This window comes from Chthoniobacter sp., from assembly GCF_040003245.1.
Classification (GTDB): Bacteria; Verrucomicrobiota; Verrucomicrobiia; order Chthoniobacterales; family Chthoniobacteraceae; genus Chthoniobacter.
Genome location: NZ_JBDUCX010000015.1, coordinates 1 through 42731 on the forward strand (window position 1 = coordinate 1; position 42731 = coordinate 42731).

General features: G+C 62.2%; 39 protein-coding genes, 1 tRNA gene and 1 pseudogene. 21 read left to right on the plus strand and 20 right to left on the minus strand.

From position 1 onward, the window contains the following. The first annotated feature begins 192 nt into the window (after nt 1-192). The 4 genes from rbfA to ABJF10_RS03275 are packed head-to-tail and all read left to right on the plus strand — an operon-like array spanning nt 193 to nt 3221. Nucleotides 193-582, plus strand: coding sequence for a 30S ribosome-binding factor RbfA (rbfA, locus tag ABJF10_RS03260; RefSeq protein ID WP_348543085.1), 390 nt, complete (start codon nt 193-195; stop codon nt 580-582). Next, nucleotides 572-1552, plus strand: coding sequence for a bifunctional oligoribonuclease/PAP phosphatase NrnA (locus tag ABJF10_RS03265; protein ID WP_348543086.1), 981 nt, complete (start codon nt 572-574; stop codon nt 1550-1552). Before rbfA ends, ABJF10_RS03265 begins: the two co-directional genes overlap by 11 nt. After that, the gene (gene truB, locus ABJF10_RS03270; protein ID WP_348543087.1) at nt 1533-2252 is read left to right on the plus strand and encodes a tRNA pseudouridine(55) synthase TruB; all 720 of its coding nucleotides are present in this window, start codon (nt 1533-1535) and stop codon (nt 2250-2252) included. Before ABJF10_RS03265 ends, truB begins: the two co-directional genes overlap by 20 nt. Nucleotides 2253-2261: 9 nt before the next feature. Continuing rightward, nucleotides 2262-3221: a bifunctional riboflavin kinase/FAD synthetase gene (locus ABJF10_RS03275; RefSeq protein ID WP_348543088.1), complete on the plus strand. Its 960-nt coding sequence runs from the start codon at nt 2262-2264 to the stop codon at nt 3219-3221. A 237-nt stretch (nt 3222-3458) separates the two neighbouring features. On the opposite strand, the gene aroE is transcribed toward ABJF10_RS03275, so the two are convergent. Next, nucleotides 3459-4376, minus strand: a complete 918-nt coding sequence (gene aroE, locus ABJF10_RS03280) for a shikimate dehydrogenase (RefSeq protein ID WP_348543089.1) — start codon at nt 4374-4376, stop codon at nt 3459-3461. A 21-nt stretch (nt 4377-4397) separates the two neighbouring features. Then, on the minus strand, nt 4398-5729 hold the full coding sequence (locus ABJF10_RS03285; protein WP_348543090.1) for a glutamate--tRNA ligase family protein: 1332 nt from the start codon (nt 5727-5729) through the stop codon (nt 4398-4400). A gap of 177 nt (nt 5730-5906) precedes the next feature. On the opposite strand from ABJF10_RS03285, the gene ABJF10_RS03290 reads away from it, so the two are divergent. Beyond that, complete coding sequence (locus tag ABJF10_RS03290) at nt 5907-7094, plus strand: response regulator (protein ID WP_348543091.1); 1188 nt, start codon at nt 5907-5909, stop codon at nt 7092-7094. A gap of 18 nt (nt 7095-7112) precedes the next feature. Here ABJF10_RS03290 and ABJF10_RS03295 read toward each other — a convergent pair whose 3' ends face one another. Further along, the gene (locus ABJF10_RS03295) at nt 7113-7778 is read right to left on the minus strand and encodes a hypothetical protein (RefSeq protein ID WP_348543092.1); all 666 of its coding nucleotides are present in this window, start codon (nt 7776-7778) and stop codon (nt 7113-7115) included. 103 nt (nt 7779-7881) lie between these two features. Between ABJF10_RS03295 and ABJF10_RS03300 the strand changes: the two genes are divergently transcribed. The 3 genes from ABJF10_RS03300 to ABJF10_RS03310 all read left to right on the plus strand — a co-directional run bounded on the left by ABJF10_RS03300 (nt 7882) and on the right by ABJF10_RS03310 (nt 10006). After that, complete coding sequence (locus tag ABJF10_RS03300; RefSeq protein WP_348543093.1) at nt 7882-8781, plus strand: ParB/RepB/Spo0J family partition protein; 900 nt, start codon at nt 7882-7884, stop codon at nt 8779-8781. 4 nt (nt 8782-8785) lie between these two features. Beyond that, nucleotides 8786-9823 (plus strand): M28 family peptidase, encoded by a 1038-nt coding sequence (locus tag ABJF10_RS03305; protein WP_348543094.1) that lies wholly within the window; start codon nt 8786-8788, stop codon nt 9821-9823. Between the two features lie 109 nt (nt 9824-9932). Next, a tRNA-Arg gene (locus ABJF10_RS03310) sits at nt 9933-10006 on the plus strand. A 75-nt stretch (nt 10007-10081) separates the two neighbouring features. Here the strand turns inward: ABJF10_RS03310 and ABJF10_RS03315 are convergent. The 5 genes from ABJF10_RS03315 to ABJF10_RS03335 form a co-directional block, all read right to left on the minus strand. After that, complete coding sequence (locus ABJF10_RS03315) at nt 10082-11179, minus strand: serine hydrolase domain-containing protein (protein ID WP_348543095.1); 1098 nt, start codon at nt 11177-11179, stop codon at nt 10082-10084. 26 nt (nt 11180-11205) lie between these two features. After that, nucleotides 11206-12258 carry an SMP-30/gluconolactonase/LRE family protein gene (locus tag ABJF10_RS03320; RefSeq protein ID WP_348543096.1) on the minus strand — a complete coding sequence of 351 codons (1053 nt, stop codon included), beginning with the start codon at nt 12256-12258 and terminating at the stop codon, nt 11206-11208. An 866-nt stretch (nt 12259-13124) separates the two neighbouring features. Further along, the gene (locus ABJF10_RS03325; protein WP_348543097.1) at nt 13125-13391 is read right to left on the minus strand and encodes a Precorrin-3B methylase; all 267 of its coding nucleotides are present in this window, start codon (nt 13389-13391) and stop codon (nt 13125-13127) included. A gap of 21 nt (nt 13392-13412) precedes the next feature. Beyond that, on the minus strand, nt 13413-14351 hold the full coding sequence (locus ABJF10_RS03330; protein WP_348543098.1) for a sugar phosphate isomerase/epimerase: 939 nt from the start codon (nt 14349-14351) through the stop codon (nt 13413-13415). A 120-nt stretch (nt 14352-14471) separates the two neighbouring features. Beyond that, a complete protein-coding gene (locus ABJF10_RS03335) occupies nt 14472-15059 on the minus strand; it encodes a hypothetical protein (RefSeq protein ID WP_348543099.1) in 588 nt (195 codons plus the stop codon). A 119-nt stretch (nt 15060-15178) separates the two neighbouring features. Here ABJF10_RS03335 and ABJF10_RS03340 point away from each other — a divergent pair, with 119 nt between their 5' ends. Together ABJF10_RS03340 and dnaK are read left to right on the plus strand one after the other, a co-directional pair. Then, the gene (locus ABJF10_RS03340; protein ID WP_348543100.1) at nt 15179-15748 is read left to right on the plus strand and encodes a hypothetical protein; all 570 of its coding nucleotides are present in this window, start codon (nt 15179-15181) and stop codon (nt 15746-15748) included. A gap of 45 nt (nt 15749-15793) precedes the next feature. Then, complete coding sequence (gene dnaK / locus ABJF10_RS03345) at nt 15794-17563, plus strand: molecular chaperone DnaK (protein ID WP_348543101.1); 1770 nt, start codon at nt 15794-15796, stop codon at nt 17561-17563. A 22-nt stretch (nt 17564-17585) separates the two neighbouring features. Here dnaK and ABJF10_RS03350 read toward each other — a convergent pair whose 3' ends face one another. Both ABJF10_RS03350 and ABJF10_RS03355 read right to left on the minus strand, forming a co-directional pair. Next, nucleotides 17586-18059 (minus strand): hypothetical protein, encoded by a 474-nt coding sequence (locus tag ABJF10_RS03350; RefSeq protein ID WP_348543102.1) that lies wholly within the window; start codon nt 18057-18059, stop codon nt 17586-17588. An 18-nt stretch (nt 18060-18077) separates the two neighbouring features. Beyond that, nucleotides 18078-19163, minus strand: a complete 1086-nt coding sequence (locus ABJF10_RS03355) for a right-handed parallel beta-helix repeat-containing protein (protein ID WP_348543103.1) — start codon at nt 19161-19163, stop codon at nt 18078-18080. A 74-nt stretch (nt 19164-19237) separates the two neighbouring features. Between ABJF10_RS03355 and ABJF10_RS03360 the strand changes: the two genes are divergently transcribed. Beyond that, nucleotides 19238-20665 carry a class I SAM-dependent methyltransferase gene (locus ABJF10_RS03360; protein ID WP_348543104.1) on the plus strand — a complete coding sequence of 476 codons (1428 nt, stop codon included), beginning with the start codon at nt 19238-19240 and terminating at the stop codon, nt 20663-20665. On the opposite strand, the gene miaE is transcribed toward ABJF10_RS03360, so the two are convergent. Both miaE and ABJF10_RS03370 read right to left on the minus strand, forming a co-directional pair. Further along, nucleotides 20662-21234, minus strand: a complete 573-nt coding sequence (miaE, locus tag ABJF10_RS03365) for a tRNA isopentenyl-2-thiomethyl-A-37 hydroxylase MiaE (protein WP_348543105.1) — start codon at nt 21232-21234, stop codon at nt 20662-20664. The genes ABJF10_RS03360 and miaE overlap by 4 nt on opposite strands. A gap of 61 nt (nt 21235-21295) precedes the next feature. Then, the gene (locus ABJF10_RS03370) at nt 21296-22453 is read right to left on the minus strand and encodes a Gfo/Idh/MocA family oxidoreductase (RefSeq protein ID WP_348543106.1); all 1158 of its coding nucleotides are present in this window, start codon (nt 22451-22453) and stop codon (nt 21296-21298) included. Nucleotides 22454-22637: 184 nt separating this feature from the next. On the opposite strand from ABJF10_RS03370, the gene ABJF10_RS03375 reads away from it, so the two are divergent. The 3 genes from ABJF10_RS03375 (at nt 22638) to ABJF10_RS03385 (ending at nt 29689) form a co-directional block, all read left to right on the plus strand. Further along, nucleotides 22638-23132, plus strand: coding sequence for a transposase (locus tag ABJF10_RS03375; RefSeq protein WP_348543107.1), 495 nt, complete (start codon nt 22638-22640; stop codon nt 23130-23132). Between the two features lie 151 nt (nt 23133-23283). Further along, nucleotides 23284-26751: a pyruvate carboxylase gene (locus ABJF10_RS03380; RefSeq protein ID WP_348543108.1), complete on the plus strand. Its 3468-nt coding sequence runs from the start codon at nt 23284-23286 to the stop codon at nt 26749-26751. A gap of 121 nt (nt 26752-26872) precedes the next feature. Continuing rightward, nucleotides 26873-29689, plus strand: coding sequence for a PAS domain S-box protein (locus tag ABJF10_RS03385; RefSeq protein WP_348543109.1), 2817 nt, complete (start codon nt 26873-26875; stop codon nt 29687-29689). A 259-nt stretch (nt 29690-29948) separates the two neighbouring features. On the opposite strand, the gene ABJF10_RS03390 is transcribed toward ABJF10_RS03385, so the two are convergent. Continuing rightward, nucleotides 29949-30572 (minus strand): hypothetical protein, encoded by a 624-nt coding sequence (locus ABJF10_RS03390; protein ID WP_348543110.1) that lies wholly within the window; start codon nt 30570-30572, stop codon nt 29949-29951. Nucleotides 30573-31732: 1160 nt separating this feature from the next. On the opposite strand from ABJF10_RS03390, the gene ABJF10_RS03395 reads away from it, so the two are divergent. From ABJF10_RS03395 to ABJF10_RS03425, 7 genes are all read left to right on the plus strand, one after another. Continuing rightward, on the plus strand, nt 31733-32095 hold the full coding sequence (locus ABJF10_RS03395) for a cupin domain-containing protein (protein ID WP_348543111.1): 363 nt from the start codon (nt 31733-31735) through the stop codon (nt 32093-32095). Between the two features lie 17 nt (nt 32096-32112). After that, nucleotides 32113-32493 carry a hypothetical protein gene (locus ABJF10_RS03400; RefSeq protein WP_348543112.1) on the plus strand — a complete coding sequence of 127 codons (381 nt, stop codon included), beginning with the start codon at nt 32113-32115 and terminating at the stop codon, nt 32491-32493. A gap of 191 nt (nt 32494-32684) precedes the next feature. After that, entirely contained in the window at nt 32685-33122 is a 438-nt protein-coding gene (locus tag ABJF10_RS03405) for a hypothetical protein (protein ID WP_348543113.1), read from the plus strand. Nucleotides 33123-33150: 28 nt separating this feature from the next. Further along, the gene (locus ABJF10_RS03410) at nt 33151-33273 is read left to right on the plus strand and encodes a hypothetical protein (RefSeq protein WP_348543114.1); all 123 of its coding nucleotides are present in this window, start codon (nt 33151-33153) and stop codon (nt 33271-33273) included. Between the two features lies 1 nt (nt 33274). After that, the gene (locus tag ABJF10_RS03415; protein ID WP_348543115.1) at nt 33275-33736 is read left to right on the plus strand and encodes a GNAT family N-acetyltransferase; all 462 of its coding nucleotides are present in this window, start codon (nt 33275-33277) and stop codon (nt 33734-33736) included. Between the two features lie 50 nt (nt 33737-33786). After that, on the plus strand, nt 33787-34311 hold the full coding sequence (locus ABJF10_RS03420) for a hypothetical protein (RefSeq protein ID WP_348543116.1): 525 nt from the start codon (nt 33787-33789) through the stop codon (nt 34309-34311). A 224-nt stretch (nt 34312-34535) separates the two neighbouring features. Continuing rightward, entirely contained in the window at nt 34536-35747 is a 1212-nt protein-coding gene (locus ABJF10_RS03425) for an alkaline phosphatase (protein ID WP_348543117.1), read from the plus strand. An 81-nt stretch (nt 35748-35828) separates the two neighbouring features. On the opposite strand, the gene ABJF10_RS03430 is transcribed toward ABJF10_RS03425, so the two are convergent. From ABJF10_RS03430 to ABJF10_RS03460, 7 genes and pseudogenes are all read right to left on the minus strand, one after another. Next, a complete protein-coding gene (locus ABJF10_RS03430) occupies nt 35829-36677 on the minus strand; it encodes an ABC transporter ATP-binding protein (RefSeq protein ID WP_348543118.1) in 849 nt (282 codons plus the stop codon). A gap of 4 nt (nt 36678-36681) precedes the next feature. Continuing rightward, nucleotides 36682-37701, minus strand: a complete 1020-nt coding sequence (locus tag ABJF10_RS03435) for an ABC transporter permease (protein ID WP_348543119.1) — start codon at nt 37699-37701, stop codon at nt 36682-36684. Beyond that, entirely contained in the window at nt 37698-38639 is a 942-nt protein-coding gene (locus tag ABJF10_RS03440; protein WP_348543120.1) for an ABC transporter permease, read from the minus strand. The genes ABJF10_RS03435 and ABJF10_RS03440 overlap by 4 nt, the downstream gene beginning before the upstream one ends. Next, nucleotides 38632-40599, minus strand: coding sequence for an ABC transporter substrate-binding protein (locus ABJF10_RS03445; RefSeq protein ID WP_348543121.1), 1968 nt, complete (start codon nt 40597-40599; stop codon nt 38632-38634). The genes ABJF10_RS03440 and ABJF10_RS03445 overlap by 8 nt, the downstream gene beginning before the upstream one ends. A gap of 14 nt (nt 40600-40613) precedes the next feature. After that, nucleotides 40614-41363, minus strand: coding sequence for a UvrB/UvrC motif-containing protein (locus ABJF10_RS03450; protein ID WP_348543122.1), 750 nt, complete (start codon nt 41361-41363; stop codon nt 40614-40616). Between the two features lie 393 nt (nt 41364-41756). Next, nucleotides 41757-42209 carry a pyridoxamine 5'-phosphate oxidase family protein gene (locus tag ABJF10_RS03455; RefSeq protein ID WP_348543123.1) on the minus strand — a complete coding sequence of 151 codons (453 nt, stop codon included), beginning with the start codon at nt 42207-42209 and terminating at the stop codon, nt 41757-41759. A gap of 174 nt (nt 42210-42383) precedes the next feature. Next, nucleotides 42384-42731 (minus strand): annotated as a pseudogene (locus ABJF10_RS03460) (cell division protein FtsH); the annotation flags it as partial.

The following is a 42731-nucleotide window of genomic DNA, read 5'->3' on the forward strand; positions in this document are numbered from 1 at the left end:
TCAAGCTCGGCGATTTCAACGACTACGAAGTCGGCGACATCATCGAGTGCTACACCCTCGAAAAGCTTCCACAAAAGCTGTGATCGGAAAGTTGAGAGTTCATGGTTGAGAGTTGAGAGACGCGCGATTCGGTGCGGGCTCCGGCTCCACCACCGGCGGCGATCAACTATCAACCATCAACCATCAACTCCCATGAAGCACCGTCTCGAACGCGTCAACGAACTGCTCAAGCGCGAGCTCGGCGATCTCCTCCGCCGCGAGGTGTCCTTTGAGGCTGCGCTGGTCACGGTCCAGCAAGTGGATATCACGCCGGACCTCAAGCACGCCCACGTCTACATCAGCGTCATGGGCAACGAAGCGCAGACCAAGGCCGCCATGGCGAAGCTGCACGACAGCCGCATCAGCTTACAGCACCTGCTTTCCAAGCGGGTCGTGCTGAAATACACGCCGCACCTGCATTTCAAGCTCGATGACACCATCGAGCGCGGGACGCGCATCATCAATCTCCTCGAGTCGATCGATATTCCGCCCGACGAACCGTTGGGCGAGCCGGAATCTGAATCCGAGTCCGATGCAAAATAACGCCTCCCTCGCTGAGATCGCCGCGGTCTTCCATGCGCGGAATCGCTTCGTGGTCATGAGCCACGCACGACCGGACGGCGACGCGCTTGGCTGCACCCTCGCCACCGCGCTTTGCCTGAAACAACTGGGCAAGGATGTGACCGCCTGGAATGAAGACGGCGTGCCGGAGAAATTTCGCTATCTCCCGGGCGCCGAAATGGTGCAGCGCCCGCCGGCGGAAGGGCAGCGCTTCGACGTGGCCGTCGTGCTCGACAATGCGGTGAAAAATCGGGCCGGCAAAGCGGTCGAAGCCGTGGCGCACGCGGATGTTTGGATCAACATCGACCATCACATCACGAACGCCGGCTATGGAGACCTAAGCTACATCGACGCCACCGCCCCGGCGACCGGCCAGATACTGTTTGAACTTTTTCGGGGACAGAATCTGCCGCTGACCTACGCGATGGCGGACAACCTTTTCGTCGCCATCAGCACGGACACCGGCTCGTTCCAATACCCGAGCACGACGGCCCGCACCTACGAGATCGGCGCAGACCTGATTCGCGCGGGGGTCGATGTCGGCACGCTCTCACAGAAGATGTACGAGAGTTATCCGCGCCGCCGGCTCGAACTGCTGCGCGCGTTGCTCAACGTCCTGCGCTTCTCCAGCAAAGATCGCGTGGCCAGTTTTGCCTTGAGCGCGGAAATCACGAAGAGTCTCGGCATTCAGCCCGATGACAGCGAGGGGCTCATCGATTACATCCGGGCCATCGATGGGGTAATGGTCGCGGGGTTTTTCGAAGAGGTGGGAGACGGACGCGTGCGTGTGAGCCTGCGTTCCAAATCGCCAAAAATCAGCGTGAGCAAGATCTGCGGGCTCTTTGGCGGCGGCGGTCATACTCTGGCGGCCGGCGCGCGCGTGACCGGTTCACTCGCCGAGGTGCAGGAAAAAGTTTTGCAAGCTATCGACCATGAATTTGACCAGCCTTGACGGCGTCCTCCTCGTAGACAAAGCATCCGGCATGACGTCGCACGACGTCGTCGCCATCGTTCGCCGTCGTCTGAACACCAAGAAAGTCGGCCATTGCGGCACGCTCGATCCTCTGGCCACCGGCCTGCTGCTCATCGTGCTCGGGCGCGGCACGAAGATTCAGGATTTGCTGATGGCTGAGGACAAGGAATACGTCGGCACCATGAAGCTGGGCGAGACGACCGACAGCCAGGACGCCGATGGCCAGGTGGTGGAGACGAAGCCCGTGGGCGAATACCCGCGCGAGCAAATCGACGCCGCTTTCGCCAAATTCCACGGCGATTTTTACCAGATGCCGCCGATGGTCTCGGCGATCAAAAAAGAAGGCGTGCCGCTCTACAAGCTGGCGCGGCAGGGCAAGGTGGTGGAGCGCGAGCCGCGCTTCGTGCACGTCTACGCCCATGAGATCCAGGCCGTGCGTCTGCCGGAAATCGACTTTCGCGTGGTGTGCTCGAAAGGTTTTTACGTGCGCACCTACGCCTTCGACATCGGCAACGAACTGGGCTGCGGCGCGCATCTCAAGTCGTTGCGCCGGACGAAGAGCGGCAAATTTACCTTGGAGCACGCGGTGACGGTGAATGACATCCAGACGCTGGATGCAGCGAACATTGAGCAGCGCATCCTGAGCCTGCCGACGGTTTCGCGCATGCGCGGCGCCTGACCCGGAGCCATGCGCAGCGGAATAGACGCGATCCCCGGCGTGCTGCGCACGATCGGCGAATTGCGGGATATTCCCGGTCCGGTGTTCCTGGCCATTGGCGTTTTCGACGGGTTGCACCTCGGCCATCAAGCGGTGATTCGCCGCGCGCTCGAGGCAGCACGACGCGACAAGGGCACGGCCGTGGTGGTGACATTCGATCCGCATCCCGTGCGGGTCTTGCGTCCCGAGCAGGCGCCCCGGCTGCTGACCTCGACGGCGCACAAGCTCCGGCTCATTCGCGATCTTGGCGTCTCGCACCAGTTACTCATTCATTTTGACCACAGCTTTGCCGCGACTCCGCCGGAGGAATTCATTCGCGCGCTGGCCTCCGCGTCCCAGCCCTTGCGGGAAATCTGTGTCGGTTTCGAATGGTCGTTTGGCAAGGGGCGCGCAGGCAATCTGGCGCTGCTGGAACGCCTCGGCGAGGAACTGGATTTCGCGGAGGTCGGTGTGCCGGCGGTGGAAATGGATGGCGAGATCATCAGCAGCACGCTCATTCGTCGGGCGGTGGAAGCGGGCGACCTCGCCCGGGCCGCAAGGCTCTTGGGCCGCGAGTTCACCATTCTTGGCACGGTGGTGGAAGGGGACCGGGTGGGACGGACGTTGGGCTATCCGACCGCGAATCTCAGCGCGCACAATGAGCAGTATCCGCCGAATGGCGTCTACGCCATCGAGGCGCGCCGTGGCATTCGGACGCTGCCGGGGGTGGCGAACATTGGCGTTCGGCCGACGGTGAAACACGCCGGTGGGACGCGCCTTCTCGAGGTCCACCTCTTCGATTTCGACGAGGCGATTTATGGTGAGGATTTGGAAATCACGTTCCGCAAATTCCTGCGGCCGGAGCAGAAATTTACGAGCCTGGAAGAGCTGCGCCAGCAGATCGAACGCGACGCCGCGCAGGCGCGCGTGGTGTTAGGCATCGCGCACTGAACGGGTGCTGATGGCTAGGGCATCATTTGGGATAACGCTTTCCAGCCCGTCATACTGAGCTTGCGAAGGACCTCTGATCTCTGCCTTTCTTCACCAACTCGGCAGAAGATTGCGCTGCGATTGCCTCTTGCGCAGTGCGTTAGATGCCAGAGCGAAATCAGAGATCCTTCGCAAGCTCAGGATGACGGGCTGGGGGCACGCGCCACATCGGCGGGCGCGCTTTGCCGCTCCCCACACTCACTTCCCGCGGGCCTGGGCGAAGAGCGCTTCGCGCATGACATCCAGTGGCGCGGGACGTTGGAACCAAATCTCGAATGCCACCTCTCCTTGGTAGAGCAGCATGGTGAGGCCGTTGGCCGAACGCGCACCGGCTGACTCTGCTGCGCGCATCAGTGGGGTGTGGTCCGCAGTGTAGATGGTGTCGAAGAGCAAATGGCGCGGGGCGATCAGTGAGGCGGGAATCGGGGAGGGATCTTCCGGCTTCATGCCCAGGGAGGAGCAATTGACCACGAGGTCGGACTGATCGAGCGCTTTCGCCAGGGCGGCATCATTCCAGGCGGCGACCGAGATTTGCTCCCGCGGGTAAATCTCGGCGATAGCTTCCTGCAGGGGATGCAACTTCTCGACCGTGCGATTGATGAGTGTGAGATGGCGCACGTCGGCATTGGCGCAATGCATGGAGACCGCCTGGCCCGCACCGCCGCCGGCGCCGAGGACGAGCACGCGCATCGTACTGAGTTCGACGCCCAGTTGCTCGCTCACCGCGCGTTCCAGTCCCAAGCCATCCGTACTGAAACCCTCCAAAAGCCCATCCTTGCCGATGCGGATCGTATTCACGCTGCCGGCGAGCCGCGCATGAGTGTCCGCTTCGTCCACAATGGCGAGAGCGCCGCCCTTGTGCGGGATCGTGCAATTCACGCCGACGAAACCCTTCGAGGGCAGCAGATGCAGCGCGGCAGCCAGTTCCTCGGGATGAATATGCAGCCGGCAATAGGCCATCTCGAGCCCGCACGCGCTCAGCGCTGCATTGTGCATTGGCGGGGAAGCGGAATGAGCGATGGGATCGCCCAGCACGGCGAGCCGCAGGGGCAGTTTCTCATCGGCGGTCACGGTCTCCCAAGACTGCAAATCGGCAAAGGTGTAGACAGCTTTCATCGGGTGCGAAGCGGGAAAAGGTCAGGCCGCGAAACGCGTGAGCGTCTGCTGGATGCGGGCCAGCGTGCGCCCTTTGCCCAGGACCTCGAGCATGTGATAGAGGCTCGGCCCCACGCCGCGGCCGCTCACCGCCACACGCGTCGGATGAATGAACTCCGCGGGTTTCACGCCGAGCGACCCGGCCAGTTCCTTGAGCTTCGCCTCGAGGGTCATCGCATCGAACGTCTCGAGCACGGAATAGGTCCCCGCGATTTGCGCGAGCCGCTCGAGCGCGCCGGGCTTGCGGAGCGTCTTTTCCACCGCCGCCAGATCGTAGGCGTAGTCCTCGGTGAAGAAGAACGAGATGCGATCCGGGATTTCGCGGAAGTGCGTGACCTTCATCTTTTCGAGGGCGAGCACCGGCTCGAGTTGTTCCGTGGGCGCCACGATTCCCGCTTGGGCCAGCCAGGGCTGGGCCAATTCGAGATACCGTTCCATCGGCATCCGCTGGATGTATTGCCCGTTGAACCAGTCGCATTTTGCGATGTCGAAATGCGCGCCCTTGCGATTGACGGCGTCGAGATCGAAGCGGGCGATCAGTTGGTCGAGCGGCAGTACCTCGGTGTCATCTTTCGGCGACCAGCCGAGCAGGCAGAAATAATTGCGCACCGCCTCGGGCGCGTAACCGCCCTCGATATAGCTGTTGATGCTCGCGCCTTGATCGCGCTTGCTCATTTTCGAGCCGTCCTTGTTCAAGATGAGCGGGATGTGGGCGAAACGCGGTGGCACCACGCCGAGCGCGCGGTAGAGCTGGAGATGCTTGGGCGTATTCGGGAGGTGATCCTCGCCGCGAATGACGTGCGTCATGCGCATCTCGATATCGTCCACGACGTTCACGAAGTGGAAGATCCAGGAGCCATCCGGGCGGCGGATCGTCATGTCGGGAGTGATTTCGACATTGGCGAAATCGAAGGCGACCGGGCCGCAGATGAGGTCGTCTACTTCGACAACCTCGCGGGTGAAGCGGAACCGCCAGGCCCCGCCGTCCTTATCCTGATAGAGATGGCCGCCCTCTTGCAGGCGCTGGAAATAGCTCTCGTAGATCGCGTCGCGCTCACTCTGGAAATAGGGGTCATGGTCGCCACCGATTTCCGGGCCTTCATCCCAGTCGAGACCGAGCCAGCGCAGGCTGTCATAGACGACCTGCACCGCTTCAGTAGTGTTACGCTGTTTATCGGTGTCCTCGATGCGCAGGATGAACGTGCCGCCATGATGCCGGGCGTAGAGCCAGTTAAAAAGCGCCGTGCGCGCCCCGCCGACATGGAGGTAGCCGGTGGGCGAGGGAGCAAAGCGGACACGCACGTTTTCGGACATAGGAGGGCGGAAGGTGGCGCATCAATGGGGTGCAGAAAAGAGAAAATCGCACCCGTGGAGACATTTGGGAGTTTGATTGACACGCCTCTGTCAGCATCTATTTTGCCGATTGCAGCAGTGTCTCTCCCGAAGTGGCGGACACGTGCCCTTCTTCACGCGCAAATTCAATACATAGGTATGTCCCAAAAAATCCTGGTAATCGACGAAAGTCTGGTAGCGACCAAGCTGACGGAAAACATCTTGGCGCAAAATTTCCATGGCGTCGATGTCCTTCTGGCGCAACGAGGTGGCGACGCTTTCGAGCGTTTCAATGTCGCCCATCCCGACTTGATTCTCCTGAACGAGTCCCTGCCGGATATGGATGCCGAGGCGGTCTGCTATCGCCTGCTGAACGACCCGGCCACGGCCAAGGTGCCGGTGGTGTTGTTGGCCAGCAATGGCAACGGCGACCGCATCGAGGAGCGCTACGAGAATGTCATCAAGGTGCTGCCCAAGCCGGTGACCCCGGAATCGCTGCTCGAGGTCGTCAATGCGACGCTTTCGAAGAACAAGCCGATGGGCAATCCGGCGCGGCAGCTTCTTTTCCACGATCCTTCGCGCACGGTCTTCAGCGGCCATACGGCGTTCTTCTCGCTGCGTTCCGCCTTGCAGATGGCTTACGGCGATCGGCTCACGGGCGCGTTGCGGTTCTTCGTCAATCGCTACCCGATCGAGCTTTTCATCAGCAAAGGCCGTTTCCTTTTCGCCACGTCGCGGAACTTCCAGATGTATTGCCGCGAATCGCCGGTGATTCTTTCGGCGACGAACCTGGGCCTGATCATCGAGGGGCAGGTCACCCAGGCGGCGACTGGATGCCCGATCTTCCTTTTCCTGTCGGTGCGCAACGGCTTTCCGCATGACGACGTCGTGCAAATCGTGCGCGATCACGGCCAGCGCGTTTTCTCCAATCTGTGGACGGCGGGCCGCGTCACTTTCGAGTTTGAGGAACTCCAGGATTTCCCGGACTACGCCAAGAATTTCCCGCCGGGCAACGAAGATCCCGACAACTGGATTCTCGGCAGCCTGCGGCACGTCAAGTTCGACAACCTCATGGCGGCGCAACGGCCCGACCCGAATGGCAGCCCGGCCTACACGCGCAAGGGCTACGAGCTCATCCAGAAGCTCAAGCTCAACGACGTCGAGGCGCGCTTCGCCACCGCGATCAATGGGGCGGAATCGCTCCAGTCGATCGCGAAGAAAATCGGCATCCCGTTGAACGACGCGCTGCTCATCGTCTTCCGCTTCGCCGCGCTCGACATCATCGATTACTGGTCGTCGAACGTGCTCTCGCTGCCGGGCGCTCCGGCGCCGGCCGGGGCGGCGTAGTCGGGTCGCGATTGGCGTTTAGAATTTCCGCAGCCAGTCTTCGGTTGCGTACTTTTGCTGCGCGATTTGCTGGGCTGCCTGTAGGACTTCCAGTGTGATGTCCGTTCGCTGGATGTGCGTGGCAAAGGTTTCCGCGAGGCCGTCGGCGCGCTGATCCTTCGCGGTGGCCGGTAGTTGCATGCTGCCCTGGTGCAGCAAGCCCCAGCGCGTGCGCCGTTGCGCGGCCCCGGCCAGCTTGGCCGTTCCCGCCACGATGTCGTAGCGCACATGACTGGCGAAGCACGCCGCGGAATTCTCTATCGCCGAATCCACCGCCACGCCGGCACCGATCCCTTGCTCGATCAACCACTGCGCAATTCGCTCGTGGATCAGTCGATAGGATTCCAACGGGGTGTGCTGAAAAAATGCCGCCGCGCGAGGCACGATGAGCGTGTAGGTCACATCCTTGCCATGTTCCACCAGGCCGCCTCCCGTCCAGCGGCGCACCATGGCGCGACCCGCTGCGGTGCGCTGCGCTTCCGCAAAGCGACTGAAATAGCCCAGCGACACCGCGGGCTCGCTCCATCCGTAGATGCGCAGTGTCGGCACGGAGGCCTGTTGCAGCAGCGCCTCGTCGAGCGCCATGTTCAGCGCCGCCGGGTGCGGCGCGGGATCGTGGACTTCGATGAGCTGTTCAAATAGCACCCGGCGAGGTTACGGATGCCGCATCGGGGGCCAAGAAACTTGTCCGTACTTCTTGCGAACGGCATTTGCCTTTCCGCGCAGGCTCCCTACAATCGCCCGTCCTATGGCAAAAGTTGCACTCGGCAAAGGCCTCGGCGCGCTCATCAACACGCGCGTCGCGTCGCCCACGCCCGCCGTTGAAAGCGGCGAGCGCGTGCAATCCGTGCCGTTGTCTCGCATCATCGCGTCGCCGCTCCAGCCGCGCACTGTTTTCCGCGATGAACACCTCGAGGAATTGGTCGCCTCCATCAAGGAGCACGGGATCATCCAGCCGCTCATCGCCCGGCAGCGGGGCGAGAATTTTGAACTCATCGCCGGCGAGCGCCGCTGGCGCGCCGCGCAAAAAGTCGGGCTGGCCGAGGCGCCGGTCATCGTCCGCGAAGCCTCCGACCAGGATGTCCTCGAACTCGCGCTCATCGAGAACCTGCAGCGCGAGGACCTCAATCCGATTGAAGAGGCGAATGCCTTTGCGCGCCTCGCGAAAGAGTTTGGATTACGCCAGGAAGACATCGCGCAGAAGGTCGGCAAGAGCCGTGCGACGGTAGCGAACAGCATGCGTCTGCTCGACCTGCACGAACAGGTGCAAAGCTGGCTCACGCAGGACCGCATTTCCGTGGGCCACGCCAAGGTGCTGCTCGCGCTGAAATCGCGCGATGAACAGGCGCTGCTCGCGGAGGAGATCATCCGCCACAGTCTGACCGTGCGCGCCGCGGAAAAACTCGTCGCCCGCCATTTCGCGGAAAGCGGCACGCCGAAGCCGACTCGCAACGGCACGCCCGCTGCGGCCAAACCGGGACTCGCTCCCGCGATCCAGCATCTGCAAAACCAGCTCCAGCAGGTCCTCGCCACGCATGTGACCCTGCATCATAGCGAAAAGCGCGGGCGCATCGAAATCGAGTATTATGGCAACGATGATTTGCAGCGGTTGCTCGGGTTGCTGGGGCTGAAACCCGACGGGAAATAAGAACTTGGTTCGGTTTCGCTGCCTCATTCTCATTGCCGTAGTCGCTGCTCTCGGCGGTTGCAAACCCGCGCCCAAAGCGGCCAGTGGGACGTCGCCGGGCGAAACGGAATCGGAGCGGCCCGAGGCCATCAGTGTCATCAAGAGTGGTGGCGCCCCGGCGAAGCGGCCCACCGTTCCGCCCCCGGCGGAGATTTGGAAGGAGTTTTCCGGTGACAAAGCGTTCGAGGAAGTACGCCGGCAGGTGGAGATCGGCCCGCGCCCCTCAGGCACACCCGAACTCGAGAAGGCCCGCGTCCTGATCGAGGAATCGCTGCGCCGTTCCGGTTGGGAAGTCGAACGGCAGGTCTTTACCACCGAGACGCCGCGCGGCCCGGTGGAATTCATCAACGTCATCGGCCGCTTTTCCGCGACCGGCGCGCATCCCGCGTCGCGCAAAACGCAGCGCGCCCTCGTGTGCTCGCATTACGATACCAAGCGTTTCAGCACCATTAAGTTTGTCGGCGCCAGCGATGGCGCTTCCAGCACGGGCGCGTTGCTGGAATTGGCCCGGGTGCTGGCGCTCGATCCCGCCATGGCTGCCCAGGTCGAGCTGGTCTTCTTCGATGGCGAAGAGGCCTTCGTGCAATTCACCGCCCCGGACGATCCGAAACCCGACGGTCTCTTCGGCAGCCGCTACTATGCGCGTTCACTCACCGCCGACGGACGCGCGGCGCAGTTCAAGTTTGGCATTCTTTGGGACATGATCGGGGACCGCGATCTCACGATCACTCTACCGCCGGATTCTCCACCCGAACTCTCCCGTGGGGTACTCAGTTCCGCCGAGGCACTCGGACTACGCCAGAACTTCGGTTTTTTCGCCCGGACGATTCTGGACGACCACGAGGAACTTCGCCGCGCCCATATCCCCGCGATTGATCTGATCGATTTCGATTACGTCTACTGGCACACCGCTGGGGACACCCTGGAACACATCGCCCCCGAGAGCTTGCAAAAAGTGGGTGCCGTGACGTTGCACTACCTGCGGCAGGCGCTCGCGAAGTAGGGCACGATAGCCCGCCAGAGGCCGCAAATTTTTTGCGACGAAAGGGTTGCCAGTCCGGTCGATCAGTGCTTTTATCCCGCTCCCGGTTTCGACCGGGCCTTTACGGAAAGCACTCGTAGCTCAATTGGATAGAGCATCTGACTACGGATCAGAAGGTTCCGCGTTCGAGTCGCGGCGGGTGCACTCCTCTGGTTGAGGAGTTGGCGTGAAGTGCTGCGACCGGACCAATTTTGAGAGTGGCTCCAACGGGGTCCTGGATTACTGGGCCGAGGCAGCGACGGCGATCGCGGCGAGATCGCGAGGATGTGGCTGCACGGCTCGCGCCGGCAGCGACGTCAGCACCACGCAGAGGGTCTCCGTGGCCGGGTCAGCCCAGGCGATCGTCCCGGTCGAGCCCGTATGACCAAAAGTCTTTTCCGAGCAACCCGTGCTGCCGGCCGTGGGGCCGACACTCCACCCCAAACCCCGCGGAGTCAGCCCGGGTGGATTGTGGTTCTGCACCATCAGCCTGGCCGTCTCCGGTTTGATGACCGCCCCCGTCGGCTGCAGGAACTCGGCCAGCAACCGCGCCACATCCGCTGCCGAGCAATGGGCGCCTCCCCAGGGAGCTCCCAGTTTCCGCCAGTAGGGGCTGTTCCAATCCCAGTCCTTCGCGGTGGGGTCCCCACCGCCGGCTTCGGGAGCGGCGCGATCGATTTGCATCGGCACCATGTCTTCCAGCTTGAACCGGCCCAGCCCTTGTGCCGAGTGCTCCATCTTCAGCGGCTGCAGCACGGCGCGATCGACGAGTTGCCGGATGTCCGTTCCGCTGATGAGTTCCGCCACGCGCGAGGCCAGCAGGACCGCCATGCTCGAATACTGATATTTTGAACCCGGGACAAATTCCAGCGGCGCGCGGCTCGCATGCTCGGCAAACTCGACGAGTGACGCGTGCCTTTTCCGCAGGTCATTATTCTCCGGCAACTGGTCTGGCAATCCCGAGACGTGCGTCAGCAAGTGTTGCATCGTCACTTGATCGCGATCGCCGCCGGTGAACTGCGGAAGGAATTTCTTCAGCGGATCGTCCAGTTTGAATTCGCCCCGGTCGTACAGAGTCATCAGCGCCGTCACCGCGATCGGCTTGGAAATCGATCCCAGGAGGAACATCGCGTGTTCGGTTTGAGCCTTGCCGAACGCGCGCGTGAACGACGCCTCAAGTTGGCGCACGTGCAGCACTGCGGCGGCCACCTGCCCATCGGCCGTAGCCTGCGCCAGCACTGCGCCCGCCTCGTCCAGCCGCTCCTGGCGCAACGCCGCCAGCACTGGGCTCCCCAGGCAAACCGCCAGGCTCCCCTGAAGGAAAGTGCGTCGCTTCATCAAAAGGAGTTTCGCCGGGCGGTCACTCAGCAAAAGTGCGCGCCGATGGCTTCCACATAGACGGCGTAGAGCGATTGGCCGGCGGCCATGAAAAGGCGATTCCGCCGCGGGCCGCCGAAACAGATATTCGCACAAATCTCCGGCAGCAGAATGAGACCGATGCGCTGGCCCTCGGGCGAGAAGATATGCACGCCGTCATAGCCCTCGCCGACCCAGCCGGCGCCCACCCACACGTTGCCATCCGTATCGCAGCGGACGCCATCGGCCATCCCGGCGACCTTCTCGCCTTTCACGTCCATCTCCATCGAGATGTACTGCCGTCCGTGGCCGAGCTTGCGCCCATCGGTCACGTCCCACACCTGGATGTTTTTCGGCGCCTGCTTGTAGTGCGAGGCGCCGGTATCGCAGATGTAGAGCTTCTTGTAGTCGGGTGAGAAGCAGAGGCCGTTGGGCTTGAAAAGTGCGTCTGTGACCATCTCGGTCTTCCCGGTGGCGGGGTCGATGCGATAGACGGCTTCCTTCAACTCGAGCGGCTGCTTTTTTCCCTCGTAGTCGAAGAGCGCGCCGTAGCCCGGGTCGGTAAACCAGATGCCACCGTCGGGATGCACGACGATGTCGTTCGGCGCATTGAAGGGTTTTCCGGAAAATTTTTCGGCGAGGATCGTCACTGTGCCGTTGGCCTCGTAGCGCACCACGCGGCGCGTCTCGTGCTCGCAGCTCACTTGGCGGCCCTGGAGGTCGAAGGTGTTGCCGTTGCTGTAATTCGACGGCTTGCGCAGGGTGCTTACGTGGCCGTCCTCCGGCAGGTAGCGCATTTGGGCGTTGTTCGGGATGTCGCTCCACATCAGGTACTGCCCCGGCCCGCTCCACGCGGGCCCCTCGGCCCAGCGCATCCCGGTGTGCAGCCGCTCGATGGCCGCGTTGCCGATCTTGATTTTCTTGAATGCCTCCTCCAGCGCGATGACGTCCGGTTCCGGGTAGCGGATCGGCGCGGCATTTTTGCCGAAGTCGCGCGCCAGGAGCGGCGCGGCGGCGAGGGTTCCGAGGGTGGCGAGAAAGGAGCGGCGGGAGTTTTGCATGGGTGGATTTGGGAGAAATTTAAAATCGTCGCCGCGGGTTGGCCACGAGGATTCTGGATGCTACGGCTTTGGTTCTACGCACGGTGGAACTTGGAGGCCAGAGATCCAGAGGGGGAATGGGAATGTCCCCACTGATAGCAACCCGGCAGCCGCTGCCAAGGACGAAGCGGCCACAGATCGCCTGCCACCGCTTCGAGAAGATCGACGGCACCCAACAAACTTCCATTTGACGTCCAGTAAATGAGCGCTCATATATAGATCGATGGTGAATTTACAGCTCAATTCAAGAGGCAGCGAAGGTTCAGCCGCCGACCAAGCGGCGTTCCATCCCGCAGGCGCGGGAGCTACGGGGACTTCCGGCCAGTTCCGACCTTTGAATTACCATGCCGGTGCAAAAGCAGGCCCTCTATCGCAGACCCTCGTGGCCGAACGGAACGCCGACTTTTCAGGCTGCATGGCTGCCCGAAATCCGCCTCGCTTGTGCTTCATCCCCAACGTGTTCCGACCTTTGAATGATCCCACCCGCAGGGCTGTAGGGCATCTGTATCAGATGCCGTGGCGGGCGGCGTCAGTCGTCAGCAAAACCGGCGTTTTACAGAAACGTCCTCCAGCCACTTCCGGCCAGTTCCGGCGAGTTCCGACCTTTGAATTACGATGTACGTGCAAGAGGCAGGTCCTCTATCCCGGACCACGTGGTCGAATGGAGCCTCGACTTTTCAGCCCCCAAGGCTGCCCAAAACCCGCCTCGCTTCTCCCTCATTTCCAACATGTTCCGACCTATGAATCACGCGAATCAGAAGGCTCTGCGTTCGGGGCGCGGTGGGCGCCCCTCGAGAGTGGAGCACCGAATGGAAGAGGGCGTTCTCCTACCTCTTGTTACGGGGAGGCGTGCGGTCTTCCCCAAAATACTTTTCGCTGCGATAGCGGAGCCAGACCCGGAGAACTTGCGGGACTTTCTCGCGTTCCGCTTGGCTGAGGCTTTCGTAGAGCGCGAGCGCCTTCTCGCGTTCGCCGCGGCAGGCGGGGTTGTTATGGGCGTCCCAATAGCTGCGCGCCACGCGGATGCGGCGGCAGGTTTCCTTGATCAACGCCACTCCGATGAGCGGCTGGTTGGCGTTTTTCTTCGCGGGCACGAAAGCGTGCGGGTCAGCGACTCAGGCGGCCAGCGCGTCGCGGCAGAACTTGATGGCGCGGGCCAGTTCCGTCATGCGGTCGGAGCCGGCAGGGACCTTGTATTCAAACTCGATCGTACCCTGGATATTCCACTTTTGGTCGCGGATCAGGCGCAGCACTTCCGCGATGGGCGTGTCGCCTTCGCCGAAGGGCGTGTTGGGGCCGTTGTTGAACTTCCGGTCCTTGAGATGCACATGCGTCACCCGATCATGATACTGCGTGATGAAGGGCACCGGAGAGGTGTTGTTGCCGGCGACGAAATGCCCGAGGTCCACGTTGGCGCCATTGAATTTAGCGAGAGCAAAAGCAGCTTCCCAATGCGCGGGTGTCGTCGTCGCGTGCCCATGATAACCGACCATGAACTGATGCTTGTCGGCAAACGATCCGACGCGTTTCAGCTCTTCTTCCTTGTGAGAGATTTCCGTGGAAATGGCGCGGCCACCCAGCGCCTTGGCGAGGGCGAAGGCGTAATCGATCTCCTCGTCCGACATCCCGAAAATCCCGTCGACCTTGACGATTTCGATCAGCACGCCCGCCGTCTCATATTTGGCGCGGAATTCCTTCAAGCGATCGAGGGACACGCTTTTGCGCCACTCGCGGAGCTCTTGGGCGTTATCCGCCTTGCTCTTGGCGGTGTCGATCGCGGGCAGGCCGAGAAACGCTTCGACGGGCTGGGTGCGCAATTCCACGCCGCTCAGGCCGAGCTCCACGCAGTTCTTGAGGATGTCATCGCCGCTCATGATCGGGTTGGCGAAACTGTAGGGCACATTGAGACCGATCTGGACGCCGGCTACCTTGGAGTTGGGCTTGCCAGAAGCGTTCGCGGCACCGAGTCGGCTCACGGGGGAGAGCAGGGCGGCTCCGGGCAGGGCGGCCAGGGCGAGTTTCGCGAATTCACGACGAGTATGGGAGGGCAACATAGAGAGGAGTGGGGGATCGTTGGCGTTCAGGGAGGGAAGGAAATTCGCTTCCGGGAAGAGAGCGCATGGTGCACAGCCCCTCCATCCGCTGCGAGGAGAAAGAGAAACTGGACCGCCACGCTATTGCGGCGGCTTCTCGTCCGGGGCGGCTGGTTTCGGTGCAGGCTCGGCGGGTGCGGCCGGTGCCGGCGATGGCTCCGGTGTGGGAGATCCTGGGGGCTTTTCGGTCGTCGGCTCGGGTGCGGCCTCTTCCGGTGCGGTGAGCGGTTTGCCATCCAGCCCGGTCACGCTCGTCTGAAACGTGCGGTAGATTTTCCACTTCCCGTTGTCGGGCCGCAGGGTGTGGATGCCCTGCACGATATTGTTTTGAAACCCAGCTTCCCCGGCGGTCTTCTCCGTCTTCTGGACGAAACTGACGCGCGCTTCATCGGGGTTGGCCGTGACCACCTTCAGGTCGCTCAGCGTGTATTTCAAATCCACGGCCTTGAACATTTCGCTGATGATTTCCCGCGTCGAATCAAACGACGGGGCCTGTGGGTGAATCGTCGCCATTACCGCCTCCACATCCTTTTTCTCCAGCGCATGCACGTTGTCCTCGATCGTTTGAAAGAGCACCGCTTTATCCGGCGGGGTGCCCGCCCGCTGGCACCCGGTTACCATGAAAGCCAGGGCGAAAACGGAGAGCAGGGGAGCGAAAAAGAATTTCATAAAATGGGGATGCGTGCCGTCCATAGCGCAAAGCCCGGCCATGGGCAAAGGGCGTTTACGGCGCGCCGTTGGCGAAAAGCCTTGCGCCGAGCGGCGCCGCCTGCACGCACTGAATGCGCATGCCCGATCATTTCGCCACTCTCGCCCAGCCCCGCCGCCCGTGGCTGGATGATGAAGTTCTCAAGGAAGCCTTTCATCGCGCCACTGCACAACAGCACCCGGATGTCGCCGGAGGCAGTGGCGAGCAGGCCTCCGCGCTCAACGCCGCCTATGCGGTGCTGCGCGATCCGGCGGCGCGCCTGCGGCATTTGCTCGATCTCGAATGGCCTGAAGCCGCGCCCTCTGCGCATTCCATCGCGCCGGAATTCGCCGACCTATTCCAGAAGATTGCCGCGCGTCGGCAAGGGAGCGCTGCCTTGGCGAAAAAAATGGCCACTGCCCAGTCACCCGTGGCCCGCGCACTGCTTGCCGGCGAACAAGGGGAGCAACGCCGCGCCCTCGAGTCCGTGCTCACCGAGACTGATGCCGCCGCAGCGAGCGCCCTGGAGGATCTTCGCGCCCTCGATGTCCACTGGACTTATCGCGACACTCATACCCGCCATGCCGTGGCCGCGCTCCAGCAACGTTTCGCTTTTCTTGCGAAGTGGCAGGCCCACTTGCGGGAGGTGCTTTTCCAGATTGACTCCTGATTCCTCGCACTGGTCAAGGCGCCTGCGCTTCCCCATCCTTCTTTCATGATCGTCGGCATCGACCTCGGCACTACCAACTCTCTCATCGGCGCAATGGACGCCGGCTTTCCCATCCTGCTCGCCGATGCCGAGGGCGAACGCCTCACGCCTTCGGTCGTTCACTTTCCGGAGAGCGGCGGTCCGCTCGTGGGGCGCCCGGCGAGTCGCATGCGCGTCGTCGATCCCGGGCATACGGTCTATTCCATCAAGCGCTTCATCGGCCGCCGCAGTGGCGAAGAAGCCGCTGACGTCAGCTACGCCCTCGCCGGGGAAAAAGGCGCCCCCGTGCGGGTCCAGATCCGCGACCGCGAGTATTCCCCCGAGGAAATCTCCGCGCTCGTCCTACAGAAGCTGCGAGCCGATGCCGAGCGCGCCCTCGCCGCCGAGATCACGCGCGCGGTCATCACCGTCCCCGCCTACTTCAACGACGCGCAGCGCAATGCCACCAAGGCGGCGGGCGAACTGGCGGGGTTCACCGTCGAGCGCATCGTCAACGAGCCCACCGCCGCCGCGCTGGCTTATGGTCTCGATAAGCTCCAGGACCGTTCGAAGATCGCGGTCTTCGACCTCGGCGGCGGCACCTTCGACATCTCGATCCTCGAGCTCAATCAAGGCGTCTTCCAGGTGCTGGCCACGAACGGCAACACCCGGCTCGGCGGCGATGACATCGACAATGCGCTCATCGAACACCTGGCCCGCACCGTTGCCGATTCGACTCCCGCCACTACCGCCCGCCTACGGGAAGCGGCCATCGCGGCGAAGCACCGTCTCTCCGCCGAGGAATCCGTGACGATCGATCTGCCCTTCATCGAGGGCGCGCGCAGTCTCTCCATCACGCTCACTCGCGCGGAGTTGGAATCTCTTGCCGCGCCGATCATCGAGCGCACCCGCTGGCACTGCCGTCGCGCGCTGGCCGATGCCAAACTCACCCCCGCGGACCTCAACGACGTGATCCTTGTCGGCGGCCAGACGCGCATGCCGCTGGTCCGCCGGTTGGTCGCGGAAATCTTTGGCCGCGAGGCCAACACCACCCAAAATCCCGATGAGGCCGTGGCCCTCGGCGCGACTATCCAGGCCGGCATTCTGAGCGGCGCCGTGCAGAACGTGGTACTGCTCGACATCACCCCGCTTTCGCTCGGGATCGAAACATTTGGCGGCTTGATGAACGTCATTATCCCGCGCAATTCCACCATCCCGATCAAGGCTGGAGAGATGTTCACCAACGCTGTCGCGGGCCAGCAGTCCATGCTCATCAAGGTGCTGCAAGGCGAACGCGAGATCGCCAAGGACAATTGGCCGCTCGGCGAATTTACCCTCGATTTCGAACGCGCCCCCAAGGGCCAGGCCCGCGTCGGGGTGCAATTCGAGATCGACGCGAACGGCATCCTTCACGTCCTCGCCCGCGATACGAAGACTGGCGCGGAAAAGATTGTGCAAGTGAGCAGCGCCATCGACGTCTCCGATGAAGCCGTGGAAAAGATGCTCGAGGAATCGCTGGAGCACGCTTTCGAGGACATGAGCGACCGCGTCTTCACCGAGGCGAAGCTCAAGTCCGATGAACTCCTCCCCGCCGTGCGCCTGGCCCTGCAAAAAGTCGGCGACCAACTCACCGCGGAAGAGCACGCCCAGATCTCCGCGGCCACCGCCGAAGTCGAAGCCGCCCTGGCCGCCGGTGAGCCCCACCGCCTCAAACGCGCCAATGCCGCTCTCGACGAGGCCACCCAACGGCTGGCGACGTTGCTAATCGAGCAGGCGATGAGCGCGGCGAAGAAGTAAGCCCGCGCCGGGATGGCTGGGGTTACTTGAAAGTCTTCCCGCCGAGGAGTTCCTCGACGGCGGCGAGCAGGGCGTCGAATTGCGCCTGCGCCGGGTAGGCGTTGCGGCCACTCGTCTCGATCTTTTGGTCACCGAAATCCGCGGCGAGCTTCCAGCTTGTGCCGTCGAGGATGGCGGGATTCGTGTAGTCCGTCTTCCACGTCCAGACCTTGGCCGCATCCAGTCGCGTGCGAAACTTTTTCCATTGTGCCTCGGCGACTTTGACCGTGCTCCGTTCCGGGTGCAGGCCATCGCCCTTGGGGCGCGGCGTGTGTGTGTAGGTGAGCGTATCCGGCGCTGTCAGTTCGACGGAGAAGGAAGGCCCGAGAAAACCGCCGATGGCGGCGGAGAACTTCTTCGGCGCCGCTGCTGGCTCCGCTGCGGAGAGGCTGGAACCCATCAGGAGGCCAAGAAGAAACACCCACCAGAACCGAGTGTGCAATTCAGGTCTTTTCATAGAGGGGAATGGTGGGGCTTACGGCTGCCACGGAAGACGGATGACGCTGTGACCGGCGCTGTCCGTCGTCACGTAGGGGTGAGGTGGGAAGGGCGCCGTGCTGGGCGGCGGTGGGATCGCCGCGGCGAGGCTTTCATCGGCGAAATGATTGTCCGCGAGTTTCTGGTCGGCGATGCCGCCTCCATTCCACCAACTGGTCTCCTCGCCGTTGTGATCGATCCAACTGACACGATTGCGGGCGATCGTCACGTGATGACTGGGCGCCTTGCTTTGGTTCCACGCATAGAGCCCGTTGTTGGAGACATCGGAGCGTCCCCCGAGGATCAAATTGTCTTCCACGCTAATGAAAATACCGCCCGCCACGCAGATGCCGACCTGCCCTGCGGCCAGGACGACATTGCGACGGCAGAGCAGATGGGCGCCACCGCAGTCACCCAGCATGATGCCCGATCCACTCTTGCTCTTGCCCGCGCTGCCTTGGGTCGGATCGCCGACCAGATAATTGTCCTCGATGAGGATCGGCGCGCCAGCGTCACCCCGGCTCTGATACATATTGATGACGTCCTCAGGCGTGCTCTGGCCGACATCATTGATCGCGTAGTTGCCGCGGACGGCGCAATGTCCACCGGTGACGTTGTCGAATTGCGTCATTTGGCCGCGAGGAAAAGGACCCTGGACGTTCCGCTCGAAATTACCCGCCACCTGGATATCTTTGGAATCCATCGCGTAGACGCCGCTGGCGACGCGTTCGAGGCGGCAGCCTTCCACGACCACATCATGGCAATGATAGGTCTGCACGCCGCAGCGCGCGGAGTCATGGATCCAGCAATTGCGGATGGTTACGCTTGAACATTCGATCAGTTCGATCGAATGCAGATCGCAGCAGGAAATGGTGATGTCGGTGCAGTGCGTGAGGACGATGGAGGCGTCGTCCTTGATCTGGAGTGCGTCGAGGGTCTGGTGGCTTTTCTCCTCAAGGTGAATCGCCGGCGATTCCCGCAGGGGGACCGTTTCGACAGCCGGGCCGGCCGTTCTACCCGGGAAGGCGCCCAGGATGAGGACCAGGAAAAGCGACAGCGCGCGAACGAGGCCGGGGAAATTCATGGCGCGATGATGCTCACAAGCGGCGCGGGTTGGAAGTTGAGTGTTTGGGCAACGTGTGTTGAATCTCTCCCGCCATGCCTGATTTGTCCCCCACCGCGTTTGATGCCCTGCCGTATCGTCACGGTGCGATCCCGGAGACGCATCCGGCGCGGGTGGGCGCGATTGCGCGCCTGCTTGGGATGGAAGCGGCCGCGCCCGACGACTGCCGGGTGCTGGAGTTGGGCATGGCCGAGGGGATGAATCTGCTGCCGCTGGCGGAGCGGTTGCCGACCAGCACTTTCGTCGGCGTGGATTTTTCTCCCGTCCACGTCGCGGCGGCGGCGCAGGCGCGCGCCGCCGCGGCGATCGACAATGCGCGTTTCGTCTGCGCCGATCTGCGGGATTACACACCCGAAGCCGGCGCGTTCGATTATGTCATCGCGCACGGCGTCTATTCGTGGGTGCCGCCGGAGGTGCGCGAACGTCTGCTGGCGCTCTGCGCCCAAGCTCTGGCGCCCGACGGGATCGCTTATGTGAGTTACAATGTGTTTCCCGGATGGGGTCTGCTCGGGGGATTGCGGGAAATGCTCCGCGCGGAAATGGGGAACGTGGCGGATCCGGTAGCCCACGCCGCGAAGCTGCTGGCGGCGCTCGAACGCGCCTTCACCGGCCAGCCCGGCCCCTATGCCGCGCTGATGCGCGAAGCGATTGCGGAGATGCGCGCGAAACCGCCGGAGATGCTGTTTCACGATGAACTCGAGCTGGTGAACACGCCGGTGACGTTTCTCGATTTCATCGCGCACACGGCCCGGCACGATTTGCACTATCTCGCCGAGGCCCACTTTCCCTCCATGCCGGCGGAGCACCTGCCACCGGCGGCGCGCGCCGCGCTGGCGGAAATGGCTCCCGATTTTTTTCGCACCCAGCATTTCCTCGACCTCGTCGGCAACCGGCGTTTTCGCAGTAGCCTGCTCACGCGCCACGCTCCCGCGGCTGCGCGCGTCCTGGATCCCGCGATCATTCCGCAATGTGCCGTGGGCCTGCACCTGCAGCCCGTGGATGGAGTGATCGACCTATCCCCAGGCCGTCCGCTCCAGTTGCGAGGCCGGCACGATTTCTTGATGTCCGTCTCCGCCCCGGCGCACAAGGCGTTCTTTGCCGCCTTGTGCGAAGTGGCGCCGGCCCGCGTGCCGTTCGCGGCGGCGCTGCGGCGGGCGACGGGGCTTTTGCACCAGAGCGGTTTTGACGAAACTCCCGAGGCGGGGCCTCTGTCGGAAGGATTGGCCCGGCTCTTTGCGGTCGATCAATGCGATCTGCTCCTGACCGGCGGCGGCGACTGGCTCGATCTCTCGCCTGCGCCTGCGCCCAGTGCACTCATGCGCTATCAAGCACGCGAGGGCCGCCAGGTCACCAATCGCTGGCATGAACCCGTGACCTTGGACGCGGGAGACCGGAGTTGGGTCGCCGGGGAGGCTGCTTCTGCTCGCGAGGCGGTGCTGGTCCGCACCGGCTTGGCGGTTTAATGCAGCATCGGCTTGGGATTCGGCACGCGAATGAGGGTGGCATCGAGATCGAGAAAGTAATCGAGCCGGTGTGCGGTCTCCGCTTCGTCGATGTGCCGCGCCATGATGAGATAACTGGCGTAGTGGTTGCCTTCGCTTTCCACGAGGCTGGCGTAGAAATCGGCGAGGGGCGCATCGAGATCGCGCACGCCCTCGGCGAGGATCTGGAACTTCTCGCAGCTCCGTCCTTCGATGAGCGCGAGGGCCACGAGGTGATCGACGACCTGCTCCTTCCGGCCTTTGCGCACCTTGCTCATCAGACCGCCGATCCACGGGCTGCGCTGGGGATTCGTGAAGGGAATACCGCGCTCGCGGAGCAGGCCGAGCACGAGATCGAAGTGTTGCAGCTCCTCGATGGCGATGGCGTTGAGCTCGCGTACGCGGTCGTGCAACTCGACGTACTTTTCCAGGTTGAGCGCCGAGGAGGCGGCCTTGCGCTCGAGGTGGGCGTGGTCGACCAGCACCGGCCCCAGGTTCGCCCGGATTTGGGGAAGCCAGGTGTCAGGCAGTTTTTCGCGCCAAAGGAGCATGGGGAAAGTGGATAAGAGCTGGGACTCTCAACCAGCAACTCTCAACTATCCACTTCTTGTACTACTTGCGGAAGGATTTCGTGAAATCCTCGGTCTGCGTCTGCACGACTTTCTTTTCGTGCTTCGAGTTGGCGATCAGCTCGTTGAGCTTGGTTTCCCAAGCCTTGCTGTCCATCGGCAGGTCGACGGTCTGGTTGATAAGCGAGGAGTAAAGCAGCACATTGGCCAGCTCCACCGAGCCCATGCCGTCGTAGCCGGGCGCAAGCAGCGGAGTGTCGTCGAGGATGGCGTCGACGAAGTTTTGCATGAGCACCGCGTGGGCATTGCCCACGGTGTCGAAGGGGATGTCGATGTTCCAGACCTCGGGCTTGGCGAAGCCGCTCTTCGAGGTCTTGCTGAACTCAATCATGTCCGCGTCGTTGCGGGTGAAGGAGAGCTTGTTGTTCTCGAGGACCACTTTACCGCGCGTGCCGATGAGCTCAAAGCGGTTCGTGCCCGGGGCTTCGCCGGTGGAGGAAATGAAAACGCCGGTCGCGCCATTGCCCCACTCGAGGTAGCAGGTCACGCTGTCCTCGACCTCGATGTCGTGGAACTGCCCGAGCTGGCAGAAGCCGCGCACTTTCGACGGCATGCCGCACAGCCATTGGAGCATATCGAGCTGGTGCAGGCATTGGTTGAGCAGCACGCCGCCGCCCTCGCCTTTCCACGTGGCGCGCCAGCCGCCGCTCGCGTAGTAGGCCTCGGTGCGGAACCAATCGGTGATGATCCAGTTCACGCGCACCAGCTTGCCGAGTTCCTTGGCGATGAGGTCGCGCAGCTTGATGTAACGCGGCTCGACGCGCATCTGGAACATGCCGGCGAAGACCTGCTTCGGGTGCTCCTTCGCCACGGCGAACAGGCGCTCGGCGTCGGCCTTTTGCGCGGAGATCGGCTTCTCGATCATGGTGTGCAGGCCATTCTGCAGTGCGTCGATGCCGATGGTGGTGTGGAGAAAGTGCGGCGTGGCCACGACGATGGCGTCGATCTTGCCGGAGCGGATCATGTCCTCGCACTTGTCGAAAGTCGGGATGCCCTTCGCCTTGAACGCTTCCAAACTCGGCGCGTAGGCATCGCTGACCGCCGCTAGCTCGCAGCGCGAGATTTTTCCTTCCAGCAGATAGCCGGTGTGAAATTTGCCGATGTTGCCGAGACCGACGATGCCGAGACGTACTTTGGACATAAGTAAATGGAAGATGGAGGGGCGGTCAGGTTCGCTGGCGGAGAAATGCGTGGGCAAGCTCTTTCTGCGCGAAGCGCTTCGTTGTAGCCGGGTTCACTGAACCCGGTCTGCGAGGGCGGGTTGGAAGGGGCAGGCCGCTTGCGCAGCATTGCCGGGTTCAGTGAACCCGGCTACAACGTCACCCGTGAATCGGACGAACCCAAAGTATCGCGAGCACCTCCGCCGCCTGGATCGCGTTTGGGTTCGTGAGCCGGTGTATTTCGTTACGACGTGCACCCGTGGGCGCGTCCGGATTCTGGATAATCCGTCCGCGTATGCGTCCTGTGTCGAAGTCTGGGAGAAGGGGCAGGAACTACACGGATGGCAGGTGGGCCGCTATGTCGTAATGCCCGACCACGTCCACTTTTTCTGCGCACCTGAGCCCGGGGCGAAGGATTTGAAAGTTTTTGTCGGCAAGTGGAAGGAATGGACGGCAAAATTCCTCAATCGTCGATTGGGCGCGTCGGTGCCGTTGTGGCAGGAAGAATTTTTCGACCACCTTCTACGCTCGCATGAGAGCTACGCACAAAAGTGGGACTACGTACAACAGAACCCGGTACGAGCTGGCTTGGCCGCAGGTTGCGATGACTGGCCGTATCAAGGTTGTCTGAACGATCTGCGTGTGGAGGAGGCGTTGTAGTCGGGTTCATTGAACCCGGATGGCGGCTCGATTTACCGGGCTCGATGAGCCCGGCTGCGACCACCGACCGGGCTCACTGAGCCCGGCTACAACGCTTAATCCGCTGGCGTTCCGCGGTGGCGTTCCTTTACAACGGCACACCCCTTTTCCCATGCCTCCTGCCCGCCCGTCTCCGCCCGCCCTGCCGCCCCGCCAGAAGAAGCTCCTTGTCGCCAATCGCTCGGAAATCGCCATCCGCGTTTTCCGGGCGGCGACGGAACTGGGGCTGCGCACGGTCGCGGTCTATGCGCAGGAGGACCGCTTTTCCATGCACCGCTTCAAGGCGGACGAGGCGTATCTCGTGGGCGAAGGCAAGGGGCCGGTCGGCGCTTATCTCGATATCGGAGGGATCGTGGCCATCGCCAAGGAGCACGGCGTTGATCTCATTCACCCCGGCTATGGATTCCTCTCGGAGAATGCGAATTTCGCCCGCGCCTGCCGCGCGGCGGGAATCGAGTTCGTTGGGCCGAAGGCGGACTTGCTCGAGTTGATGGGCGACAAGGTCGCGGCCCGCGCCCTCACGCAGAAGCTGAAAGTTCCGACGCTGCCCGGCACCGAAGACCCGGTGAGCGATCGCGGCGAGGCGCTGAAGATCGCGGCGAACATCGGCTTTCCATTGATCATCAAGGCGGCTTTCGGCGGCGGCGGTCGCGGGATGCGCGTGGTGCACAAGGCGGGTGATCTCGACGCCCTGCTCGATGAGGCGCAGGGCGAAGCGGAGCGCGCCTTTGGCAATGCCGCGGTCTTTCTCGAGAAGTATATCCCGCGCGCCAAGCATATCGAAGTGCAGATCCTCGGCGATCGCCATGGCAACGTGCTCCATCTCCACGAACGCGATTGCTCCGTGCAACGCCGGCATCAGAAAGTGGTCGAGATCGCACCGTCCATCGAGCTGGACGATCGCGTGCGCCACGAGCTGTGCGATGCCGCGGCGCGGATCGCCAAAGAGATCGGCTACGATAACGCCGGCACCATCGAATTCCTCTACGACCTCGACACCAAGGATTGGTTTTTCATCGAAATGAATCCACGGATTCAAGTCGAGCACACGGTCACCGAACAGATCACCGGCATTGACCTCGTGCGCTCGCAGATCCTCATTGCCCAAGGCGCGAAGCTGCATGGCGCCGAGCTCGGCTTGCCGAAGCAGGACGCGGTGCCCCGCATGGGCTTCGCGGTGCAATGCCGCGTGACAACCGAGGATCCGGAAAACAAATTCACGCCGAACTACGGCAAGATTCTCACCTTCCGCCCCGCCGAGGGCTTTGGCATCCGCCTCGATGCGGGCATGGGCGACGCGGGTGCGGTGATCACCCCCTTCTACGACTCGCTGCTCGTGAAGATCACCGCGACCGGGCAGACCTTCGAGATGGCGCTCGACCGCATGGATCGCGCCTTGCGCGAGTTCCGTATCCGCGGCGTGAAGACGAACATTCCGTTCCTCGAGAACGTCATTCATTTCCCGATCTTCCGCGAAGGCCAGGCGACGACGACGATGATCGATACGTCGCCGCAACTTTTTGAATTCAAGGCGAAGCGCGACCGGGCGACAAAGCTGCTGCAATTTCTCGGCAACGTCATCGTCAACGGCAACCCGCACGCCAAAGGATACACACCGGCCGCCGCATTGGATCCAGCGCCGCTGCCCTCGTGGGACCGCAAGAAAGAACCGCCGCGCGGCACCCGTCAACTGCTGCTCGAGCTCGGCGCGAAGAAGTTCGCGGAGTGGACGCTCAAGCAAAAGCGGTTGCTTATCACCGACACCACTTTCCGCGATGCCCACCAGTCGCTCATGGCCACGCGCGTGCGCAGCATCGATATGCTGGCCATCGCCGGTGCGGTCGCGCGCCGCACGCCCGAGCTCTTCTCGCTCGAGATGTGGGGCGGCGCCACGTTCGACACTGCCATGCGTTTCCTCAACGAAGACCCGTGGCAACGGCTGACCGCGTTGCGAGAGCGCGTGCCGAATATTCTTTTCCAGATGCTTCTGCGCGGCGCCAACGCCGTGGGTTATACGAGTTATCCGCCGAATGTCGTCGCCGGTTTCGTCAAGCATGCGGCCGAGTGCGGCATGGATATCTTCCGGGTGTTCGATTCGCTCAACGATCTCTCGAACATGAAAGCGGCGATGGAAGCCGTGCAGGACACGCACGGCATCTGCGAGGCGGCAGTCTGCTACACCGGCGACATTCTCGATCCGCAGCGCTCGAAGTATTCGCTGAAGTACTACGTCAAGATGGCGAAGGAGCTGGAAAAGATGGGCGCCCATTTCCTGGCGATCAAGGACATGGCCGGCCTCTGCCGCCCCTACGCCGCGAGCGCGCTGGTCAAGGCTCTCAAGGACGAGGTGGGTATCCCGGTGCATTTCCACACGCACGACACGAGCGGGATCAATGCGAGTTCCATCCTGCGCGCCGCGGACGCGGGCTGCGATGTCGTCGATCTGGCCATCGCCTCGATGAGCGGCTCGACTTCGCAGCCGAATCTCAACTCCGTCGTCGCCGCCTTGCAAAACACGCCGCGCGATACCGGCCTGGATATCGATACGCTCAACCAGTTCAGCGACTACTGGGAGCAGGTGCGCAATTTCTATGCGCCGTTCGATACCGCGCCGAAATCGGGCAGCGCCGAGGTGTATCTGCACGAGATGCCCGGCGGACAATATACGAATTTGAAAGAGCAGGCGGCGTCGATGGGCCTCGGTGCGCGCTGGCCGGAGATCGCGCGCACTTATCGCGAGGTGAATGACCTCTTTGGAGACATCGTGAAGGTCACGCCGTCGAGCAAGGTCGTCGGCGACATGGCGCTCTTCCTGTTCACCCGTGGCATCAAGCCGGTCGACGTCGTCAACCTGCCGCCCGGCACGAGTTGGCCGGAGAGTGTGATCGATATGCTCAGCGGCGGTTTGGGCGAGCCGATGGGCGGCTGGCCACCGGCGGTGGTCAAGGCCGTGCTCGGCACTGCGAAGCCCAAACGCGTGAAACCGGCACCGGTGAAGCTCAAGGAAACGAAGGCGGATGTGGCGGCCAGGACCAAGCGCGAACCGAGCGACGACGATCTCTTTTCGCACCTCATGTACCCGAATGTGTTTGCGGATTTCGCGAAGTTCCAACGGGAATTCGGCGACGTCAGCGCGCTGCCCACACCGGCCTTTTTCTACGGCTTGAAGCCCGGCGAAGAGATCAGTGTCTCGATCGAGGAAGGCAAAGTGCTCTTCATCAAATTGATTAACATCGGCGCCCCGGACAAAGAAGGCCGGAGGGTGATCAGTTACGAACTCAATGGCATGCCGCGCGAAGCGGTGGTGGCGGACAAGTCGGTGGCACCGAAGAGCAAGGCACGGGTCAAAGCCGACGCCGCCGACTCGCTGCAGCTCGGCGCACCGATCCCCGGCATGGTCACCGCGCTCAGTGCCACGCTCGGCGGCAAAGTGGCGAAGGGTCACAAGCTGGCCACTCTCGAGGCGATGAAGATGCAAACGACCATTTACGCTCCGGCCGATGGAGTGGTCGCGGAAGTGGCCGTCGCGGTGGGCGATTCGCTCGAGGCGGGCGACCTGTTGCTGAAGCTGCGCACCTAGATAAAAATCCAATCTGTCGCCTCGCGGCGACAGTTGTCAGGTCTTTCGGTATCGCAGTTCCACGGAGCGCTTGCGTTGGAGCAGACCTAAGGCAGAATGCCGCCGCCCGATGCAGCTCCAAATGGACAAACCTCCCATGAGCGGCAAGCTCAAGCTCCCCGAATATTTTTTTCAGTTGCTCGTCGAGGCCAGTGCCGATGCGCTCCTGGTCATGGACGAACAGGGCGCTATCGTCTTTGCCAACGCCCAGGCCGGCCGGGTTTTCGGCTATCGGCCGGACGATCTGCTCCACAAGCCGATCAAGTCGCTCATCCCGGACGATCTGCATGCGCGACATTCCCGCAACGGAGAGCGCTCGTCCAAGAGCCGGCGTGCCGGGACGAATGGCAGTGAATTGGACCTGCGCGGGTTGCGCAGCGACGGCAGCGAGTTCGCCATGGACGTGGGCCTCAGCCCGCTGGAGACACACCGCGGCAGCCTGGCCATCGTCTCCGTGCGCGATCTCAGCGAGCAGAAACGCGTGGAACGCCGGGAACGCGATCGCTTGCGCGTGCTGGAGTTGCTGAACTCGGGCGCGGCCCTGCAGGAGATCCTGGAGTTCACGGTCCGTGCGGTGGAGGCGGAGATGCCTGGCTCAATCTGCTCCATCCTTCTTCTGGATGAAAGTGGGAAGCGTTTGATGCATGGCGCCGCACCCAATCTGCCGAAATTTTTCAACGATTCGGTGCATGGCCTGGAGATTGGTGAAGGTGTGGGATCCTGCGGAACGTCGGCCTTTCTCGGAAAGCTGCTGGTGGTCGAAGACATTGCTACGCACCCTTTCTGGGCCAGTTATAAGCACTTGGCGGAGAAAGCCGGGGTTCGGGCCTGTTGGTCGCAGCCGGTTTTCTCCGCGGACAAAAAGGTGCTCGGCACCTTCGCCATCTACCATCGCGAACCGCGCGCCCCGGAAGCGCGGGACATCGAGACGATCGAGGCCGCCGCCAGCTACGTGAGCCTGGCCATCACGCGCAAACGCAGCGAGGAAGCCTTGCGCACCAGCGAGGCCCGGCTGCACGCCATCATTCACAACACCCCCAACGTGGCGGTCGAACTCTACGATATCGATGGCCGCGTGCGCTTTTGGAACGAAGCGGCCACCCGCATGTTCGGGTGGGAGATCGACGAGGCCATCGGCAAGACGCTCGACCAGCTCATTCACACCCGGGAGGAGGCGGAGTCTTTTCTCCATCTTCTGCGGCAGTTGGCCGGCACCGGCAAGCCGCTCGGGCCGCTCGAATATCACTTCCAGCGCCGCGACGGCCGGGAGGGCTGGTGCCTTTCCACGATCTTCGAGATCCCCGGTTTCGATGGCGTTCCCACGTTTGTCTGCATGGACGTGGACATCACCGAGCGCAAGCAGGCCGAGACCGCTATGCGGCAGAGCGAAGAGCGCTTCCGCCAGGTGGTCGAGAATATCCAGGAAGTCTTCTGGATGCTCGACGCCCAGGACGGGCGGCTCCTGTACATCAGCCCCGGTTACGAGAAGATCTGGGGCCGCTCCTGCGACGCGCTCTATCAGTCGCAAGATGGCTGGTTCGACGCGATTCATCCCGACGACCGTGAGCGGGTTCCGCAGCGGACCGCATTGGGTGCGGATCAATTTGATGAGGAATATCGCATCATCCGTCCTGATGGTTCGGTGCGCTGGATTCACGACCGCGCCTTCCCGATCCGCGACGGCAACGGTCACGTCTATCGCCTCGCCGGGGTCGCGGAAGACGTCACGGAGCGCCGGCAGATCGAGGAGCGCTTGCGCCAGTCGCAGAAAATGGAGGCCATCGGCCAACTGGCCGGAGGCGTGGCGCACGATTTCAACAACATTCTCGCGGCGGTCATGATGGAGGTGGAACTGGCGGCCACCGCCAAGAACCTTCCCGAGGACACCCGCGAGGGTCTGCAAGTGATCGGGGCGGCCGCCGATAAGGCTGCTGCGCTCACCCGTCAGTTGCTCCTGTTCAGCCATCGTCAAGTCATGCAGCCGCGCCGCCTGGATATCAACGGGGTGGTCACCACCCTCGCGAAAATGCTCCAGCGCATCCTCGGCGAGGATGTGAAGGTCCAGCTCCACCTTCACCCCAGCCCCTTGGTCGCTCACGCGGATGCCGGCATGCTCGACCAAGTCATCATGAACCTCGCGGTCAATGCGCGCGATGCCATGCCCGCCGGTGGGCGTCTCATTATCGAGACATCCGAGCGGCACATCACGGAGGATGAATTGCGCGCCAGCCCCGACGCCTCCGCCGGCCAGCACGTGTGCCTGTCGGTCAGCGATACCGGCATGGGCATGACTGAGGATGTGAAGGCGCACCTCTTCGAGCCCTTCTTCACCACCAAGCAACCCGGCAAGGGCACTGGACTGGGCCTCGCCACCATCTTTGGCATCGTCAAGCAACACCGCGGCTGGATCCGCGTTTACAGTGAAATCGCCCGGGGTACGACCTTCCGCATCTTTCTCCCCGCGTGCGATGCCGGGCACGAATCACCCTCCGAAGCTGCCGCCACGGCCAGCCCGCGTGGCGGCCATGAGACCATCCTGCTCGTGGAGGATGAGGCGTCCGTGCGGGAAGTCACCAAACGGATGCTCGAGCGCCATGGCTACAAGGTCATGGAAGCCGTCAGCGGCACCGAAGCCCTGCGCGTCTGGGGCGAGCACGGGGATTGCATCCAGTTGCTCTTCACCGATCTCGTCATGCCCGGGGGCATCGGCGGTCGCGAACTCGCCGAGCAACTCCGGTTCATTCAGCCCCACCTCAAGATCGTCTTTACCAGCGGCTACAGCGCCGAACTGGCCGGCGGCGCGATCCGCCTCCAGGAGGGCGTCAACTTCATCCAGAAGCCCAGTTCGCTCCACGAGATCCTCGATACCATCCGGAAGTGCCTGGACGATCCTTCGTAAAAAAGGTATCGCGCTGCCGAAGAGGTGGCCCACCAGAAGACGAGCGCGCTGCGATCGCAAGAACGGAGCGCGGGTTTTCCAACCCGCAGGAGTAAAGAGGCAGCGGACAGGAATGTCCGCTCTCCGTTTTAGCGCGACGGCGCGCTTCCCTCCCTATCCGACCCTGCTGTCCTCACTGCCTTATCCCAGAAAATGCGAAGCGCCCGGGTCGTGAGACCCGAGCGCCGCGCAGCCCATGAAAAATCTTCTTACTCGCTTCTTAGTTGGCCGCCAGGCGGGTGGCCTTGATGGACTTCAAGGCCTTCGTGGCCTTCGTTTCCGCCACCGGCGATTGCTTCGTGCCAGCCACATCGGCCGTCAGGCCGGCTTTGTCGCTGTGGCGGAAGGCCGTCGAGCGGCTGTAGGAGTAAAGCGGGACGTATTCGTTCGCGCTGACCTTGTCGGCGGCGATCGGGCGGCTCAGCATCGTGCAGTCCAGGATCCACCACTGACCGTCGTGCTGCCACATCACCCAGGCGTGGCTCAGTTTGGCGCCGCGGGTCATCTTGCCGATCACGAAGCGGGCGCTGGGGTCTTGCAGTTGGTCCATCAGCCAGAGGGCCTTGTCCTTGCAGTCGCCCGTGTGCTTGGAGGCGGTTTCCTGAGGGGTGGCCGGGAGGTAAGGCTCAGAGTGAGCGTAGCGGAAAGAGCGGCCGGTGCGCATGGCGGACTGGACCTTGTCCATCGAGGCGCCTTCACCGTGCATGCCGTTAAAGACGTCCTTCACTGGGCTCAGGAAGCGGTCGTAAGGAGTGTGATCCGTCGTGGTGCCCAAGTCGACCACCGCGCAGGCGGCGAGTTTGGTGAGGAGGAGGAGCGAGATTGTAAGAAGTGTGTTTTTCATAATCAAATGGGCTTTTGATAAGTTCTATAATAACTATAGCTACCAGCATGCCAGCCGGTGCCCGCTTCCTATAATTTCTGGAATTAAATCGCCGTTTACTCTGGAAAATAGTTCTCAAGCTCCTCCTCTCATTTCCCTTTTCCGCCCCTCGGACGCCCCCGTGCCTACCGATTTTGCAAATGCGAGAACGGCTTCTTAAAAGGGGCCGTAAACCGCCTCCAGGAGTGAGAATCCCCAGCTATTCTCTCTGTAATCGTCACCGTGCGGTGATTGAGAGACTTTGGTAGGGACGCCGCGCCGCCGGCGTCTTCGCGCGAAAGCGCGGAGTTAAGGGGTCGCTGGGCCTTCCCTCGACTACAGCGGTTTAAGGTTAAACTGTAGCCATGCACCTGAACCGAAGTGAGGCCAGGTGAAACGCAGAGGGCGCAGAGAGATTGGAGGGGAGGAAGGAGGGCTTTCCCTTCCTTTGCGGCCCTCCGCGTTCTCCGCGTCCTCTGCGTTTAAATCGGCTGCAGCCGAATTTTGCGCGGCGATCACCGGTGTAGAGCGCGTGTCCTCACGCGCCCGGAGGAGAATCCTGCTCCTCCGGACTCTGTTTTGAGGTGCGCAGAGTCAATTTTCCGCAATGGAGCCAATGGAACCAATGGAGCAATGCACTTTTTACCGCGAGTTATGTTTCCATGGGGCGATGAAGACAGATCCAGATCAACACGTTTGCTCAGACGCGTTTCGCCCCGCAAAAATACCGTCCACGACGGCTACGAGGGTGGTGAGCCATCGAGAAGAGTGGCCGTCGCCGCTCCCGGTGGACTCCCAGTGCGCTCCCACTCCTCCTCCCACCTCCGATCCCACCCGTTTACAGAGAGAATCCCACCGATCCCACTCGATCCCACCGAAACAAAAACAGGCATGAATCCCACCCACAACGGCAGGATCACCCGGCTTCCCCAGGCCATCCACGAGCCCGCCTTCGGGCAAAGAAAAGAAGCCCATTTAAGGTGCCTTACCCCGAAGCGTCCCTCTTCCAAAACGGCGAAGGCAATCTGGCGCCCTTGGGCTGGGTCACTTGCGCCCGATGGGTGGCCTGTGTTAAGGGAAAGGCGCTTCCGAGGCGCCCCATCCGGCCCCGATCTGATGCGTGTCCATTTCAGTCAGTTCCCATGACTAAAGCCTCTCTCCCGGAAAAGTTCGCGCTCATCCACGAGCATTGGCGGCCCAAAGTGGTGGCGGAGTTGAACGGCCAGGAAGTGAAGCTCGCCAAAATCGCCGGCGTCTTCCCGTGGCATCACCACGAGCACGAGGACGAGCTGTTCCTCGTCTGGCGCGGCCAGATGGTGATCGAGTTTCGCGATCGCCGCGTGGTCCTCGAGGCTGGCGAATTTTGTGTCGTCCCGCATGGAATCGAACATCGCACCATGGCCGAGGCCGAAGCCGAGGTCCTCCTTTTCGAGCCCGCTGCGACCCGCAACACGGGTAACGTCGCCGACGAGACCTTCACCGCGCCCAACGGGGTTTCTGTATGACCGGAGCTTCTAAGCCTATGTATCGCGTCCGCTTGAACGGCGAGGAAATTGGCACCACCGCCTTGGAGAAAGGTGACCCGCCGATGGGCGTCGTCTTCGGCAAACTTTCCTTGCGCACTCCCGAGTCGCCGTACCACTTCTTTCTCAATTACTGCCATGCCCACGGCATCAAAGTGAACAACGCTGAAGCTGAGCATGAACTTATCGACACGCAAGTTATCCCCGAACTCAGAGTCTACCGCGCGGACGGTGTCGAAATCAGCGGCCAGGGATGTTGCATCAGCGGCTTCAAAGATGATGGCGGCTACGAGATCACCATTCTCGGCGTTCCTTATCCGTTCTACGCCGAGGAGTTTCCTCATCACTGCAAAGCCTACGAAGAACAGTTTAAAACCTGATCCGTGTGCGCTACCGACGTCTCTCACGGCGGCGGATGGAGAGCGGTAGACGCCATAACCCCTCGCCAATGAACCGGGCAATTATCGTCATCCTTATGGGCCTCTTTTCATTTCTCTTCGGTTCCTCTTCCAAAGCTCAGCCCCCCGATCCGAAGAAGAATCCCGCGGATGCGGGACGCGCACTTCGGCAGATGATGCTCACCACGCCCGCGGAAAAAGTCGGGGAGAAGCCCAGCAAAGAATTTCCGCGCATCTACGGCATCCTGATGGACTGGCCGATCGGTGAACAGACCGCCACGATTTTTTCCTCCTCCACGGGGGCGGCCAGCCTCTACACGACATCCACCTTCGGCATTATCGGCGGCGAGGGACATGAAGCCGTTCGCGCGGCGGCGATCCGTTTCGTGCGTGCCGCCGACCGCTATTTCGACTCAGCCACACCGACCACCGAGTTTCCCTATCCGACCGCTGGCCGCGTCCGCTTCTATTTCCTTACTTTTAATGGGGTCCGGGTCATCGAGACGGATTTGGCATCGGTGAGCAATCGCACGGGTAAATTTGTCGAGCTTTTTGGTCTGGGTCAGGCGGTGCTGACCGAGTTGCGTCTTGTCACCGAAAAGCGCCCATGAGCGAAACGCCTCACACCAACGCAATCCCATGAATCCCATCGCCCTCAATCTGGTCGTGCTGCGTTCCTCCGACTTGGCGGGCGGCGGAGTCGACTATGCTCCCACCGATGTGACCAAAGGACCCCTCACCGTTGAACTGACTTTCCACTGACTTGCCAACACCACTCCCATCTTCGCTGATCCGGGCGATTCGTGCGGACGAACTGCCGGGTCTGCTGGAACTGTACCGGCATCTGCACCCCGCAGATCCCGCCTTGCCGGTGAATCCCGACCTTACCGGGCTTTGGCAGCGCATCTGTGCCGACCCGCAACTCCATTACCTTGCGGCCGACGTGGGCGGCGCGCTGGTGGCCACCTGCACGCTCGCCATCATCCCGAATCTCACGCGGGCCGCCCGGCCCTACGGCCTCGTCGAAAACGTGGTGACGCATCCCGGGTTTCGACGCAGAGGCATCGCCACTGCGCTGCTCCGACACGCGCTCCAGCTCGCCTGGACGCAGGGCTGCTACAAGGTGATGCTCCTCACCGGCCGGAAAGATGAAGCCACCTTGCGCTTTTACGAAAAGGCGGGTTTTCAAGCGGGCGTGAAAATGGGATTCATTGCCACCCCATGAACGCTGCACCGTTAAGGACTTGTTGGCCGACGCCGTGACGATCCGCTGAAATGAAGCCGAGAATTGCCTCCCTCGCCGATTACGCGCTGACCCTCGAACGGCTGCCGGCAACCACCGCCATGTCCGTCCTGCGCACCCTTTGCCTGACTCTGGCTTTCTGCGTCGCACTTTGGCTGCCTGGTATTGCTCGCGCCGACGCCCCGGCGACGGAGTTCTTCGCCATCGAAACCGCGCGGCTCGCGACGCTCGCTCCGACCGACGCGGCACTCGGTACGCTTTCCACGGCACAGCTCTCCACAGTCAGCATGGCGCATGGATGGTATGGCGGCGGGCTGACGATGACGTTTTCCACGGCGACCTTCCGGATCGATGCGCGCTTCAGTGGGAGCGCCGACTTTCCGGGCCGTGGGCCCGCGTCGATCGGTTACCGCATCTCGGCCAGCAACGATCAAACGACATGGAGCGTCCTTTCCGTGCAGGGTACGGCGACGAAGCAAGGGAACCAATTCGTGACCGAGAACTGGCGGAAGCAACCGGTGACAGTCGTGCTCCGCTTTCTGGACCTCAAACAATGATCACCGCGGACCCGTTGCGCGCTGGGGTGAAGGCTGCTTGGCCAAACAAGAAGATGAAGCCTCGTCATCCGGTTGCGGCCATTGTCGGTGTCGCGCTGCTCTACCCGCTCTCCATGGGGCCGGCTAGATAGGCGGGAAGGCCGCGTTGCGCTGGGCGGAATCCGCGCAATCCGACATTGCCAAGCGGGGCGGCGCGCTTTTGAATCCCGGCCTCCTTACCCTGAATGAAGCTCCGCAACCAATTGCTCGCGCTCTGCTGTTTGCTCGTTTTTGCGGCGTTTGGCTTTCTCTATGTGCGCACCTGGGTGGTGCCGAAGACTTTCGGGATCATTCTCTTCGTGAGCGATGGGATGGTGACCCGGCATATCACCGCGGCCCGGCTTTATGAAGGCGGGGCGGATCACCGCCTGGCACTCGAATCGTTTCCCAATCTCGCGCTGTTGAGAAACCCGGCGCGGGACTTTGCGGTGCCGGATGCGGCGGCGGCCGCGACTGCGCTGGCCACCGGGGTGCGGGTGGGGCACCGGCATCTCGCGGTCGATCCCGATGGCAAGCCGCTGGCGACCATCCTGGAACTGGCCCGGCAACAAGGGCGGGCGGTGGGGTTGATCACGATGGGCTCACCACTGGCGCCGACGCCGGCGGCGTTCTACGCGCACGCTGCCGATGCGCGGGAAGGGGAGAAGGTGTTGCAGCAGTTCCTCGAACCGGGAAAATTTGACGTCGTCATGAGCGGCGGGGCAGGCGAGTTCTTGTCCGCGGCCAAGGGCGGGCATCGCAAGGATGACCGGGATGTTCTCGCGGAAATGCAGGCGAAAGGCTGGGAGCTGGTTCGATCCAAGGCCGAGTTGGAGAATGCCGCGTCGTTTCGCACGGCTCCGCTGGCGGGATTTTTTAGCGACGGGCTCCTGGCGTTTGGCAACCAAATCGAGTCGGGAAGCCAGCAGCCTTCGCTGGCCGATATGGTGCGGCGCGCGATCGAGTTCCTGCAAGTGCACGGCAAGGGCTATGTGCTGGTGGTGGATGCCAGTCTCGCCACGACGGCGGCGGAGCGCAACGAAGGGGAGCACGTCCTCGTGGAGACGCTGGCGCTCGATCATGCCATCGCGACGGCGACGAAATATGCGGGCGACAAGTCGCTGATTCTCGCGGTGGGCCAGCAGGCCACCGGGGGCTTCAGCTTGAATGGGTATCCTTTTGTGCAGGATCACGGGGTGGGTCTGCTCGGGCTGAATGCCGCGGGGCAGCCGGCGATCACGTGGGCCACGGGGCCGAATGGGCCGGGGTCGAAGACGGAGCCTGCCGCCTTTCAGACACCTTCGGCGCTGAATACCGCGGAGGACGTGATGGCCATTGGTCGCGGCTTGGGCTCGGAGAAGATCCGGGGCTTTTTGGATAACACCGAGATCTTCAGCATCCTCAAGGGCGCGCTTTAGCGAAAGCTCCCATACTTCCCATTCCTCCCATTCCTCCCATTCCTCCCATGGGAATAATGGGAGGAATAGGAAGAATGAGACCTACACCGCCGCTTCCAGCGCCTCGTGGTCGATGGTGGCCAGGCGGCGGCGCTTTTGGCCGGGCTGGGGGATGCACTCGATGAGCGCCTTGGTGTAGGGATGCTGCGGATTGGAAAGGACGGTGTGCGTCTCGCCGTATTCCACGATTTTGCCGCGGAACATCACCGCCACCCGGTCGGCGATCCCGCCGATGATGCCAAAGTTATGCGTGATGAGGATGATCGCCATTTGCACGCGCTCCTTCAGCTCGCGGAGTTGGTCGATGATCTGCTTCTGGATGGTGACATCGAGCGCGGTGGTGGGCTCATCGGCAACGAGGAGCTCGGGCTGGCAGGAGAGCGCCATGGCGATCATCACCCGCTGCTGCATGCCGCCGCTGAGCTGGTGCGGGTAATCGTGCAGGCGCTTGGCGGGATCGACGATGCCGACCAGATCGAGATACTGGATGACCTCGGCGTCGAGGTCGCGCACCTCGGGACGGTGCAGCTTGATGGCCTCGGCGATTTGATTGCGGATGGTGAAGACCGGGTTGAGCGACGTACTTGGCTCTTGGAAAATGTAAGCGATCCTGGCGCCGCGAATCTTCCGCAAGTCATTCGCCGGCATCTTCAGCACGTCTTGGCCATCGAGCAGGATCTCGCCGGACTTGTAAATCGCCGGAGGTTCGGGCAGCAGGCGGGTGAGCGCCAGGCCGGTGACGCTCTTGCCGCTGCCGCTTTCGCCGACGATGGCCAGCGTCTCGCCGCGGGCCATGGAAAAGGAGATGCCTTTGACCGCCTCGACCACGCCGCCCTCGGTCGCAAAGTCGATCGCCAGGTTTTTGATTTCGAGGAAGGATTGGTCAGGCATGGGATCAGGTGCGTTTCGGGTCGAAGGCGTTGCGCAGCGAGTCGCCCAGGATATTCAGCGCGAGCACGAGCCCGAAGAGCGCACCGGTGGCAGCGCTGATATTCCACCACACGAGCGGGTCACGGCCAAGCTCCGTGCGGCCGGCGTCGATCATCACGCCCCAGCTGGCTGTGCCCACCGGGGCGCCGACGCCGAGATAGCTGAGAATCGCCTCGGCGAGCACGATGTTGGAAAAGCCCAGGATGGCGCTGATCAGCACGAGGTGCATCACGTTGGGCATCAAATGCCGGAGAACGATATTGCGATGCGATTGACCGAGGGCCCGTGCGGCTGCCACGTAGGGACGCTCGGCCTGTCGCATTGTCTCGCCGCGAATGAGCCGGCAAAGGCCGACCCAGCCGGTGACACCGAGGGCAATGGACATGGTGCCAAGTCCCTTGCCGAGCACCATGAGAATGGCGACCAGCAACAGGATCTCGGGAATGGAAGCAAGCGTGGTGTAAACGTATTGAATGGCGTCGTCCACCCACCGGCGGAAATAGCCGGCGAGGACGCCCAGCAGCGCTCCCAGCGGCACGTAGATTGCGCTGGTCAATCCGCCGATGATGAGCGCGGTGCGGCAGGCCTTGAGCATCTGCACGAAGACGTCCTTGCCAAGCACATCGGTGCCGAGCAGGTGCTTGCCCAGCAGCTTGCCGTGTTGGGCGGCATCGAGCGGCGCATCGGCGAAAGGCGCGCTGTAGCTCCTCTCCTGCTTCACGCTGGAGGTGAGGACGTCGAGAATGCTGCGCGTACCACCGCCTTCGTCGGGAATCTGCAGGCACTCCAAGGCGCCCACGGTGAGATAAAGCAACACCACCACGAGGGCGAGGAGGCCAGTGCGGTCGCGCTTGATGCGCACAAAGGCGCGCTGCCAGCGTTCGTTGCGCGCTCCGGCGCGCAACAGCCAAAACACCAGCGCGAAGCTGCCGATGACGAGCAGATCCTGCGTGATCCAGTGGTTGAAGAATTCGCTGAAGCTCACGAGAGGCGGATGCGCGGATCCGCCAGCGCGTAGAAGATGTCGGTCAGGATGAAGGAGAGCAGGTAGAGCAGCGAGCCAATGAAAACGCTGGTCATGACCACGGGTTGGTCGCCGGTCTGGATCGCCTGCACGAGCACGTTGCCGAGGCCGGGGATCCCGAAGAGGCTTTCAATGAGCAGCGAGCCAAGAATCAGTCGCGGCAACTCGGCGACCACCAGGGTGATGATGGCGATGAGGCCGTTCTTGAAGACATGGATGGCGAGGACGCGGGAGTTGGTAACGCCCTTGGCATAGGCGGTGCGCACGTAATCCTGCCCGATCTCCTCAAGGAAGATGGCGCGATAGAGCCGCGCGTCGTAGCCTAGGTTGATGAGCATGAAGATCACGGCCGGGAGCATGATGAAGCGCACCATCCCGAGGCCCCCGTAGCTGAAGCCGTAGGCGGGGAAGTAGTTCAAGGCCAGGGCGAGGAACGCCTGGGTGAAGATCACATAGACCATGGTTGGCACGCTCATCAGTGCGACGCTGGCGATGGTGAGGGCGCGATCCAGTGGCGAGTGGCGCACGAAGACCTGGAAGAGCGCGAGGCCGACCGAGGCCAGGAAACCGGCGATGAATCCAGGCAGCGTGATGCACAGTGAAGGACCGGCGCCCCGGAAGAAGACTTCGCGCAGGTCGCGGCCGGTGACCCAACTCGTGCCAAATTGCGCCGTCGCGAGATGACCGACATAGTGTATGAACTGACTCGGCAGCGGTCGGTCGAGGCCGCGGTTGTGAATCCATTCGGTCCGCGCCGCGCCGGTGGCCTTCGGCCCGAGGACGCGCGCGGCTTTCGCGTTGGGCGACATCATCACGTTGTCGAGCAGGAAGGTGATAACGATGACGCCGAGGAGGATCGGCACGGCGTAGAGGATGCGGCGAACGAGGTAGTTAAACATGGTTGCGGCGGTTCCAGCGGACGGCGTAGATCAGCCCGGCGGCGAGCAGCGCGCCGAGGATGAAGAGCGGCCACAAAGGCTTGCGGTTCCAGTCGCGGCGCAGTTTCTTGCGCAACACGGGATCGACCTGTTGATATTTATTGAAGCCGTATTCGATCATCGGGGAGTTGTGCGTCCAGCGTGCCCACGGTTGCGTGGCAATATAGAAGGCCTTGTCGAACTCCCAGATCGCCGGGCAATCCTCGGCAAGCATGGCGTTCATCTTCTCGATGAGCGCGAGCCGCTCGGGCCCGTCGTCCATCGTCGCCATCTGCTCGTAAGCGCGGTCGAACTCCGGGCGGCTGTAGCGGCAATAATTGGCCCCTTCCCGGGGAAAATTCTTGCTGTAGAAGATCATGAAAAAGTTTTCGGGATCGGGATAATCCATCGCCCAGCCCGTGCCGCTATCGAATTGAAAATTCCCCTGCTCCATGGCCTCGAGCGCGCGCGCGGCCGTCATCTCGTTGATTTTAACTTTGATGCCAAGCACCTCCAGCATCCGCTGCTCATACTCCGCGCGCTGGCGCATCTCGGTGCTCTCGACCGACTCGTTGAGGGTGAGGACGAGCTGCTCGCCGGTGCGCGCATCGCGGCCATCCGGATAGCCGGCCTCGGCGAGCAGGCGTTTCGCCTTTTCCAAGTCGTAGCCATTGGGGTTCACGTAGTGCGGATCGTAACCGAAGAGCCCGCGCGGGATGAGCTGGTTGGCGACAGGCGCGACGCCGCTGTAGAAAATTTGCACGTAGGCCCGCATGTCGCACGCGCAGGAGAGCGCCTTGCGCAGCTTCACGTTCTTCCCGACGACGGGATCCTGCATGTTGAAGGTGATGTAAAAGGTACCGGGCAAGCCGCATTTCTCGAGTTCCATTCCACGCGCGGCATATTTGGGTGTCAGCTTTTGGTCCGCGGTCACGATCGCGGCAAAGGCATCCTTATTCGCGGTGATGCCGTCGAGATATCCCTGCCGGCCGAGCACGAAGGCGGGAATCGTCTCCGCCACGATGAGAATGGAAAGTTCATCGAAGAGCGGCAGCGGCTTCCCGGCGAATTGCTGGAGCCACTCGGCCTTCGCTGGCGGGAAGCCGTCGCTCGGAAAGACATTCGTATGATAACCGTCCACCCGCTCGTAGCGCGCCCGGCGGCGCGGCGTGTATTCGCGCATGCGAAACGGCCCGGTCCCCACCGTGTAGAAGCGGAAGAGCGGGCGCAGTTTTCCCTCGTGACTCTGGCCGTCGTAATACTCGACCGCTTCCCGTGCGACCGGGCTCAGCGAACACGGCATCGCCATCCAATAGAGGATCTGCGGAAATGGCCCCGTGAGATGGAGGCGAAACGTGTAGTTATCGATCACCTCGAATCCACTGACCGGGGTCGCGTAGTCGAATTTGCCCGTCTTCGCGATGCCGGTCTCGCGGGCCTCGTGCAGCCCGACGATGCGCTGCTCGAGCGGCGCGAAGAACGGCGACTCGACCTTCGGATCAGCGAGCCGCTGAAAAACGTAGTGGACATCGCTCGCAACGACCTCGCGGCCTTTGCCGCCGGGGAAACAGGGATCGTCGTGAAAGTGAATGCCCCGCTTGAGCCGGCAAAGATAGCTCACCGTGCCGTCAGCCTGGACTTCCTTCTTCGGGATCTCCTCGAGCATTCCCGGGATCAGCTCGACAGGATCCGATTTAATCGGGTGATAATCGAGCAGGCGATCGTAGACCGGCTCGAGGAACTGCTGGCTTGTCGTGTCGTAGGCAAACTGCGGATCGAACGACTTGGGGTCATAGGGAATCCCCATGTAGCGGGCGCGCCATGGTGAACCGTCCGCGCGCGTCTTGTGGTAGGGTGGGGGATTCGGGTCGTTATCGCAGCCCGTGAAGATGAGGGCGGCGAGCGGGAGAAACAAAAGCGCCAGAGCGCGGAAGGGGGGCATCCGCCGCAGAGGCATCACTTCTTGTTCTGCTGTTGTCGAATGAGGTCGCGCAACTCCGCGGCGCGTTCGTAGGCCTCGTTGGCGATGGCCTTGTCCATTTCCTTCTGCATCTTCTCCAGCTTGGTCAGCGGCTGCTTGGCGCGCACTTCTTCCAGCCATTCCCCGAGAAAGCCGAGCTCGGGGCTGTTCGCGGCGCCCTCAGGATTTTCCGCCTGTTCGTAAAAGGCGCGGATTTGCTCGACGCCTTCCTCGATCTTTTTCACCGCCGTCGCGTATTCCTCGCGCTCCAGCTCGATGGAAGCCTTGGCCCGCGTCTGCATCATCAGCACATAGGGCGTGAACTGCTCCACGGACTGCGCCAGCTCCTCGGGCATGGCGTGCGTGGTCACGAATTTGAACATCTCGAGATTGCGCTGCGTGTCGCGGATCACGCCGACGTAATCGCTCAACTGGAAAAGGGAAATGTAGCGGTGATAGTACTGGATGCCCTCCTGCTGGAGTTCACCGACTTCCTCGGCATCGAGCGCGTATTTCTCGTTTTTCTTCTCCGCCCGCTTGGCGCGCTGCTGATGGTACTCGAGCAGGGATTCGCAATCATTCGGCTCTTGCCCGTCCGGCCGGCCGGAGGTTTCCATCTGGATCAGACCCAGGTCGATGCGGAGCTGGATCTTCTCCTTCCCGTCGCTACCGAGTATTTTGCGCACCTTGATCATGCCGGGCTCATGCGGCCAATCACGCAGCAGATCGTTCAAGTCGAGACTCATTGTTTTCAGCAGTATCGAAACGTCATCCTGCTTTGTCAATGAAGGCAGGCAGGAAGACGTGTCTTAAATTACCACCAAATTGGACAGCGTGGGGAGCAGATCGTTCGACGCGGAACGGCGCGCCGGCTCGCGTAGCGCGGTTTCGAGGCGGAAATTACTTCCGGGCGCGGGCGCGGTACGAGAAGTACCCAGCCACCACCGCGACATAGCTGATCGCCGCGGTGGCGTAGATTTTAAAGAAGAGGCTCCAAAGCATGATAGGGAGAGGGATTGCGTCCCTCTGTCTCATCATTACCCCCGAACGCCGGCCACCTTAGTGGCAAACATCGAATCTGTTAAAATCAAGGAAATCGCCACGCTCCGCGCTGACGGCGCTTTCCCTGTTTTCTGCGCTCAACCCGGCAGCGGAACCTCGTGATATTCCAGTGCCCATTCGCGCATGAACCGCACGCGACTCGGGCGGATACGATAGATGATCAGTTCCGGGTTCTCCGGCGAACCGAGGTAACGGCGCAGCAGCGGATTGCCCTCCCAGATCTCCCGGAGAATCACCGGGTCCGTGAGCACTTCCGCCCGGCCGGTGATGCGCACCTGGTCGTGCGCTTCGTCGAGGTAGTTGAGCTCGACCTTCGGATTGGCCGCGATTTCCTGCGTCTTGCCGTAGCTGCGCAGGTTGGCGACGTAGATCGTGAAGTCTTCGTCCACGCGCACTGGCGAAACCGGGCGCACGCGTGGCTGGTCGCCATCGACCGTCGCGAGTTGCGGAAACTTCGCACGCTGGATCACGCCCCGCGCCAATGCGGGGAGTTCCTCGACGGCAATCGGCTGCGGAGTGGGGCCGGGCATGGAGAAAGGATGAAGGATGAAGGCGGAAGGATGAAGACCGAACTGCGTCGATCTGCATTTTCCGCCTCCTCTTCTTCGCCGTTCAACGGCGGCAGGAAGCCACGATCAAACGCCAGAATTCGCGCGGAAGGGAATCTTCATCCTTCATCCTTCCGCCTTCATCCTTTTCCCCGTCTACGCCGGGGATTCGGTCAGCCCGGCCGGATAATCCGGCGCGATCGTCGTGCCGTGCTGCCGGGTGAGCGGCGGCGGTTCGGCGCGCGGTGGCTTCACCGCGGGTGGCGGGGTGGTCATGCGGCCGGTTTCGATGATCTCCTTGATCTGCTTGCCATCGAGCGTCTCGAATTCCAGCAGCGCCTTGGCGATGATCTCCAGCTTGTCGCGGTGGTCCTGGACGATCTTCAGCGCGCGCTGGTAGGCGTCGTCGCAAAACTTGCGCACTTCGGCGTCGATCTCTTGCGCCGTGGCTTCGCTGTACTCGCGGCTGTGGCCGATGTCGCGCGCCAGGAAGACGTGGTCTTC

Coding starts and splice junctions, on each gene's coding strand:
- ABJF10_RS03265 (WP_348543086.1), top strand. CDS start 572: ATGCAAAATAACGCCTCCCTCGCTGAGATCGCCGCGGTCTTCCATGCG.
- ABJF10_RS03290 (WP_348543091.1), top strand. CDS start 5,907: ATGTCCCAAAAAATCCTGGTAATCGACGAAAGTCTGGTAGCGACCAAG.
- ABJF10_RS03285 (WP_348543090.1), bottom strand. CDS start 5,729: ATGTCCGAAAACGTGCGTGTCCGCTTTGCTCCCTCGCCCACCGGCTAC.
- truB (WP_348543087.1), top strand. CDS start 1,533: ATGAATTTGACCAGCCTTGACGGCGTCCTCCTCGTAGACAAAGCATCC.
- ABJF10_RS03390 (WP_348543110.1), bottom strand. CDS start 30,572: ATGAAAAACACACTTCTTACAATCTCGCTCCTCCTCCTCACCAAACTC.
- ABJF10_RS03340 (WP_348543100.1), top strand. CDS start 15,179: ATGCCCGATCATTTCGCCACTCTCGCCCAGCCCCGCCGCCCGTGGCTG.
- ABJF10_RS03315 (WP_348543095.1), bottom strand. CDS start 11,179: ATGAAGCGACGCACTTTCCTTCAGGGGAGCCTGGCGGTTTGCCTGGGG.
- ABJF10_RS03405 (WP_348543113.1), top strand. CDS start 32,685: ATGATGCTCACCACGCCCGCGGAAAAAGTCGGGGAGAAGCCCAGCAAA.
- ABJF10_RS03385 (WP_348543109.1), top strand. CDS start 26,873: ATGGACAAACCTCCCATGAGCGGCAAGCTCAAGCTCCCCGAATATTTT.
- dnaK (WP_348543101.1), top strand. CDS start 15,794: ATGATCGTCGGCATCGACCTCGGCACTACCAACTCTCTCATCGGCGCA.
- ABJF10_RS03275 (WP_348543088.1), top strand. CDS start 2,262: ATGCGCAGCGGAATAGACGCGATCCCCGGCGTGCTGCGCACGATCGGC.
- ABJF10_RS03355 (WP_348543103.1), bottom strand. CDS start 19,163: ATGAATTTCCCCGGCCTCGTTCGCGCGCTGTCGCTTTTCCTGGTCCTC.
- ABJF10_RS03440 (WP_348543120.1), bottom strand. CDS start 38,639: ATGTTTAACTACCTCGTTCGCCGCATCCTCTACGCCGTGCCGATCCTC.
- ABJF10_RS03420 (WP_348543116.1), top strand. CDS start 33,787: ATGAAGCCGAGAATTGCCTCCCTCGCCGATTACGCGCTGACCCTCGAA.
- ABJF10_RS03380 (WP_348543108.1), top strand. CDS start 23,284: ATGCCTCCTGCCCGCCCGTCTCCGCCCGCCCTGCCGCCCCGCCAGAAG.
- rbfA (WP_348543085.1), top strand. CDS start 193: ATGAAGCACCGTCTCGAACGCGTCAACGAACTGCTCAAGCGCGAGCTC.
- ABJF10_RS03400 (WP_348543112.1), top strand. CDS start 32,113: ATGTATCGCGTCCGCTTGAACGGCGAGGAAATTGGCACCACCGCCTTG.
- ABJF10_RS03410 (WP_348543114.1), top strand. CDS start 33,151: ATGAATCCCATCGCCCTCAATCTGGTCGTGCTGCGTTCCTCCGACTTG.
- ABJF10_RS03350 (WP_348543102.1), bottom strand. CDS start 18,059: ATGAAAAGACCTGAATTGCACACTCGGTTCTGGTGGGTGTTTCTTCTT.
- ABJF10_RS03300 (WP_348543093.1), top strand. CDS start 7,882: ATGGCAAAAGTTGCACTCGGCAAAGGCCTCGGCGCGCTCATCAACACG.
- ABJF10_RS03450 (WP_348543122.1), bottom strand. CDS start 41,363: ATGAGTCTCGACTTGAACGATCTGCTGCGTGATTGGCCGCATGAGCCC.
- miaE (WP_348543105.1), bottom strand. CDS start 21,234: ATGCTCCTTTGGCGCGAAAAACTGCCTGACACCTGGCTTCCCCAAATC.
- ABJF10_RS03430 (WP_348543118.1), bottom strand. CDS start 36,677: ATGCCTGACCAATCCTTCCTCGAAATCAAAAACCTGGCGATCGACTTT.
- ABJF10_RS03330 (WP_348543098.1), bottom strand. CDS start 14,351: ATGTTGCCCTCCCATACTCGTCGTGAATTCGCGAAACTCGCCCTGGCC.
- ABJF10_RS03360 (WP_348543104.1), top strand. CDS start 19,238: ATGCCTGATTTGTCCCCCACCGCGTTTGATGCCCTGCCGTATCGTCAC.
- ABJF10_RS03445 (WP_348543121.1), bottom strand. CDS start 40,599: ATGCCCCCCTTCCGCGCTCTGGCGCTTTTGTTTCTCCCGCTCGCCGCC.
- aroE (WP_348543089.1), bottom strand. CDS start 4,376: ATGAAAGCTGTCTACACCTTTGCCGATTTGCAGTCTTGGGAGACCGTG.
- ABJF10_RS03335 (WP_348543099.1), bottom strand. CDS start 15,059: ATGAAATTCTTTTTCGCTCCCCTGCTCTCCGTTTTCGCCCTGGCTTTC.
- ABJF10_RS03320 (WP_348543096.1), bottom strand. CDS start 12,258: ATGCAAAACTCCCGCCGCTCCTTTCTCGCCACCCTCGGAACCCTCGCC.
- ABJF10_RS03395 (WP_348543111.1), top strand. CDS start 31,733: ATGACTAAAGCCTCTCTCCCGGAAAAGTTCGCGCTCATCCACGAGCAT.
- ABJF10_RS03455 (WP_348543123.1), bottom strand. CDS start 42,209: ATGCCCGGCCCCACTCCGCAGCCGATTGCCGTCGAGGAACTCCCCGCA.
- ABJF10_RS03370 (WP_348543106.1), bottom strand. CDS start 22,453: ATGTCCAAAGTACGTCTCGGCATCGTCGGTCTCGGCAACATCGGCAAA.
- ABJF10_RS03425 (WP_348543117.1), top strand. CDS start 34,536: ATGAAGCTCCGCAACCAATTGCTCGCGCTCTGCTGTTTGCTCGTTTTT.